50 protein-coding genes and 1 pseudogene (2 of these 51 only partly in view) are annotated in these 56,542 nt (G+C 70.0%); 28 read left to right on the forward strand and 23 right to left on the reverse strand.

The window, feature by feature from the left end; all coding sequences use genetic code 11:
- Window positions 1-1,068, forward strand: a pseudogene (locus ACIRRY_RS14880) (LLM class flavin-dependent oxidoreductase) (it extends 74 nt beyond the left edge of the window).
- A 53-nt stretch (window positions 1,069-1,121) separates the two neighbouring features.
- Window positions 1,122-2,234 carry an NAD(P)-binding domain-containing protein gene (locus ACIRRY_RS14885; protein ID WP_403972134.1) on the forward strand — a complete coding sequence of 371 codons (1,113 nt, stop codon included), beginning with the start codon at window positions 1,122-1,124 and terminating at the stop codon, window positions 2,232-2,234.
- Window positions 2,235-2,257: 23 nt separating this feature from the next.
- On the opposite strand, the gene mltG is transcribed toward ACIRRY_RS14885, so the two are convergent.
- Window positions 2,258-3,100, reverse strand: a complete 843-nt coding sequence (gene mltG, locus ACIRRY_RS14890; protein WP_403972136.1) for an endolytic transglycosylase MltG — start codon at window positions 3,098-3,100, stop codon at window positions 2,258-2,260.
- 43 nt (window positions 3,101-3,143) lie between these two features.
- Window positions 3,144-4,952 (reverse strand): ABC transporter ATP-binding protein, encoded by a 1,809-nt coding sequence (locus ACIRRY_RS14895; RefSeq protein WP_403972138.1) that lies wholly within the window; start codon window positions 4,950-4,952, stop codon window positions 3,144-3,146.
- Window positions 4,953-5,082: 130 nt separating this feature from the next.
- Here ACIRRY_RS14895 and ACIRRY_RS14900 point away from each other — a divergent pair, with 130 nt between their 5' ends.
- Window positions 5,083-5,631 carry a MarR family winged helix-turn-helix transcriptional regulator gene (locus tag ACIRRY_RS14900; RefSeq protein WP_403972140.1) on the forward strand — a complete coding sequence of 183 codons (549 nt, stop codon included), beginning with the start codon at window positions 5,083-5,085 and terminating at the stop codon, window positions 5,629-5,631.
- A gap of 78 nt (window positions 5,632-5,709) precedes the next feature.
- On the opposite strand, the gene ACIRRY_RS14905 is transcribed toward ACIRRY_RS14900, so the two are convergent.
- The gene (locus tag ACIRRY_RS14905; protein ID WP_403972142.1) at window positions 5,710-6,348 is read right to left on the reverse strand and encodes an HD domain-containing protein; all 639 of its coding nucleotides are present in this window, start codon (window positions 6,346-6,348) and stop codon (window positions 5,710-5,712) included.
- A gap of 218 nt (window positions 6,349-6,566) precedes the next feature.
- Here ACIRRY_RS14905 and ACIRRY_RS14910 point away from each other — a divergent pair, with 218 nt between their 5' ends.
- A complete protein-coding gene (locus ACIRRY_RS14910) occupies window positions 6,567-7,535 on the forward strand; it encodes a GlxA family transcriptional regulator (RefSeq protein WP_403972144.1) in 969 nt (322 codons plus the stop codon).
- Window positions 7,536-7,562: 27 nt separating this feature from the next.
- On the opposite strand, the gene ACIRRY_RS14915 is transcribed toward ACIRRY_RS14910, so the two are convergent.
- Window positions 7,563-8,246 carry a TetR family transcriptional regulator gene (locus tag ACIRRY_RS14915; RefSeq protein ID WP_403972146.1) on the reverse strand — a complete coding sequence of 228 codons (684 nt, stop codon included), beginning with the start codon at window positions 8,244-8,246 and terminating at the stop codon, window positions 7,563-7,565.
- A 59-nt stretch (window positions 8,247-8,305) separates the two neighbouring features.
- Here ACIRRY_RS14915 and ACIRRY_RS14920 point away from each other — a divergent pair, with 59 nt between their 5' ends.
- Window positions 8,306-9,166 carry an SDR family NAD(P)-dependent oxidoreductase gene (locus tag ACIRRY_RS14920; RefSeq protein WP_403972148.1) on the forward strand — a complete coding sequence of 287 codons (861 nt, stop codon included), beginning with the start codon at window positions 8,306-8,308 and terminating at the stop codon, window positions 9,164-9,166.
- An 84-nt stretch (window positions 9,167-9,250) separates the two neighbouring features.
- Here ACIRRY_RS14920 and ACIRRY_RS14925 read toward each other — a convergent pair whose 3' ends face one another.
- The 3 genes from ACIRRY_RS14925 to ACIRRY_RS14935 all read right to left on the reverse strand — a co-directional run bounded on the left by ACIRRY_RS14925 (window position 9,251) and on the right by ACIRRY_RS14935 (window position 13,200).
- Window positions 9,251-10,639 carry a cation:dicarboxylate symporter family transporter gene (locus ACIRRY_RS14925; protein ID WP_403972150.1) on the reverse strand — a complete coding sequence of 463 codons (1,389 nt, stop codon included), beginning with the start codon at window positions 10,637-10,639 and terminating at the stop codon, window positions 9,251-9,253.
- Between the two features lie 172 nt (window positions 10,640-10,811).
- Window positions 10,812-12,431 (reverse strand): peptide-N4-asparagine amidase, encoded by a 1,620-nt coding sequence (locus tag ACIRRY_RS14930; RefSeq protein ID WP_403972152.1) that lies wholly within the window; start codon window positions 12,429-12,431, stop codon window positions 10,812-10,814.
- Window positions 12,432-12,441: 10 nt separating this feature from the next.
- Window positions 12,442-13,200, reverse strand: a complete 759-nt coding sequence (locus tag ACIRRY_RS14935) for a L,D-transpeptidase family protein (protein WP_403972154.1) — start codon at window positions 13,198-13,200, stop codon at window positions 12,442-12,444.
- A 209-nt stretch (window positions 13,201-13,409) separates the two neighbouring features.
- Between ACIRRY_RS14935 and ACIRRY_RS14940 the strand changes: the two genes are divergently transcribed.
- From ACIRRY_RS14940 to ACIRRY_RS14955, 4 genes are all read left to right on the forward strand, one after another.
- Entirely contained in the window at window positions 13,410-15,302 is a 1,893-nt protein-coding gene (locus ACIRRY_RS14940; protein WP_403972156.1) for an ABC transporter transmembrane domain-containing protein, read from the forward strand.
- The gene (locus ACIRRY_RS14945; RefSeq protein WP_403972158.1) at window positions 15,299-17,080 is read left to right on the forward strand and encodes an ABC transporter ATP-binding protein; all 1,782 of its coding nucleotides are present in this window, start codon (window positions 15,299-15,301) and stop codon (window positions 17,078-17,080) included. Before ACIRRY_RS14940 ends, ACIRRY_RS14945 begins: the two co-directional genes overlap by 4 nt.
- A gap of 462 nt (window positions 17,081-17,542) precedes the next feature.
- Complete coding sequence (locus ACIRRY_RS14950; RefSeq protein ID WP_403972160.1) at window positions 17,543-18,019, forward strand: DUF5709 domain-containing protein; 477 nt, start codon at window positions 17,543-17,545, stop codon at window positions 18,017-18,019.
- 51 nt (window positions 18,020-18,070) lie between these two features.
- On the forward strand, window positions 18,071-18,340 hold the full coding sequence (locus tag ACIRRY_RS14955; RefSeq protein ID WP_200682453.1) for a type B 50S ribosomal protein L31: 270 nt from the start codon (window positions 18,071-18,073) through the stop codon (window positions 18,338-18,340).
- A gap of 38 nt (window positions 18,341-18,378) precedes the next feature.
- Here the strand turns inward: ACIRRY_RS14955 and ACIRRY_RS14960 are convergent, their stop codons facing one another.
- A complete protein-coding gene (locus ACIRRY_RS14960; protein WP_403972162.1) occupies window positions 18,379-19,170 on the reverse strand; it encodes a metal-dependent hydrolase in 792 nt (263 codons plus the stop codon).
- A gap of 145 nt (window positions 19,171-19,315) precedes the next feature.
- Here ACIRRY_RS14960 and ACIRRY_RS14965 point away from each other — a divergent pair, with 145 nt between their 5' ends.
- Both ACIRRY_RS14965 and ACIRRY_RS14970 read left to right on the forward strand, forming a co-directional pair.
- Window positions 19,316-21,829 (forward strand): DUF3516 domain-containing protein, encoded by a 2,514-nt coding sequence (locus tag ACIRRY_RS14965; protein WP_403972164.1) that lies wholly within the window; start codon window positions 19,316-19,318, stop codon window positions 21,827-21,829.
- 19 nt (window positions 21,830-21,848) lie between these two features.
- Complete coding sequence (locus tag ACIRRY_RS14970; RefSeq protein WP_403972166.1) at window positions 21,849-22,712, forward strand: acyl-CoA thioesterase; 864 nt, start codon at window positions 21,849-21,851, stop codon at window positions 22,710-22,712.
- Window positions 22,713-22,733: 21 nt separating this feature from the next.
- Here the strand turns inward: ACIRRY_RS14970 and ACIRRY_RS14975 are convergent, their stop codons facing one another.
- A complete protein-coding gene (locus ACIRRY_RS14975; RefSeq protein ID WP_403972168.1) occupies window positions 22,734-23,738 on the reverse strand; it encodes a DUF6397 family protein in 1,005 nt (334 codons plus the stop codon).
- 126 nt (window positions 23,739-23,864) lie between these two features.
- On the reverse strand, window positions 23,865-24,278 hold the full coding sequence (locus ACIRRY_RS14980; RefSeq protein WP_200676984.1) for a roadblock/LC7 domain-containing protein: 414 nt from the start codon (window positions 24,276-24,278) through the stop codon (window positions 23,865-23,867).
- A 92-nt stretch (window positions 24,279-24,370) separates the two neighbouring features.
- On the opposite strand from ACIRRY_RS14980, the gene ACIRRY_RS14985 reads away from it, so the two are divergent.
- Window positions 24,371-24,799, forward strand: a complete 429-nt coding sequence (locus ACIRRY_RS14985; RefSeq protein ID WP_403972170.1) for a PPOX class F420-dependent oxidoreductase — start codon at window positions 24,371-24,373, stop codon at window positions 24,797-24,799.
- 10 nt (window positions 24,800-24,809) lie between these two features.
- Here the strand turns inward: ACIRRY_RS14985 and ACIRRY_RS14990 are convergent, their stop codons facing one another.
- The 5 genes from ACIRRY_RS14990 to ACIRRY_RS15010 form a co-directional block, all read right to left on the reverse strand.
- Window positions 24,810-25,433, reverse strand: coding sequence for a GTP-binding protein (locus ACIRRY_RS14990; protein ID WP_403972172.1), 624 nt, complete (start codon window positions 25,431-25,433; stop codon window positions 24,810-24,812).
- Window positions 25,434-25,615: 182 nt separating this feature from the next.
- Window positions 25,616-26,029, reverse strand: coding sequence for a DUF742 domain-containing protein (locus ACIRRY_RS14995; protein WP_403972174.1), 414 nt, complete (start codon window positions 26,027-26,029; stop codon window positions 25,616-25,618).
- A gap of 22 nt (window positions 26,030-26,051) precedes the next feature.
- Window positions 26,052-26,489: a roadblock/LC7 domain-containing protein gene (locus ACIRRY_RS15000; RefSeq protein ID WP_403972176.1), complete on the reverse strand. Its 438-nt coding sequence runs from the start codon at window positions 26,487-26,489 to the stop codon at window positions 26,052-26,054.
- Complete coding sequence (locus tag ACIRRY_RS15005; protein ID WP_403972178.1) at window positions 26,486-29,011, reverse strand: nitrate- and nitrite sensing domain-containing protein; 2,526 nt, start codon at window positions 29,009-29,011, stop codon at window positions 26,486-26,488. Before ACIRRY_RS15005 ends, ACIRRY_RS15000 begins: the two co-directional genes overlap by 4 nt.
- Before the next feature lie 64 nt (window positions 29,012-29,075).
- Window positions 29,076-29,849, reverse strand: coding sequence for an MHYT domain-containing protein (locus tag ACIRRY_RS15010; protein WP_403972180.1), 774 nt, complete (start codon window positions 29,847-29,849; stop codon window positions 29,076-29,078).
- Between the two features lie 152 nt (window positions 29,850-30,001).
- Here ACIRRY_RS15010 and ACIRRY_RS15015 point away from each other — a divergent pair, with 152 nt between their 5' ends.
- The 3 genes from ACIRRY_RS15015 (at window position 30,002) to ACIRRY_RS15025 (ending at window position 32,198) form a co-directional block, all read left to right on the forward strand.
- On the forward strand, window positions 30,002-30,601 hold the full coding sequence (locus ACIRRY_RS15015) for a class I SAM-dependent methyltransferase (protein ID WP_403972182.1): 600 nt from the start codon (window positions 30,002-30,004) through the stop codon (window positions 30,599-30,601).
- A 184-nt stretch (window positions 30,602-30,785) separates the two neighbouring features.
- Window positions 30,786-31,082, forward strand: a complete 297-nt coding sequence (locus ACIRRY_RS15020) for a hypothetical protein (protein WP_403972184.1) — start codon at window positions 30,786-30,788, stop codon at window positions 31,080-31,082.
- A 135-nt stretch (window positions 31,083-31,217) separates the two neighbouring features.
- Window positions 31,218-32,198 (forward strand): hypothetical protein, encoded by a 981-nt coding sequence (locus ACIRRY_RS15025; protein ID WP_403972186.1) that lies wholly within the window; start codon window positions 31,218-31,220, stop codon window positions 32,196-32,198.
- Window positions 32,199-32,471: 273 nt separating this feature from the next.
- On the opposite strand, the gene ACIRRY_RS15030 is transcribed toward ACIRRY_RS15025, so the two are convergent.
- A complete protein-coding gene (locus tag ACIRRY_RS15030; RefSeq protein WP_403972188.1) occupies window positions 32,472-32,654 on the reverse strand; it encodes a hypothetical protein in 183 nt (60 codons plus the stop codon).
- Between the two features lie 133 nt (window positions 32,655-32,787).
- Window positions 32,788-33,852 (reverse strand): fatty acid desaturase family protein, encoded by a 1,065-nt coding sequence (locus ACIRRY_RS15035; RefSeq protein ID WP_403972190.1) that lies wholly within the window; start codon window positions 33,850-33,852, stop codon window positions 32,788-32,790.
- A gap of 376 nt (window positions 33,853-34,228) precedes the next feature.
- Here ACIRRY_RS15035 and rox point away from each other — a divergent pair, with 376 nt between their 5' ends.
- Window positions 34,229-35,701 carry a rifampin monooxygenase gene (gene rox, locus ACIRRY_RS15040; protein ID WP_403972291.1) on the forward strand — a complete coding sequence of 491 codons (1,473 nt, stop codon included), beginning with the start codon at window positions 34,229-34,231 and terminating at the stop codon, window positions 35,699-35,701.
- Here the strand turns inward: rox and ACIRRY_RS15045 are convergent.
- Window positions 35,692-36,912, reverse strand: coding sequence for a GNAT family N-acetyltransferase (locus ACIRRY_RS15045; RefSeq protein ID WP_403972192.1), 1,221 nt, complete (start codon window positions 36,910-36,912; stop codon window positions 35,692-35,694). The two genes, rox and ACIRRY_RS15045, sit on opposite strands and share 10 nt — an antisense overlap.
- Before the next feature lie 175 nt (window positions 36,913-37,087).
- Between ACIRRY_RS15045 and ACIRRY_RS15050 the strand changes: the two genes are divergently transcribed.
- Window positions 37,088-38,434, forward strand: a complete 1,347-nt coding sequence (locus tag ACIRRY_RS15050) for an esterase-like activity of phytase family protein (protein WP_403972194.1) — start codon at window positions 37,088-37,090, stop codon at window positions 38,432-38,434.
- Between the two features lie 23 nt (window positions 38,435-38,457).
- Here ACIRRY_RS15050 and ACIRRY_RS15055 read toward each other — a convergent pair whose 3' ends face one another.
- Together ACIRRY_RS15055 and xylA are read right to left on the reverse strand one after the other, a co-directional pair.
- A complete protein-coding gene (locus tag ACIRRY_RS15055; protein ID WP_403972196.1) occupies window positions 38,458-38,709 on the reverse strand; it encodes a hypothetical protein in 252 nt (83 codons plus the stop codon).
- A gap of 367 nt (window positions 38,710-39,076) precedes the next feature.
- Window positions 39,077-40,243, reverse strand: coding sequence for a xylose isomerase (xylA, locus tag ACIRRY_RS15060; protein ID WP_403972198.1), 1,167 nt, complete (start codon window positions 40,241-40,243; stop codon window positions 39,077-39,079).
- 132 nt (window positions 40,244-40,375) lie between these two features.
- On the opposite strand from xylA, the gene xylB reads away from it, so the two are divergent.
- From xylB to ACIRRY_RS15115, 11 genes are all read left to right on the forward strand, one after another.
- Window positions 40,376-41,821, forward strand: a complete 1,446-nt coding sequence (gene xylB, locus ACIRRY_RS15065; protein ID WP_403972200.1) for a xylulokinase — start codon at window positions 40,376-40,378, stop codon at window positions 41,819-41,821.
- Between the two features lie 157 nt (window positions 41,822-41,978).
- Complete coding sequence (locus ACIRRY_RS15070; protein ID WP_403972202.1) at window positions 41,979-43,259, forward strand: ROK family protein; 1,281 nt, start codon at window positions 41,979-41,981, stop codon at window positions 43,257-43,259.
- A 189-nt stretch (window positions 43,260-43,448) separates the two neighbouring features.
- Window positions 43,449-44,933 carry an APC family permease gene (locus ACIRRY_RS15075; protein WP_403972204.1) on the forward strand — a complete coding sequence of 495 codons (1,485 nt, stop codon included), beginning with the start codon at window positions 43,449-43,451 and terminating at the stop codon, window positions 44,931-44,933.
- On the forward strand, window positions 44,930-45,943 hold the full coding sequence (locus ACIRRY_RS15080) for an acetamidase/formamidase family protein (protein WP_403972206.1): 1,014 nt from the start codon (window positions 44,930-44,932) through the stop codon (window positions 45,941-45,943). The genes ACIRRY_RS15075 and ACIRRY_RS15080 overlap by 4 nt, the downstream gene beginning before the upstream one ends.
- Window positions 45,944-45,980: 37 nt before the next feature.
- Window positions 45,981-46,580, forward strand: a complete 600-nt coding sequence (locus ACIRRY_RS15085; protein ID WP_403972208.1) for an N-acetylmuramoyl-L-alanine amidase — start codon at window positions 45,981-45,983, stop codon at window positions 46,578-46,580.
- A 229-nt stretch (window positions 46,581-46,809) separates the two neighbouring features.
- Entirely contained in the window at window positions 46,810-48,087 is a 1,278-nt protein-coding gene (locus ACIRRY_RS15090; RefSeq protein WP_403972210.1) for a GAF domain-containing protein, read from the forward strand.
- 277 nt (window positions 48,088-48,364) lie between these two features.
- On the forward strand, window positions 48,365-49,888 hold the full coding sequence (locus tag ACIRRY_RS15095) for an aldehyde dehydrogenase family protein (protein ID WP_403972212.1): 1,524 nt from the start codon (window positions 48,365-48,367) through the stop codon (window positions 49,886-49,888).
- A 1,009-nt stretch (window positions 49,889-50,897) separates the two neighbouring features.
- Complete coding sequence (locus tag ACIRRY_RS15100; protein ID WP_403972214.1) at window positions 50,898-52,484, forward strand: serine/threonine-protein kinase; 1,587 nt, start codon at window positions 50,898-50,900, stop codon at window positions 52,482-52,484.
- An 80-nt stretch (window positions 52,485-52,564) separates the two neighbouring features.
- On the forward strand, window positions 52,565-53,137 hold the full coding sequence (locus ACIRRY_RS15105) for a sigma-70 family RNA polymerase sigma factor (RefSeq protein ID WP_403972216.1): 573 nt from the start codon (window positions 52,565-52,567) through the stop codon (window positions 53,135-53,137).
- A gap of 117 nt (window positions 53,138-53,254) precedes the next feature.
- A complete protein-coding gene (locus ACIRRY_RS15110) occupies window positions 53,255-53,629 on the forward strand; it encodes a DUF805 domain-containing protein (RefSeq protein WP_403972218.1) in 375 nt (124 codons plus the stop codon).
- A 45-nt stretch (window positions 53,630-53,674) separates the two neighbouring features.
- Window positions 53,675-54,574, forward strand: a complete 900-nt coding sequence (locus ACIRRY_RS15115) for a hypothetical protein (RefSeq protein WP_393049032.1) — start codon at window positions 53,675-53,677, stop codon at window positions 54,572-54,574.
- A 137-nt stretch (window positions 54,575-54,711) separates the two neighbouring features.
- Here ACIRRY_RS15115 and ACIRRY_RS15120 read toward each other — a convergent pair whose 3' ends face one another.
- From ACIRRY_RS15120 to ACIRRY_RS15130, 3 genes are all read right to left on the reverse strand, one after another.
- On the reverse strand, window positions 54,712-56,031 hold the full coding sequence (locus ACIRRY_RS15120) for an NPP1 family protein (protein ID WP_403972220.1): 1,320 nt from the start codon (window positions 56,029-56,031) through the stop codon (window positions 54,712-54,714).
- A gap of 105 nt (window positions 56,032-56,136) precedes the next feature.
- Window positions 56,137-56,433, reverse strand: a complete 297-nt coding sequence (locus ACIRRY_RS15125) for a GyrI-like domain-containing protein (protein ID WP_403972222.1) — start codon at window positions 56,431-56,433, stop codon at window positions 56,137-56,139.
- A gap of 5 nt (window positions 56,434-56,438) precedes the next feature.
- Window positions 56,439-56,542: the final stretch of a helix-turn-helix domain-containing protein gene (locus tag ACIRRY_RS15130; RefSeq protein WP_403972224.1), read on the reverse strand. It continues 472 nt past the right edge of the window; 104 of the gene's 576 nt are visible here — the last part of the coding sequence; the start codon falls outside the window, past its right edge — the gene reads right to left on this strand; its stop codon occupies window positions 56,439-56,441.

Here is a 56,542-nt window from a genome sequence, read left to right on the forward strand (position 1 = left end):
CCCAACCGGGCGGGCGCGGTCCGCGGGGTGCGTCCGCCTGACATCGAGTACCTGGCCCAAATCGCCAAGGCGGCCGAGCAGTTGGGCTTCGAGGCGGTGCTCACGCCGACCGGCACGTGGTGCGAGGACGCCTGGCTGACCACCGTGGCGCTCGCGCAGCACACCGAGCGGCTGAAGTTCCTGGTGGCGTTCCGGCCCGGGGTGATCTCCCCGACGCTGGCCGCGCAGATGGCGGCGACCTATCAACGCCTCACGCGCGGGCGGCTGTTGCTCAATGTCGTCACGGGTGGCGACTCGGCCGAGCAGCGGCGGTTCGGCGACCATCTCGACCACGATCGGCGGTATGCCCGTACGGACGAGTTCCTGTCGGTCGTACGAGGGGTGTGGCGGGGAGAGCCGTACGACTTCGACGGTGTGCACTACCAGGTCGAGGGCGGGCTGACCGCACTGCCGCCCGATCCGGTGCCACAGGTGTTCTTCGGCGGGTCGTCGGCTGCGGCCGGGCCGGTGGCCGCCCGGCATGCGGACGTGTATCTCACCTGGGGAGAACCGCCGGCGCAGGTCAAGGAGAAGATCGACTGGATTCGCGGGCTCGCCGAGCGGGAGGGACGGGACGTGCGGTTCGGGGTACGGCTGCACACCATCTCGCGGGATTCGTCGGCCGAGGCGTGGGCGACCGCGAACCGGCTGCTCGACGATCTCGACGCGGACACGATCGCGGCGGCGCAGACCGCCCTCGGGCGCAGTGAGTCGGTGGGTCAGCAGCGGATGCTGGCGCTGCACGGCGGTTCGCGGGCCGAGCTGGAGATCCACCCGAACCTGTGGGCGGGGGTCGGTCTCGTCCGGGGTGGCGCGGGCACGGCGCTAGTCGGCAGCCATGCGGAGGTCGCCGACCTGATCGAGGAGTACCACTCGCTGGGTGTCGAGCACTTCGTGCTGTCCGGGTATCCGCATCTGGAGGAGGCGTACTGGTTCGGGGAGGGCGTGATTCCCGAGTTGGCGGCGCGCGGGCTGGTCGAGGGGCCGGCGCGGGCGGGTGTGCCGTTCCTGGTGGGCAGCGGGCGCTGAGCGCGCGGGAGGACTTCGGGAAGATCCACGGCCCCGGTGCTGTTCGTAGAAGCGTGAACAACACCCGTGAGGTCGACGTGGTCGTCATAGGCGCCGGGCAGGCAGGACTGGCCGGCGCCTATCACCTGCGGCGCACCGGTTTCGAGCCGGCGCGCGACTTCGTGGTGCTGGACCACGCGCCCGCACCGGGCGGGGCCTGGCAGTTCCGGTGGCCGTCGCTGACGTACGGCAAGGTGCACGGAATGCACGCGCTGCCGGGCATGGAACTGACGGACGGGGATCCCGACCGGCCGTCCTCCGAAGTCGTGGCCGAGTACTTCGCCGCCTACGAACGCGCCTTCGACCTGCGGGTGCGGCGGCCTGTGGATGTGCGGGCGGTACGGGAGGGCGCGGACGGTCGGCTGCTTGTCGAGACGTCCGACGCATCGGCCGGATCTGACGCATCGGACGGATTCGATGGTGTCTGGTCGACGCGGGCGCTGATCAATGCCACGGGTACCTGGGACCGGCCGTTCTGGCCGCGCTATCCGGGTCAAGAGACGTTCCGTGGGCGGCAGTTGCACACCGCGCAGTATCCGGGGCCCGAGGAGTTCGCCGGGTTGCGGGTGGTCGTGGTGGGCGGGGGCGCGTCCGGTACCCAGCATCTGATGGAGCTCGCCCCGTACGCGTCCGCGACAACGTGGGTGACCCGGCGTCCGCCGGTGTTCCGCGAGGGGCCCTTCAGTGAGGACGTGGGCCGGGCGGCCGTAGCGCTGGTGGAGGAACGGGTGCGGCAGGGACTGCCCCCGAGGAGTGTCGTCTCCGTGACCGGGCTCCCGCTGAACGACGCGATCCGGCAGGCCATCGCGGACGGCGTCCTGGATCGGCAGCCGATGTTCGACCGGATCACGCCCGACGGGGTGGACTGGGACGACGGCCGGCATGTGGACGCCGATGTCATCCTGTGGGCAACCGGGTTCCGGGCGGCCATCGACCATCTGGCCCCGCTGAAGCTACGCGGTCCGGGCGGCGGCATCCGCCTCGACGGCACCCGAGTGGTCGCGGACCCACGCGTCCACCTGGTCGGCTACGGGCCGTCGGCAAGCACGATCGGCGCCAATCGCGCGGGGCGCGCGGCGGTACGGGACATCAGGCGGTTGCTGGCCCGGGAGCCGAGCGCCGCCTGACGTCGTCCTGAGTTTTGAGCGGGTCACCTCGTGGGCGGCGCGCTGCTCTTCTGGGCCGCGTTGAACTCGGCGACGTTGCGCTGGTGTTCCTCGTAGGTGGCCGCGAAGCGGGTGTCGCCGGGCTTGACCGTGACGAAGTAGAGCCAGTCGCCCGGGGGCGGGTTGATCGCGGCGCGCATCGCGTCCTCGCCCGGGTTGTCGATCGGGGTGGGCGGCAGTCCCATGCGCTGGTAGGAGTTGTAGGGGCTGTCGAGGCGGGTGTCGCTGGTGGTGGTCTTCAACGTGGCGCGGTTCAGCGCGTAGTTGATGGTCGAGTCCATCTGCAACGGCATCCCGCGTTCGAGGCGGTTGAAGATGACGCGGGCCACCTTCCCCATGTCCGCCTTGGAGGCCGCCTCGGCCTGCACGATGCTCGCGATGGTGACGGCCTGGTAGACGTTCATCGCGTTGCGCTGGGCGCCGGCGGCGACCGGGGCGCCGTTGAACTTCCGGTTCGCGGTGTTGACCATGAACGACAGCAGCGACGCGGGCGTCGACTTCTTCTCCAGCGGATACGTCGCCGGGAAGAGATACCCCTCGGGGTTGCCCTCAGCGTCGGTCGGCAGCTTCAGGCCGGATTTCGCGATCGACTTCTTGGTGGTGCCGACCGGCAGCGCGAGGACCTTGTCGACGGCTTCGTAGATCTGGCCCGAGCGCCAGCCCTCCGGGATCACCAGTGACGTGGGTCGCGCGTCCCCCTCGCTCTCCAGGCTCAGCAGCGGCACCGCCACGGCGGTGCCGGCCACGACGGCCCCGGTCGCGATGAGGGCGACCCGGCCCCTGCGGGTCAGTCGAATCGTGCTCCGTGGCGGAGTGTTCATCTGCATGCGGGCACGGTAACCCGCATATCGTCACAAACCCGGCATATCTTCAGCTTGTCGGTTCCAGTTGGGCATCCCGGCGTACGAGAGCCGCGTACCGCCCGTCCCGGTCGAGCAGTTCTTCGTGCGTGCCCCGCTCCGCCACGTGCCCGGAGTCGAGGACCACGATCTGGTCGGCGGCGCGGATGGTGGACAGCCGGTGGGCGATGGTGAGCGTGGTGCGGTTGGCCGACAGGGCGTCGATGGCGTCCTGGACGGCCGCTTCGGTGCGGTTGTCCAGCGCGCTGGTCGCCTCGTCCAGGATGAGGACAGGCGGGTCGCGCAGGATCGTGCGGGCGATGGCCAGGCGCTGCTTCTCGCCGCCGGAGAACCGGTGTCCGCGCTCGCCGACAACGGTGTCGTAACCGTCGGGCAGGCCCGCGATGTGTTCGTGGATCTGCGCCGCGCGCGCCGCCGCGTGCAGCTCCTCGTCGGTGGCGTCCGGCTTGGCGAAGCGGAGGTTGTCGGCGACCGAGGCGTGGAAGAGGTACGTCTCCTGGGAGACGACGCCGACGGCACGCGCGAGCGTGTCGAAGTCCAGGTCGCGGACGTCGACCCCGTCGAGGGTGACCCGGCCGCCCGTCACGTCGTAGAGCCGGGGCACGAGATAGCCGAGGGTCGACTTTCCGGCGCCGGTCGGGCCGACGATCGCGAGGCTGTTGCCCGCCGGGACGGTGATGTCGATGCCGTCGAGGATCGGACGGCGCTTGTCGTTGCTGTCGTATCGGAACTCGACGTCCTGGAAGGCGACTTCGCCCTTGATGGTGTCGAGGTGGACCGGGTTCTCGCGCTCGGTGATGTCGATCGGGAGGTCGAGGTACTCGAAGATGCGCGCGAAGAGCGCCAGCGAGGTCTGGATCTGGACGCCGGTCGACAGCAGGCTGACGGCCGGGCGGAACAGGCCCTGCTGGAGCGAGACGAAGGCGACGATGGTGCCGATCGAGGCGTCCGGGCCACCCAGGTGGAGGGTCATACCGGCGGTCCAGTAGATGACGGCGGGCATCGCGGCCATCACGATCGAGATGACGGACATGCGCCAGCGGCCGGCCATGTTCGACCGGACCTCCAGGTCGACCAGGCCCTCGGACTCCTCGGCGAAGGACCGGGTGAGCGAGTCGGAGCGGCCCATGGTGCGGCCCAGCAGGATGCCGCTGACGGACAGCGACTCGGTGACCGTGGCGGCCATCTCGGCCATCTGCCGCTGGCGCTGGGTGGCGATCTTCTTGCGTTCGTTGCCCACCCGGCGGCTGATCCACACGAACACCGGGAGCAGGAGCAGCGAGACGACGGTCAGGCGCCAGTCCAGGGCGATCATCGCGATGATCGTGGCCACCACGCTGGTGAGGTTGGACACCAGGGAGGTGGCCGTGGACGTGACGGTGGCCTGCATGCCGCCGATGTCGTTGGCTATGCGGGACTGGACCTCGCCGGTGCGGGTCCGGGTGAAGAAGGCGAGCGACATGCGCTGGAGCCGGCCGTAGACCGCTGTGCGCAGGTCGTGCATGACGCGCTGGCCGACCGTCGTGGAGATCAGGGTCTGCAGCACGCCGAAGATGCTGGTCAGGACGGCGCTCAGGATCATGCCGAGCGCGAGCAGGCTCAGCAGACCGGTGCGGCCCTGCGGGATGGCGGTGTCGAGCGTCGCCTTCAGCAGGAACGGGGTCGCCACGGTGACCAGGGACGCGGCACCGACCAGGAGGCCGACGACCGCGAGCCGGGCGCGGTAGGGCTTGAAGAGCTTGAGGATGCGGCGCACCTGCCGGGGTTGGTCGGTCGAGGTGCCGGGGGACGGTGTCCAGTTGATGTCGTCGCGGGGCATGGTCTCCTACGGATGGTGAGGCGATCAGGACTGGTCAGGCGCTCAGAGCTCGTGAAGCGATGAGACCTGATGGAGCATAGCTCATTGTTACCTATACTCACAATGTACTTGGTCCTGATATTGTTCCCGTATGACCACCCCCGATTCCGACGGCCTGCTCGCGGAGCAGTTGCTGCGGCTCACCCGCCGGGTGCACCGCATCCAGAAGCGCCATCTGGAGCAGCGCGACCTCGGTATCACCCCCGCCCAGTCCCGGCTGCTGCGCACCCTCGCGCACTTCGACTCCCCGCCGCGCATGGCCGACCTCGCCCAGCGGCTGGAGGTGGTGCCGCGTGCCGTGACGACGCTGGTCGACGGTCTGGAGGCGAGCGGCAAGGTGCGGCGGGTACCCGATCCGTCCAACCGACGGGTGATCCGGATCGAGATCACCGACGACGGCCGCAAGGCGCTGAGCGAGTTGCGCGGGGCGCGGCGGGGGGCGGCGGACGAGATTCTCGCGCCGCTCACGGATGTGGAGCGTGAGGTGTTGCGGGCGTTGCTGGACACGTTGATGGATGGGGCGCCTGGTGCGTATGAGGGCCATGGGGTGAATGAGGGTCATGGCCCGCATGAAGAGCACGGCACGCGTGAAGGGCACGACGGGCATGGCGTGCACGAGGGGCACGGGCGGGCCTGTTGACCGCCGGCAATCGCCACGGAACGCCGCTCACCGCCAACCACCGATAACCGACCCCCGCCAGCCGCCAGCCGCCCGGTGTCACTCCGGCCAGTCGGAGTCCTTGATCTTCTCGACGAAGTCGCCCCGCACGAAGCCGGGCACGAAGTGCGCCAGCACGTCCGCCTTGATGTTGCCGAAGGTGGTCTCGGGGCGGTCCTTGATGCCTTCGGTGAAGGCGGCGAGGATGCCGTTCTTGAAGTCCGGGCGGGGGTGTGCCGCCACGACCGCCGCGCGCTGCTCGTCGGAGACGGCGTCGTAGCCGTTGCCCACGACGTCCAGTGAGACGCCTCGGTTGACCAGGGCGATCTCGGCCGACATGTGCAGCGGGATCTCCTGCGTGGTGTGCAGCGCGATGCTCGCCCAGACCCTGTCGGCCGGTTCACCGGTGATGCCGTGGGCGTGCAGGAACCGGCGGGCCTCGTCGGCGCCGTCGATCTCGAAGCGCTGGTCGGTGCGGCGGAACTTCTCGGTGAGCCCGAGGTCGTGGAACATCGCGGCCACATAGAGCAGTTCGGGGTCGTAGCCGAGCCCCTGCTCCCGTCCGCGCAGGGCTCCCCACAGGAACACCCGCCGGGAGTGGTCGTACAGCAACGGCGACGCGGCCTCGCGCACCAGCTCGGTCGCCTCGCGCGCCAGCACGCTGTCCGGGATCTCCACGCCTGCGATCACTTCACTCATCGTTCTTCCCTCTCCTCGATGTGGTCGATCTCAATGTGGTCGATCTCAATGTGGCGGGCCCGATGTAGCAGGGCTCCATGTGGCCGGGCCCTATGTGGCCGGGCCCTATGTGGCCGGTCTCCATGAGGTCTGCCTCCAGGATCATCGGCGGCGTACGCTGGAGCCATGTCCTCACGGCCACGTAAACCACAGATCCAGACACGGCTCCAGATCCAGACATGACGCACCGGGTCGGATTCCTCGTCTTCGACGGCGTGACCATGCTCGATGTCAGCGGTCCCGCCGAGGTGCTGCACCAGTCGGGCCGGCTCGGTCACCCCTACGAGCTGGTGCTGGTCTCTCCCCACGGTGGCGCGGTCACCGCGGCCAACGGGCTGACGCTGAGCGGCACGGTGACCGCGGCCGACGCCGGGCCGGTCGACACGGTCGTGGTCACCGGAGGCGACCGGCTCGCCCAACAGCCCGCCGAGGAAGCCCTGTTGACCACGGCCCGCATCCTCACCGACCACTCCGCGCGGGTCACATCCGTCTGCACGGGTGCCTTCGTCCTCGCCCAACTCGGCCTGCTCGACGGTCGTTCGGCCACGACCCACTGGCGCCAGGCCGAGACACTGGCCCGCCGTTACCCCCGGGTGCGCGTCGAACCGGACGCCATCCATGTCCGCGACGGCCGCTTCGTCACCTCGGCCGGCATCAGCGCCGGGATCGACCTGGCGCTCGCCCTCGTCGAGGACGACCACGGAGCGGACGTGGCCAGGGACATCGCGCGCGAACTGGTCGTCTTCATGCAACGCCCGGGCGGGCAGTCCCAGTTCTCCACCGCCACCGCGACCCGGCCACCGCGCACCGATCCACTACGGTCCCTGATCGCGTCCGTGCTGGCCGACCCGGCCGGCGACCACAGCCTGCCCGCCATGGCCGCTACGGCTGCGGTCAGCCCCCGGCACCTGACGCGGCTCTTCCGCACCGAACTCGGCACCACACCCGCCCGCTGGGTCGAGCGGGTCCGGCTCGACCGCGCCCAGCATCTCCTCCTCGAAGGCCACAGCGTCACCTCCGCCGCGCACCACAGCGGCCTCGGCACCGACGAGACCCTGCGTCGCGCCTTCGCCCGGCACTTGGACACGACACCGACGCACTATCGCAGCCGGTTCGCCAGTACGCGCCGCCCGTCACCGACGCCGTGAGCCGTGGCCGACCGGCCTCGGTTCAGATCACGCCTTTGCGGAAGGGTGCGTTGGCGTCGTAGTGGCGCCCAGGCCTGTCAGCAACGCGGCCAGGATGCGCGTCAGTTGGGGTTCGACGTCGACCAGCGCGTGCGCCAACTCGGGGCGGGTTTCGTAGAGCGTACGGAGGCGGGTACCGGGGGCGGCCATCTGGAGCAGCGCCCCGGCCATGCTCGTCGCCGTGGCGATCACATCGATGGCCGAGCGCTCGGTGATGGCGAGCATCCGGCACAACTCGGTTGCCACGGCGGCGACTTCGCCGAGCGCGACCGTCTTGAACTCGTACACCGACTCGAGTGAGACATTGCGCTCCAGGTTCAACGGCGCCTGGGCGAGCAGGTCGCAGAAGAACGGCCGCTCGACCAGCGACCGCGCGATGACGGCGGCGACCGCGTCGGAGTCCCCGTCGGCGAGTTCCCCCAACCGCGCGCGGAGCACCGCCGACCAGTCCTCCCAGCCCTCGGCGGTCAGCGCCAGGAAGATCTGCTCCCGGGTCTCGAAGTACCGCAGCATGGCGGACTTGTGCATGCCCACGGCGGCGGCGATGTCCGTGAGTGTGACCTCACGCACGCTGCGTTCGGCACCGAGGGACCGTGCGGCGTCGAGGATCGCTCGCTCTCGCTGCTGCTTGGCCGCCGCACTGCGGGCGCGTTGGGGACCGGGCGTGCTCATGACGCAGAGCATAGCGCAACCCGGTTGCACCAATAACGAAACAGTGTTTTGCTAGAGCCATGACTCAGACATGGTTCATCACCGGTTCGTCCCGCGGCTTCGGCCGCAACCTCACCGTCGCGGCCCTGGAGGCCGGCGACCGGGTCGTCGCCACGGCACGCAAGCCGGAGCAGTTGGACGACCTCGTGGAGGAGTACGGCGACCGCGTCCTGCCGGTCGCACTCGACGTCACCGACCGGACAGCGGCAACGGCGGCTCTACAGGCGGGAGTCGACCGCTTCGGCGGGATCGACGTGGTCGTGAACAACGCCGGATACGCCAACCTCTCCCCCGTCGAGACGACCCCCGAGGACGACTTCCGCCGACAGTTCGACACGAACTTCTGGGGGGTCTACAACGTCTCGATCGCGGCGCTCCCGTTCCTCAAGGCGCAGGGCGCGGGCACGGTCGTACAGTTCTCGTCCGTCGGTGGCCGGGTCGGCGGGAACCCCGGGCTCGGTTCGTACCAGGCGGCGAAGTTCGCGGTCGACGGCTTCACGCGGGTGCTCGCGGCCGAGACCGCGCCGTTCGGCATCAGGTACCTCGTCGTGGAACCGAGCGGGTTCGCGACCGACTGGGCCGGTTCGTCGATGCAGATCCCGGAGGTGCCGTCGGAGTACGACGAGACCGTCGGCGCGCTGATCCGCCTCTTCGACGGTCGCGTGACCGCCGCGGGTGACCCGAAGCGCGCCGGGGAGATCCTGGTCCGGATCGTCAAGCAGCCGAACCTCCCCTCCCACCTCCTCCTGGGAGCCGTTGCCGTCGAGATGGCGCAGAGCTACTCACGCGACCAGATCGCCCAGGCGGCGGCGTGGGCACAGGTGAGCCAGTCGGCCGACTTCGACCAGCCCTACCCGGCCGACCTCGTCGACCACGCATAGGAGAACGGGCCGCGACTCCCCACCGATCCGCTGGATTCCCATGGATTCCGATGGACCAGGAGCCGCGACCCGTCACGACAGCTCTCAACTGGCCTCGGCGGCCGGTTCCTTGACGAGCCGCGCGGGGACCTCCGGATCCGCCTCCACCACATCGTTCTCGACACCATCGTTCTCTACGGCCGTGATCTCGCCGTCGAGGACCTTCTTCGCCCGATCGATGTCGAGTGCGCCCTCCCAGCGGGAGACCGCGAAGACGGCGACGCAGTTGCCGAGGAGGTTGGTGACGACGCGCATCGAGTCCATGATGCGGTCCACGCCGAGGAGCAGGGCAACCGCGCCGGCCGGGATCGCGCCCAGCGAGGACGCGGTCGCGGACAGGGCGAGGAAGGCCGAGCCAGGGATGCCGGCCATGCCCTTGCTGGTGAGCATGAGCACCAGGACGACGGTGATCTGCTCACCGAGGCTGAGGTCGACGCCGACGGCCTGGGCGATGAACAGTGTGCCGATGGAGAGGTAGAGCGAGGCGCCGTCGAGGTTGAAGGAGTAGCCGGTGGGCAGCACCAGGCCCACCGCGTCGTCCCGGGCGCCGGCCTTGCGCAGCTTCTGCATCACGCGCGGCATGACGGACTCGGTGGAGGCGGTGCCGAGCGCGAGGAGCATCTCCTCGCGGATGTAGCGGAGGAACTTCCAGAGGCTGAGCCCGGTGACCAGCCGTAGCGCGACGGCGAGCAGCGTGAGGAAGAGCGCGGCGGCGACGTAACAGAGGATGATCAACTTGGCGTAGGTCTTCATCACGCCGAGCCCGTACTGGCCGACGAGGACGGCCATCGCGCCGAACACGGCGAGCGGGGCGAGTCGCATCACGAAGCCGACGATCGCGAAGATGATCTCCTGCGCCTGCTCGATCGCGGGCAGGACCTGCGGCACCTTGGTGTGGCCGAGGTGGAGCAGTGCGGCGCCCACCAGGCAGGCCAGGATGAGGACTTGGAGCAGGGAGTTCTCGGCGAAGGCGCCGATGAAGCTGGTCGGGAGCGCGTTGACGATGAACTCGGTCGTCGAGGGCAGCGAGCCGCCGCCCGTCTTCGCGTCCACCGCCGAGGTGTTGAGGGTGGCCGGGTCGACATGCATCCCGGAGCCGGGCTGGACAACGTTGGCGAGGACGAGACCGATGATCAGCGCGGCGGTGCTCGCGACCTCGAACCAGATCAGCGCCTTGAGGCCGATCCGGCCGAAGGCCTTGAGGTCACCGGCCTTGGCGATGCCGACGACGACCACGCAGAACACGAGCGGCGAGATGATCGTCTTGATGAGCCGGGTGAATCCGTCGCCGAGGGGCTGAAGGTCGGTGGCCACGTCCGGCCACAGCTTTCCGACGAGGATTCCGAGGACGAGCGCGCAGGCGACCTGCGCGAAGAGAGAGGTACGCAATATGCGTGCGACGCGTCGCGGCAGAGGCGGGACGGACGGCGGCACGGGCACTCCTTGAGGGGGACGGTCGTTCACGGAAGTCGAGTGGGGTGACTTCTGCGATACGGAAAGCGGCTTCCAAGTGGATACCTTGGAGCCGTTGTTGATCCCCCGGAAAACCTCCGTGTGACAGCCGTGTAAAACACGCGCCCGAGTGACGCGTCGCACGCAGAACACCTCAGCAGCCGTTTCGGTCCTCGGTGAGCACCCCCTGCGCGGTCCTCAACGAACGGTCGTAGCAACCCTTCGAGCCGTACAGCCGGTAGCGCTCACTCGACGTCCCGACCGCGTGCCGCTGGTCGCGCGGCACATTCAGCGTGTACGTCGCGTCCCCGCTGTAGGTGTCGTCGAGCCGCGACCACCCGGTCCGCCGCCCGTCCCGCGTGTCGACGACCGCCGCCCGGTCGCCCAGCGTGAGAACGGTACGCAGCCGGTCGTCCGTCCCGATCGTCGTCGCACCGTTCATCGTGTACGTCCGGTGCGTGGCCGTCGTCCGGGCCGGTCCACGCCCGTCTACGGTCACGGACTCGTCGTCCGTCCAGGTCGCGTCGAGCCCGTCCGTGTTCTCGCCGTCGGTCCAACGGTGGACGGAGGTGTTCGCGAGCGTCCGGTCGACAGTGGTCCGCACCCGGCCGTGCGAGGTGTCGACGTACCCGGCGACGGTCAGCCGATGGCCCGCGTCGGTGTCCACGCGTTCCTCCGAACCGGGCGTGTACGTCGAGGAGTTGGCGAGCTCGCCCGCCCGGTCGAGGATGAGCTTCCCGGTGACCTGGGCGCGCTGCGCGTCCTGCCAGACGAGCACGTTCACCGGCGCGCTCCAGCCGCTCTGCCCCTCGGGCACGCCCACGACAGAGACGTCGACATGGTGCGGGCGACCGTCGTTGAGCAGCCCGGCGAAGGGGGTGAGGTCGTATTCGATCGGCTTCACGTCGAAGGCGCGGGGGCCCGGAATGACGTACCAGAGAAAGGGGTCGGACCAGCCGCCGGTCCACACGTTCGGGAACGGGGCGGCGATTCCCGCGAGTTGGCCGTCGACCTTGATCTGCACCTCGCGGTAGGGGCCCTTGTCGGCCTGGCAGGAGTACGGCGCCGAGTCGGGCACCGCGAGGTACCAGAACTCCTCGCAGCCGCCGCCGGATCCGGTGGCGTACACCTCGGCGACGATGCGTTCGCTGTTGCGCGGGGTGGTGAGGGTGGAGTCGGCGGCGAGGGTGAGGACGCGGTCGGGGGTCTGCGCCGTCGCGGGTCTGCCCTCGTAGAACGTCAGCGTGGCCTTGACGCCGATGACACCGGTGTACGTGTCGTCGACGACGTTGCCGATGAGCATCTCGACGTCCTGCGTGCCGCGGAAGGTGGGGCTGTAGCGCGTGACGTCCTTCTCGACGGACCAGGCGATGCCGTCGGGCGAGGGCTCCGGCGTCGAGGTACGGAGGATCTCGACGCCGCCGACGTGCAGATAGCCGAGCCGGTCGTACTGACGTCCCTTGACCGTGCCGTCGAGGCGCAGGACGACCTTGCTCCAGTGGTCGCCGCAGGCCGTGGGTGGTGTGTAGGTGCCCCGGTACGGGGTGAAGTCGCGGAACTCGGTGTCGGCGAGGGTGACTTGGCAGGACTTCGTCCTGGGCTTGGCGATGGGCGGGGCGGCGGTGAGGGGGTCGTGCCAGTCGGTGCCGAACTCGGCGGGGACGTCGGCGACTTGGGCCTTCGTGTCGATCGCTTGGGCGGGGCCTGCCCCCAGGAGGGTGCTCGCCAGGAGGGCTGCTCCGGCGAGCATGGACATGACTATCCGGCTTCTCATGGGCGGTGTCCTACCCCTTGAGGTGCGCCCTGTCCCCCATCAGCACGACGGGATGCCGGTCCGGGTCGAGCGTGCGCAGCAGATGTTCCATCGCCTCTTTGGACAGGCTGACGCACGCCGACGTACCGCTGCCGTGGTCCAGGTGCAGCCAGATCCCGCCACCCTTGTCCTCGCCCTCGGGCTGCTCCCCGTCGTCGGGCGGGGTGCCCGGGACGCGGTTGTAGTCGATGGCGATGACGTAGTCGAAGTCGTGCCAGTGCGACTCGTCCCAGTCGCGGGGCGCCTCGTACGACTCGTCCTGGGAGTAAGGGAGTTCGGTGCCGGGGTCGTCGAGGACACCGCCCGCGGCGGTCAGCGTGAACACGCCGACGGGGCTGCGCTTGTCGTCGAGGTGGTGGCCGGTGGTCCAGCCCCGTTTGCCGTTGTGGGCGGGCCAACTGGCGTCCCGGTGCCAGGTGGAACCGTGCTTGGTGAACAGCACGGCGGTGGAGTTCGGGGAGTCCTCGCCGTCGCCGTAGACCGCGAGAACCTGGCCCGTGTCGGCGGGGAGGGCGCGCTGGAGCCGGTCGCCGACGTCCGGGATGCGGGTCGGGTCCGGGACGGTGGTGGTGGCCGGTCTCGGGTGGGACGCCGGTGCGCCGGGTCCTCCCTCCCGGCCGCCGGGGTGTCCGGTGTGCGCGCTTCCGCACGCGGACAGGGTCGTCATCGTCAGAAGGGAACCGAGAGCCGCCATCGCGACCGTCGCACGTCGTGTGCCGCCACTCTGCATTCGGCCATGGTCACATCGCATTCAGCGGCATTGTGTGAGGTCACGGACATCTCGCCCCTGATGGGTGAACGCCGGTTCTGACCCCCGGCCGGTAAAACCCCTTGCTTCCGACCACGCTGCGACGCGAACCTTTCACGGTTTGTTGCCGCGTTCCGCGGTTCCCTCCTTCCCCCGCCCCCTTCCCGCCTGACAAGAGCCACTGGGACGTCATGCAGATTCAAGACCTTCCGTATCCCGACCCGGGTGTGCCGGACGCGCGCTCGGGGCCTCGATTCCTGTGGTGGCTCGGCCGGAATCAGCTCGGTGGACAGTTCAAGTCCCTGGCCTGGGGGCTGCTGCACTTCGTGTCCGTCTCCGCGCTGCCGTTCTGTGTGGGGTTCGCCGTGCAGGCCGTGGTCGACCGCTCCGGGAGCCGGCTGGCCCTGACCGGCGGGCTGATGCTGGTGTGCGGGGCGGGCATCGCCGTGGGCGACACCTTCCTGCACCGGACCGCCGTCACCAACTGGATCACGGCCGCCGCCCGCGTCCAGCAACTGCTGGCCCGCCAGGCGTCCCACCTCGGCTCGGCGCTGACCCGGCGGGTCGCCGCCGGTGAGGTCGTGGCCGTGTCCACGGGGGACGTCGAGAAGATCGGCTGGTTCGTGGAGGCGCTGTCGCGCTTCCTGGCCGCCGCGCTGACGATCGTCATCGTGTGCGTCGGCCTGTTCGTGTACCAGCCCGCGCTCGGTGTCGTCGTCGCCGTGGGTGTGCCCGTGCTAGCGATCTCCGTGCTGCCGCTGCTGCCCCGCGCCACCCGGCGCGCCGACGTGCAGCGCGAGAAGGCGGGCCGCGCCACCGAGCTCGCCTCCGACACCGTCGCCGGACTGCGGGTGCTGCGCGGCATCGGCGGCGAGGAACTGTTCCTCGACCGCTACCGCCGGGCCTCGCAGGAGGTCCGTCACGCCGCCGTGCGCAGTGCCCGGATGTGGGCGGTCATCTCCGCGATCCAGGTGCTGATGCCGGGTCTGCTGCCGATCGTGATCGTCTGGCACGGTGTGCAACTCGCCCGCCAGGGCCGGGTCACGGTCGGCGAACTGGTCACCGTCTACAGCGCGGTGATGATCATGTCCTACCCGCTGCGGCACTTCGAGGAGATCGCCATGGCGTACTCCTTCTCCCGGCCCTCGGCCAAGCGCGCCGCGCACGTGCTGTCCCTGGAGCGGGTCACCGACACCGGGGGAACGCGGGCGGCCGAGGTTCCCGCCGGAGATCTGTACGACCCGGACACCGGTCTGCTGGCTCCCTCCGGCCGGCTCACCGCCGTGGTCTGCGGGGACCCGGACGCGGCCGGACGGCTGGCGGAACGCCTCGGCGGACATCCCGCCGAGGCCGGCACCTCCGTGCTCCTGGACGGCGTACCGCTCGACGAACTGCCCCTCGACTCGGCGCGCACCGCCGTCCTCGTCCAGGACAAGGACCCGGTGCTGCTGTCCGGTTCGCTGCGCGAGCTGCTCGACGTGCCCGCCTCGGGTGCGGTCGGCGCGGCGGAGGCCCTGGCCGCCGCGCAGTGCGGGGACGTGCTGCTGGCGCTCACCCAGGGTTCGCTCGACACCGAGGACCCGATGGACGCCCGCATCACCGAACGCGGACGCTCCCTCTCCGGCGGCCAGCGCCAACGGCTCGCCCTGGCGCGGTCGTTGATCACAGACCCGGAGGTCCTGGTCCTGGACGAGCCGACCTCCGCCGTCGACTCCCACACCGAGGCCCGGATCGCCGACGGCGTACGGGAGTTGAGGGCGGGCCGGACCACGGTGGTGTTCACCTCCTCGCCGCTGCTCCTGGACCACGCGGACCGGGTCGTGCTGGTGGACGAGGGTGCGGTGGTGGCGGTCGGCGTCCACCGCGACCTGCTTCGGAGCGAGCCCCGGTACCGGGCCGTGGTGACGCGCGAGACCGAGGAGGAGTCCGCGTCGCGGGGCGGCCCGCCGACGGACGACGAGGCCTCCCTGCGGGGTGCCTCGGACGACGAAGCCTCCTTGCGGGATGCCTTGTCCGGCGACGATGCCCTGGACGACGAAGCCGCGCTGCGGAGCGCACTGGAAGAAATCGAGGAGAGCGCATGATCGGCGTGGCGCCCCCGGCCTACGACCCGGCGGCCCCGACCACGGCGAACACGCTGCCGGTCGGCGCCCCCGCGACCGTACGGGCCTACGTGTCCGAACTGTTCCACCGGCATCGCCGTGCCTTCCTCCTTCTCGTCGGCGTGAACACGGTCGCCGTGGTCGCCTCGATGGTGGGCCCCTATCTGCTCGGTGATCTCGTCGAGCGGGTGTCGGACGGAGCGCGGGAACTTCATCTGGGCCTGACCATCGGGGTGTTCACGGTCGCGCTCGTCGTCCAGGCCGTGTTCATCCATCAGGTGCGGTTGCGCGGCGCGATGCTCGGCGAGCGGATGCTGGCCGACCTGCGCGAGGACTTCCTCGTCCGGTCGGTCGGGCTGCCCCCGGGCGTCCTGGAACGGGCGGGCACCGGCGACCTCCTGTCCCGCATCACCACCGACATCGACCGGCTGGCCAACGCGATGCGGGAAGCCGTGCCGCAACTGGCGATCGGTGTGGTGTGGGCGCTGTTGCTGCTCGGCGGTCTGGTCGTCACCGTGCCGTCGCTGGCGCCCGCCGTGCTGATCGCGGTGCCGGTGCTGGTGATCGGCTGCCGCTGGTACTTCAAGCGCGCACCGGCCGGCTACCGCTCCGAGGCCGCCGGGTACGCCGCCGTGGCCGCGGCCCTCGCAGAGACCGTGGACGCCGGCCGCACCGTCGAGGCACACCGCCTCGGCGACCGGCGGATCGCCCTCTCGGAGCGCCGCGTCAAGGAGTGGACCGCCTGGGAGAACTACACGCTCTGGCTGCGGTCGGTGCTCTTCCCGGTCATCAACGTCACTCATGTCACGGTGCTCTGTTCGGTCCTGATGCTCGGCGGGGTGTTCGTCCTGAACGGCTGGATCGGGGTGGGCGAGCTGACGACGGGCGCCCTGCTCGCGCAGATGCTCGTCGACCCGGTGAACCTGATCCTGCGGTGGTACGACGAGCTCCAGGTCGCCCAGGTCTCGCTGGCCCGGCTGGTCGGCGTCCGGGACATCGAGCCCGACGCCGGCGACGCCGGACTGTCCCCCGAGGGCCGGGACGTGCACGCGGACCGGGTGCACTTCGGCTACCGCGAGGGCGTCGACGTGCTCCGCAAGGTGTCCCTGGAGGTCGCGCCCGGCACCCGGCTGGCCCTGGTCGGCCCGTCGGGCGCGGGCAAGTCCACCCTGGGCAGGCTCCTCGCCGGGATCTACGCACCCCGGGACGGCCGGATCACCCTCGGCGGCGCCGAACTCTCCCGGATGACCGCGGAACACGTCCGCTCCCACGTGGCCCTCGTCAACCAGGAGCACCACGTCTTCGTGGGCTCCCTGCGCGACAACCTCCTGCTCGCCCGGACCGACGCGGCGGACGCCGAGCTGTGGGCGGCGCTGGGCGCGGTCGACGCGGACGCGTGGGCGCGGGCCCTCGACGACGGCCTGGACACCGAGGTCGGCTCGGGCGGGCTGGCGCTCACCCCGGCCCAGGCCCAGCAGATCGCGCTGGCCCGGCTGGTGCTGGCCGACCCGCACACGCTGGTCCTGGACGAGGCGACCTCGCTGCTCGACCCGCGCGCGGCCCGTCATCTGGAACGCTCCCTGGCCCGTGTCCTCGACGGCCGCACGGTCGTCGCGATCGCCCACCGCCTGCACACCGCCCACGACGCGGACGTCATCGCCGTCGTCGAGAACGGCCGCATCAGCGAACTGGGCAGCCATGACGAGTTGGTGGCGGCGGAGGGGGCGTACGCGGCGCTTTGGCGGTCCTGGCACGGGTAGCTCCGCTGGTGGAGCGGTGGCTGATCTGCGGGCGGGTTGAGTGGGCTGGGCGGGGTGGGGTGATTGGTCCGCGGGTCGGTGGGGGGTACTGGTCGGGGAAGGACGTGGCCTGCCTGCGGGGCGGTGGGGGCTGGGCGGAGAGGGACGTCGCTGGGCGGGGAGGGACGTGACTTGGCTGCGGGCCGGTGGGGGCTGGGCGGGGAGGGTCGTCGCTTGGCTGCGGGTCGGTGGGGGCTGGGCGCGCCGTTCCCCGCGCCCCTTTTGGGGCGCTTGACTGTGCCGGAACCGGACGTGTGCCGTTGCGCGCGGGGGAAAAGGGGTGGAAGGCTGGGGAGTGGCACCGGTTCGGGAAGTGCCCGGGGACCATGTGGTCCGTGCCGGGCGTCGCCTGTGCCCCGCACAGCGGCGACCCGCCGCCGAGCGCGGTGAGAACGGGCCGGTCCCCACCACCTGGAGGTAGCCGTGAACAGCGTCGACGGATGGGGAGACGACGTCTACCAGCCCGACGGATCCGAGGTGCAGGACGACGCGGGTCTGCTCGACGCGGAGGACACCCTGGTGGCCGACGGCGTCGAGGACCCCCTCGACCGCGGCTGGTCCCCGCCGGACCGCCCCTGGGCGGTGGAACGCGACGACGTGACGGCCGCGGAGCGTCAGCACGGAGAGACGCTCGACCAGCGCCTCGCCGAGGAGATCCCGGACCTCGCGGTGCCCGACGGAGACGGCCTCGGCGACTCCGAGGACACCGACGGCGAACTCCTGGACATCGAGGTCGGCGACACCCGCTCGGGCCGGCTCGTGGCACCCGACGAGGGGGCGCACGAGGACGAGGAGAGCGCCCTGATCGCCACGGACGTGGGCATCGACGGCGCCGCCGCCTCCGCCGAGGAGGCCGCGATGCACATCGTCGACGAGGACGAGGACTCCCTCTACGGCTGATCTCGCCGGCCCGCCGCCGTCAACCGCACCAGCGCCGCAGGAGGAGCAGCCATGCAGCAGGACAAGCAGCCCGACTACCACCCCGTGGTCTTCCGGGACCGCGCCGCCGGATTCGCCTTCCTGACCCGGTCCACCGCGACCAGCGACCGGACCATCGAGTGGGACGACGGCGAGACCTACCCGGTCGTGGACGTGGAGATCTCCTCGGAGAGCCATCCCTTCTACACCGGCAAGGCCCGGACGGTGGACTCGGAGGGCCGCATCGCTCAGTTCGAGCGGCGCTACGGCGGCGGGGCGGGCGAGGGTTCCGGCGGGGCGTGAGCCACTGACCGCGCCGACGCCGGAACCGGTGCCGGGCCTCAGATCACGTTGAGCGCCGCCGCGCAGCCCACTCCCCCGAGCAGTATGAACACCGGCATCAGCACCTTGAGCTCGATCCAGCTGCCCGCGCGGAACCGCATCACCTTCGGCGGCCCGATCGGGTACCAGCGCCTGCGGCCCAAGGGGATCGGCCACAGGATCGGGCAGCCGGAGACGGTCAGCGCGTCCCCGATGTCGTGCACCAGCGCGCCCAGCACGACCGGCAGGCCCAGCCACAGGTACTGGTGCTGGTCCGTGAACAGCCAGTCCGAACCGTTGCCCGGCTTGTCCAGCACTCCGGCGAGGATCCACGCGCTGGTCGCCGCCAGCAGCCACACCAGGATGTCGCTGCTGGAGCCGCGGGCCGCCCGCCACAGCAGTCCCTCGATGGCCAGCACCATGTGCACGAAGAGGATCGCCAGCACTCCCCAGCGACCGCCCAGGATCGCCACGCCCGCACTTCCCGCGCCGATCAGGACCGCCCACAGCCAGGTGTGGGTGAGGGTGCGGTGCCCGCCGTTGCGGCGCGGGTCGCCCTGCTTCCTGGTCCCCTTGTAGACGGCGTACGACAGCTTGTCGACGACCTCGCACACGGTCCGGGAGACGGGGCCGAAGGCCCGGGAGATGGTGGCCGCCTTGTGGTCGAGGTCCGGGGCGAGCGCCGCGCCGGCGCAGATCAGTGCGCCGACCAGGATCACCGGCCAGGGCATCGGATGCCCGGCCGCGGCGGTCGCCGCTCCGACGCCGAGCCATGCCGCCGCTCCCGACAGTGAGTGTGCTGGTCCCATCATGGCCGTTCCCCGCCCCATTCCTCTTACGCCGCCGGTCAGTTGCTCGGGCGCCCTGACACTGTGTCGGCGACACAGCGTAGCGGCAGCGATCTTCGTCCCCGCAGCCGATTCCCCCATCGGCCACGGCGCCAGGCAAGATGGGGTCGTGACCCTCATCGACCAGTTGCCGCCGACCGCAGATCCCGACGCCCTCTACGAAGCCTTCGAGTCGTGGGCCCGGGAGCGCGGTCTCACGCTCTACCCCCATCAGGAGGAGGCGCTGATCGAGGTGGTCTCCGGTGCGAACGTGATCGTGTCGACGCCCACCGGCTCCGGCAAGAGCATGATCGCCGCCGGTGCGCACTTCGCCGCGCTGGCCCGGGACGAGGTCACCTTCTACACCGCCCCGATCAAGGCGCTGGTCTCGGAGAAGTTCTTCGAGCTGTGCAAGATGTTCGGCACCGAGAACGTCGGCATGCTGACCGGAGACGCGTCCGTCAACTCGGACGCGCCCATCATCTGCTGCACCGCGGAGGTCCTCGCGTCGATCGCGCTGCGCGACGGCAAGCACGCGGACGTCGGCCAGGTCGTCATGGACGAGTTCCACTTCTACGCGGAGGCGGACCGCGGCTGGGCCTGGCAGATCCCGATCCTGGAGCTGCCGCAGGCGCAGTTCATCCTGATGTCGGCCACGCTCGGCGACGTCGCGATGTTCGAGACGGACCTCACCCGCCGCACCGGGCGCCCCACTTCGGTGGTCCGCTCGGCGATCCGACCGGTGCCGCTGTCCTACGAGTACAAACTGACTCCGCTCACCGAGACGCTGACCGAGCTGCTGGAGACCAGGCAGGCGCCGGTCTACATCGTGCACTTCACCCAGGCCCAGGCGGTGGAGCGGGCGCAGGCGCTGATGAGCATCAACATGTCCTCGCGCGAGGAGAAGGACCAGATCGCCGAGCTGATCGGCAACTTCCGCTTCACCACCAAGTTCGGCCGCAATCTCTCCCGTTACGTACGGCACGGCATCGGTGTGCACCACGCCGGCATGCTGCCCAAGTACCGGCGTCTGGTGGAGAAGCTCGCGCAGGCGGGCCTGTTGAAGGTCATCTGCGGTACGGACACGTTGGGGGTGGGCGTCAACGTGCCCATCCGCACAGTGCTGTTCACGGCCCTGGCCAAGTACGACGGCATTCGGGTGCGTACGTTGCGCGCCCGTGAGTTCCACCAGATCGCGGGCCGCGCCGGACGTGCGGGGTTCGACACGGCGGGTCTGGTGGTCGCCCAGGCTCCCGAGCACGTCGTCGAGAACGAGAAGGCGCTCGCCAAGGCGGGCGACGACCCGAAGAAGCGCCGGAAAGTCGTCCGCAAGAAGGCTCCCGAGGGCTTCGTCGGGTGGTCGGAAGGCACCTTCGAGAAACTCATCACCTCCGACCCGGAGCCGCTGACGTCCCGCTTCCGCGTCACGCACACGATGCTGCTGTCGGTGATCGCCCGGCCCGGCAACGCCTTCGACGCGATGCGGCATCTCCTTGAGGACAACCACGAGCCGCGCAAGCAGCAGTTGCGGCACATCCGGCGTGCGATCGCCATCTACCGCTCGCTCCTGGACGGCGGCATCGTCGAGAAGCTCGACACCCCGGACGCCGAGGGCCGCATCGTGCGCCTCACGGTCGACCTGCAGCAGGACTTCGCCCTCAACCAGCCGCTGTCGACCTTCGCGCTCGCCGCGTTCGAGTTGCTGGACCCCGAATCGCCGTCCTACGCGCTGGACATGGTGTCCGTCGTCGAGTCCACGCTGGACGACCCGCGGCAGATCCTGGCCGCCCAGCAGAACAAGGCGCGTGGCGAGGCCGTGGCCGCGATGAAGGCGGACGGCGTCGAGTACGAGGACCGCATGGAGCGCCTCCAGGACGTCAGCTACCCCAAGCCGATGGAGGAGTTGCTCTTCCACGCGTACAACACGTACCGCAAGAGCCACCCGTGGGTCGGCGATCACCCGCTGTCCCCGAAGTCCGTGATCCGGGACATGTACGAACGGGCCATGTCCTTCACGGAGTTGACCTCGTACTACGAGCTGGCCCGCACCGAGGGCATCGTGCTGCGCTACCTCGCCGGTGCCTTCAAGGCCCTCGACCACACCGTTCCGGACGACCTCAAGTCCGAGGACCTGGAGGATCTGATCGCCTGGCTCGGCGAGATGGTGCGCCAGGTCGACTCCAGCCTGCTCGACGAGTGGGAGCAACTGGCCAACCCGGCGGAGATGACCGCCGAGGAGGCCCAGGAGAAGGCCGACCAGGTCAAGCCGGTCACAGCGAACGCCCGCGCCTTCCGGGTCCTGGTGCGCAACGCGATGTTCCGCCGCGTGGAGCTCGCCGCCCTCGACCATGTCGGGGAGTTGGGCGAGATGGACGCCGAGGCCGGCTGGGACGCGGATGCCTGGGGCGAGGCGATGGACAAGTACTGGGACGAGTACGAGGACCTCGGCACCGGCCCCGACGCCCGCGGGCCCAAGCTCCTGCTCATCGAGGAGGAGCCGCAGCACGGCCTGTGGCGCGTTCGACAGATTTTCGCCGACCCGAACGGCGATCATGACTGGGGCATCAGCGCGGAGATCGATCTCGCGGCCTCCGACACGGAGGGCCGTGCGGTCGTCCGTGTCACCGACGTCGGACAGCTGTGAGCACAGGAGAATCCCACCCATGACCAACCCGGCAGAGCGGCTCGTCGACCTGCTCGACCTGGAGCAGATCGAGGTCAACATCTTCCGTGGCCGCAGCCCGCACGAGTCCCTGCAGCGGGTCTTCGGCGGCCAGGTCGCGGGCCAGGCGCTGGTCGCCGCGGGGCGCACCACGGAGGGCGACCGGCCCGTGCACTCGTTGCACGCGTACTTCCTGCGCCCGGGCCGGCCGGGCGTGCCGATCGTGTACCAGGTCGAGCGGGTACGGGACGGGCGGTCGTTCACCACCCGTCGGGTCACCGCCGTGCAGCAGGGCCGCACGATCTTCAATCTCACCGCCTCCTTCCACAAGCCTGAGCAAGGTCCTTTCGAGCACCAACTGCCGGCCCGCGAGGTCCCGGACCCGGAGTCCCTGCCGACGGTGTCGGAGGAGGTCCGGGCCCATCTGGGCGTGCTGCCCGAGCAGTTGGAGCGGATGGCACGCCGTCAGCCCTTCGACATCCGGTACGCGGACGGGCTGCGCTGGAGCGCCGAGGAGATCAAGGACGCCGAGCCGCGCAGCGCCGTGTGGATGCGCGCGGTCGGGCCGCTCGGCGACGATCCGCTGGTGCACACCTGCGCGCTGACGTACGCCAGCGACATGACGCTCCTTGACGCCGTCCGTATCCCCGTCGAACCGCTGTGGGGACCACGGAGCTTCGACATGGCGTCCCTGGACCACGCCATGTGGTTCCACCGGCCGTTCCGCGCGGACGAGTGGTTCCTGTACGACCAGGAGTCCCCGATCGCGACGGGCGGCCTCGGCCTGGCCCGCGGGCGCATCTACGACAGGGAGGGACGCCTAATCGTCTCGGTCGTCCAGGAAGGGCTTTTCAGGGCCCTGTAGCCGGTCGATGCGCGCTGCGGTTCACACCTTTCTGCGACGCAGCCAGCCCAACATGCCGCGTGATCGCTCGGGCTCCGGAGCCGGCTCGGGCGGGTGCCCGCCCGGGGACGGCAGTGGTCCGGCCGATTCGGCGGACGGGAGCGGTCCTGCCTGTTCGGCGGAGGAGGATGGTCCGGCCGTTTCGACGGACGAGGGCGGTCCGGCCGTCTCGACGGTCAGCCATGGTGCGGCCGCCTCGACCGTCTGCCGTGGTGCGGGGCGGTGGCTGCGCGCCTCGTCCAGCACCTGGGTCAGATCCGCCCGCAACCAGCTGATCTCGTCCGGGTCCTCCGCCGTCATGATCCGCTCCGCGAGGTGGGCGGCGGGTGAGCCGGGAGCCCCGTGGGCGGGCGGGTCGGGCCGGAACCGGTTCAAGTGGGCGCGCTCGTAAGGGTCCTGGACGACTTCCGCGACCTGGACGAAGTCGAGCAGCGCGGCCAGGGCGCCTGCGCGCTCCCACGGGTCGTCGGCCTGGCGGAGCAGGAATCCCAGATGCCGTCCGCGCCAGTTGCGGGGCCGTAGATCCAGGCCGGCCCGCAGTTGGTCCCTCAGCCGCTCGGGCGTGCGGCCGTTGAGCAGCGCGGTGTGGTTCTTGTCGGCCGCGAACTGCCGTAGTTCTTCGGCGAGATAGAGCCAGACCACGGCCCGATAGCGGTTCAGATAGAACTTCACCGGTACCACCAGTCCCAGCCGGGCGAGGCGGGTGAACCTGGCGGCGGTGACCTCCATGAGGGCCGCGCCGTCCGTGGTGCCCACGGTCCTGACGCTTTCCAGAAGTGTTTCGGGGAACCCGTCCACCGCGCGCAGCCGGTCGATCTCGGCGCGAGCGACGCGTCGGCCGCCACCTCCTCCTTCGTCGGGCACGGTGCGGATGCGCCCGAGATGTACGGCGAGGTCGAACTCGCCTCGCTTGAGGCCGAGTTCTCGTGCCGCGCGACTGGGCGCGCACGAGAGGTCCGACGGTTTGGTGATGGTGTTTCCTGCCATGGTCGATCTCCCCCGCGGAGTCCATTGCTCACGCTGTGTGCGCTCGCGATGAACAAACCGTAACCGGTTCGGCAGATCTCGTGCCAGGCCTGTGGATAACTCGGCGGAAGTCGACGAACGCGCAGGTCAGAGGTCTGTTACGGGGGTTCGTTCGGGCTGTCGGGCGTCCACGCCGAGATGCTCGCCGACGCGGTTGACGAGGAGTGTCATCTCGTAGGCGATCTGGCCGATGTCCGCGTCCGCGCCGCTGAGGACGCACAGACAACTGCCGCTGCCCGCCGCGGTGACGAACAGGACGGCGTCGTCGAACTCGATCATCGTCTGGCGCACCCCGCCCGCGCCGAAGTGGCGTCCCGAGCCCTTGGCCAGGCTGTGCAGTCCGGACGACACGGCGGCGAGGTGTTCGGCGTCCTCACGACGCAGTCCGGTGCTCGCACCCGTCACCAGTCCGTCGTTGGACAGGACCAGCGCGTGGCGTACGTGCTCGACACGCTCGGTCAGATCGTCCAGCAGCCAGCCCAGTCCCTGGTTCTGCGCCATGTTCCGGCCTCCCCGTGTCGCCTCTCCCCCTGGCCGGAGGATCTCCCGTCAGCCTTCCCCACCGCCGACGCCCCAGCAAGGAGGATGGGGGCATGGCACAGAAGATGACCGACGAGGAATGGCGGGCGTTCGTCTCGCACGGCACGCGCACCGGGAAGCTGTCGACCGTCCGCGCCGATGGGAGCCCCCATGTCGCTCCGATCTGGTTCCTGCTGGACGGAGACGATGTGGTGTTCAACACCGCGAAGGAAACGGTAAAAGGGCGCAATCTGGCCCGTGATGGGAGAGTCGCCCTCTGCGTGGACGACGATCGACCGCCGTTCGACTTCGTGGTGCTGCAAGGGCGCGCCGAGTTGTCGGAGGAACCGGGCGAACTCCGGTACTGGGCCACCCGGATCGCGGCCCGGTACATGGGCGAGGAGCGCGCCGAGGAGTTCGGCGCCCGCAACGGGGTTCCGGGTGAACTCCTTGTCCGCGTCACGGTCGGGAAGGTCCTGGCCCAGAAGGGCATTTCGGAGTGAGAGCTCCGGGTCAGCCCACCGAGTCGAGCATCCGGGCGGTGTGCATCCGCCCGGCGTACTCGACGAGCCGGATCAGCACCTCCTTCCCCGAGTCGCGGTCACGGGCGTCGCAGAGGACCACGGGCGTTCCCTGATCGAGGTCCAGCGCGCGGGAGACGTCACGGGCGCCGTAACTGCGGGCGCCCGTGAAGCAGTTGACGGCCACGACGAACGGGATGTGCCGGTGCTCGAAGTAGTCGACGGCCGGGAAACAGTCCTCGAGCCGCCGGGTGTCCGCGAGAACGACGGCCCCCAGGGCACCCTGTGACAGTTCGTCCCACAGGAACCAGAAACGGTCCTGGCCCGGGGTGCCGAACAGATAGAGGGAGAGGCCGGACCTGATGGTGATGCGGCCGAAGTCCATGGCGACGGTCGTCGTGACCTTCTGGTCCACGCCGTCGGTGTCGTCCACCAACTGGCCGGCCTCGCTGAGCAGTTCCTCGGTGCGCAGCGGCCTGATCTCGCTGACCGCGCCCACCATGGTGGTCTTGCCCACGCCGAACCCGCCGGCGACCAGGATCTTCAACGCCAGGGCGGTCGTCTCGCCGTCCTCGGCGTCGGAGTGCTCGGAGTGCTCGGAGTGCTCGGAGACCATCGATCACTTCTCTCGGGAGTGCCGGCAACGCTCGACGTCCGTAGGTGTGCATCGTGGCAAGTGCGGGCTCCTCCTGGGCGATTGGACCGCTATTTGACCGATGCGACCGTCTTGTGTCCGTTCGGCGAGCGAAAGGGTGCACAAGTAGGCGTCGTACGCGTTCGAGTGGTTCTGAAGTTTCGTCACAGTGCCCGTAGTCCTTCGATCACCTCGCGCAGGATCCGTTCGTCGGGCAGCTGAGCGGGTGGCACCGGGCGGCTGACGGTGACGCAGCCGAGTTCCAGCAGGTCGCCCAGGAGCACCCGGACCACTCCCAGAGGGAGGTCCGCTCCGGCGGCGAGTTCGGCGACGGACTGCGTCTCCGTGCGGCACAGGTCGACGAGTGCCCGGTGTTCCGGTCCGAGCCCGGTGTCGTCGTCGAAGTCGGGCGCACCCGTGTCCAGCGTGACGAGCGCGATCAGGTCGAAACGCACTCCCGTAGGGCCGGGTTTGGTACGTCCGCCCGTCATCGCGTAGGGGCGGACGAGAGGCCCGGCTTCCTGGTCGTACCACTGGCTGCCCGGTTCGTGCTGGGCGCCGATCATGTCCTCGGTCATCGGAGCGGACCGCCCTCTCGCCTCATCCGGCTGCGGGCGGCCGCGCACCGACGCGCGGCGGCGTGTAGAGATGCTCGCCGACGCGCTTGACCAGTCGTGCCATCTCGTACGCCACCAGGCCTATGTCGGCGGTGACGGCGGTGAGGACGGCGAGGCAGGAGCCGTCGCCGGCGGCGGCCACGAACAGGAATCCGTCGTCCATCTCCACCATGGTCTGCCGCACTCCGCCGGCCCCGAAGTGCCGCCCCGCACCCTTGGCCAGGCTGTGGAATCCGGAGGCGACGGCGGCGAGGTGTTCGGCGTCCTCGCGCTTGAGATCGGTCGACGCCCCGACGGCGAGGCCGTCGTTGGACAGCACCACGGCATGGCGTACTTCGCTCACGCGCAGCACCAAGTCGTCCAGCAGCCAGTCGAGTTCGCCGGACCGCCCGGCGGCCCCCATGCTCGGGTCCTGGATCACGTGAGGTCTCCTTCGCTGCTGTCACTGCCCGTTGCGGGGCCTGGGGTGGCGCCACGGCCCGGTTGCCTGCCGCCACCGCGCGTCCAGCCTTCGCGGTAGGCCGACATCCGGTCCCGTACGACCTCCGGGGTGCGGCGCTCGTCGCGTGCGGCGGACGGCGCCTGTTCCCGTTCCGCGGTGGGCTGTTCGCGGAGTTGGGGGGCGAGGTTCGCCTGGCGTACGCGGCGCGGGAGGTCGTCGCTGTCCTCGGTCCCTTCGGTGTCCTCGGGGGGACGGTGCAGTCGCAAGGTGGTCACTCCGGGGGGCGGGGTGTCGTTCGCCGGCTCGGCAGCGACCCGTGCGGAGGCCGACAGGGCGGGCCGGTCGACCGGGGCCGGGACAAATTCCTGGTGCTGGGCCGCGGTGGGCACGCGCGCGTACTCGCGTTCCACGGCCCGCTCCCCGTCCTCGACCGCCGCACGGGGGGAACGCTCCGCCGCGCCGCCGTGCAGCAGCGCCGTCGGCAGCAGGACGACCGCCGTCGTACCGCCGTAAGGCGAGGTCCGCAGGTGCACCTTGATGCCATGGCGGGCGGCGAGCCTGCTGACCACGAAGAGGCCGAGCCGGTCGCTGTCGAAGAGGTCGAGGGCCTCGGACTGCTCGATGCGGCGGTTGGCGTCGCCCAGGGACTCCTTGCCCATGCCCAGGCCCCGGTCCTCGACCTCGACGGCGTAGCCGTTGCCCACGGGTTCACCGGTGACACGCACGCGTGTGTGCGGCGGCGAGAACTGGGCGGCGTTCTCCACAATCTCGGCGAGCAGGTGCGTGAGGTCGGCGACGGCCGCGCCGACGACGGCCGCCTCGGGGAGTTGGCGTACCTCCACGCGCGCGTAGTCCTCGACCTCGGAGACGGCGGCGCGGACGACGTTGGTCAGGGAGACCGGCATGCGCCAGGCCCGGCCGGGTGCCGCTCCGGAGAGGATGATCAGGCTCTCGGCGTGCCGTCGCATGCGGGTGGTGAGGTGGTCGAGGCGGAAGAGGTCGCTCAGTTCGTTCGGGTCCTCGGAGCGGCGTTCCATGCTGTCCAGAAGGCTGAGTTGACGGTGCACCAGGACCTGACTGCGGCGGGCGAGGTTGACGAAGACCCCCGAGATGCCGCTGGCGAGTTCGGCGCGTTCGACGGCGGCCCGCAGGGCGGCGCGGTGCACGGTGCCCAGGGCCTCCGTGACCTGTCCGATCTCGTCCTCCGAGGGCGACCCGGACGGGGCCTCCGTCCTGACGTCGATCTCCTCTCCGGCGCGCAGTCTCCGCATGGCCTCGGGGAGTTTGTGACGGGCGATCCCCAGGGCGTCGTTGCGCAGACTCACGAGTTCGACGACGAGACCGCGTCCGATGCGTACCGAGATGACGAGCGACGCGATGACGGCGGCGAGACCGAGGAGGACCGCGGCACCGGCGGAGGTGAGCAGCCCCCGGGTGAACGGATCGGCGCGGTCGGCGACCCCGTTTCCCGCGTCCGACTCGATGGAGCGCATGCCGTCCCGCACGCGTGCGTGGGCGCTGTTCCAGGTGGTGTCCGGAGCCGCTGCGATCGCCCGGGTTGCGGAGTTGGTGGCGAGCACCTTGTCCTCGATGGTGCCGACCTCGGTGTAGGCGCTGGTGTCGGCGAGGTGCTGCCATGCGGTGCGTTGGGAGCCGCGCAGATCCGCGACGGCGGAGTCGGTCAGCGTGCGGCGGGTGTTGACGGCGCCGGTGAACAGCCTCAGCCGCTCCCTGTCGAGCCTGCCGTCGAGACGGGCGCCGGCCAGCATCACGTCCTCCTGGGACAGCGATTCGCCGGCCCGGGAGAATTCGAGGAGCACGCGCGCGTCGGACCCGAGTTCGGCGTCCTGGATTCCGGTGAGGGCCCCGCCCACGGCGAAGGCCGTCGCGATGGTCTTCGTGTACTGCCCGTACGTCTCGCCCCATCCCGCGCGGTGGCCGAGCACGTCGGTCCGCAGTGAGCGCAGTTGCTCGGCTCCGGTGACGAAGGCCTCCAGACGTCGGGCGACTCCGGCCGGGAGTTCCTCGCCGTCGGCGACGGTGTTGTCGTCGCCGAGCCGCAACCGGGCGACCGCCTGGTCCGTGTCCGCCGCCAACTTCCTCAAGTAGCCGCTCTGTTCGGAGTCGGGGTCGGTCGCGTAGCGCACGGCGGCCGACCGCTCGGCCTGCAACGCCGCCACGGCCGCCGCAACGGGGCTGCGCACCTCGGAGTCCACACGCTGCAACTGCCGTAGCCGGGAGACGTCCTGAGCGGTGCTGACGGTGGCGTACGCCCACAGGGCGAGCAGGGAGACGACCGGCACCATCAGGAGGCAGACGATCTTGGCCCGTACGGTGCGGGGGCGCATCCGCCATCGTCCCGCGCGCGGGGGTATGTCCTCCGACGGGGCATCCAGGGGATCGTCGAAGAGTTCGTCGGCGGGTGGTCCGGCGTGCGCGCGACGACCGCGCACGGGCGGCGTCTCGGCGCCGGCTCTCGGGGTCCTACGGGGGGTACGCATGGCCTCCTCGCTCGGGAGTGGATCGGGGCGTGCGGCGCGGGACGCGGTCGGTCCGGGCCGGCTGCTAGCGGGCGACGCTCTCGACCGGCCGCTGGGCCGAGGCGGTGGCCTCGCGTTCTCCCGTGGTGGGCGACAGTGCGACGAAGGCCGAGGTCAGGAACAGGTAGGACCCGAGGCCGACGGCGAGGGGGAAGATGAACTGCATCGCCGTCGCCCCGGGCAGGACCGCGCCGGAGGGGGTGACGTGCACGCGCACCGCGAACATGCCGGTGTAGTGCATGCTGCTGACGGCCGCTCCCATGACGAGGGAGGCTGCGGTCACCGCTACGGGCGACTTGATGTTGAGGGCCGCCCACAGGGCCGCTGTCGCCGCGACGACGGCGATGAGCACGGAGAGCCCGACGAGCATCGGGTCGTAGCTCACACCACCGTGCAATCGCATCGCCGCCATGCCCAGGTAGTGCATGCTCGCGACGCCCAGTCCTGTGGTGAGGCCGCCGAGGAAGAGCGCGCGACTCCGGTCGCGGCCGTAGCCGACCGCGAAGACTCCCGCGCAGACGACGACCATGGCGACCAGGAGGCTGAGGATGGTCAGTGGTACGTCGTAGCGGATGTCGGTGCCGCTGACGCCGAAGCCGAGCATGGCCACGAAGTGCATGGTCCAGATGCCGGTGCCGAGCGCGGAGGCCGCGGTGATGAGCCAGTTGCGGCGCGACCGGCCGGTGGCGCCGAGCGCGCGGACGGTGCAGCGCAGCCCGAGTGCGGCGCCCATGCAGGCCATCACGTACGACAGCACGGGGGTCAGCCAGCCGAAGGTGGCGTGGTCCAGGTGTCCCATGACCAGGGGACGCTAGTAGGGGCACAGGTGCACAAAGGGGGCGCATTTCGAAAGGTGTCGCAATATGACGCAGAGGGGTACGTGAACGACCGCATCACGCTCGAACGTGTGCGCCGAAGTGCCATCCCTGTCGATGCGGGATCATGCGGAACATGAGCGACGACCACACGCATGTCCAGGAGTTCTTCGGTGCGCGCGCCGCCGACTGGGACAGCCGCTTCCCTGACGACGGGCCCGCCTACGCCGCCGCGGTCGCCGAACTCGGGCTGCGGGACGGAGACCGGGTCCTCGACGCGGGCTGCGGGACGGGACGCGCGCTGCCGCCGCTCCGTGCGGCCGTGGGGCGGTCCGGAGTGGTGGTCGGGGCCGATCTGACCCCTGCCATGCTGGAGGCCGCCGTACGGGCCGGACGCGACCGTGCCGGGCGTCTGCTGATCGCCGACGTCGCCGCGCTGCCGCTGCGGTCGGAGTCGCTCGACGCCGTGTTCGCCGCGGGGTTGATCGCGCACCTGCCCCAACCGGAGGAGAATCTGCGGGAGTTGGCCCGGGTGGTGCGCCCGGGCGGCACACTGGCCCTGTTCCATCCGATCGGTCGGGCCGCGCTCGCGGCACGTCAGGGGCGCCAGATCACGCCGGACGATCTGCGCGCGGAGTCCAACCTCCGTCCGCTGCTGGCGAGTTCGGGCTGGCTCATGACGTCGTACGCCGACGAGGACGCCCGCTTCCTGGCACTGGCCGTGCGCGAAGGCTGAGCCGGCCTCTCCCCGAATCCCCGGAGCACGTTGGACTCACCCGACGACCGGCGCATTTCGATGCGGGGCGCTCGACGCGCTTCACCGCACCGTTCCCCTACTGCCGCCGTGACTCCAACTCTACTTTGGGTACCAGTAGATGGACGGTCGGCGACTGAAACCACGTAGGGGGAAGGTGGTCAGCATGTTCGGCAGGCCCCGCAAGAGCTTCGCCAGATTTCTCACCTCCACGCGCGCGGAGGCGCGCGGCGGTCCGCAACGGCGCGGGCACAATCTCTTCGAGGCCGCGGCCGTCTATGTCTCGGCCCGCGCGGAGGACGACCAGGACCGGATCGACGAAGCCGCGGGCTGGGTGTCTCCGGAGGCGCTGTCCTTCGGGGTCAGCGAGCTGGCGTGCCGGGCCGTCGTCGCGCTAGCCAGGGAGCGTGACGAGTCGCCGCGAACGGTGGCCCGGGCGCTTCTCGGGCTGCCCGCGGCCTGACAGTTCGGGCCACCGGTGGTCATTTCGCCCCGTCCAGACGGAAAACTGCAGCTCCGGGTGTACTTGGGAGTCGTGACAAGGGGCTTCCGCGCACACTAGGGTGCGCGCGGTTGGACGAATGATGGGGAGGCTGGGATGGCCGACACGGATGAAGAGGCCGTCGCCGCCGAGGACGACGCGCTCTATGTGCTCACGGCGATACTGCTGACGCCGGCGAAGTTCCCGAGCGTGCTGGGCGACGACTACCCGGAGGCATGTGCGGCGCTCGGTATGGCGCCGCTCGCCGACGGGTACGGCCTGGTGCTCGGCCAGGACGGCGACGGGGCGCGGTGGACGGTCGTCATCGACGACGTGTCACTGGTCGCAGTCGCCATCGCGTCCTGGGACTGCGGCATGGAGTACGACCTGTCGCCGAGTGAGCGCACGGTGGTCGCCGCCCTGCCGGGCTGGCCGCTCGCGGTCGCCGTCGCGGCGCCCAACGTGCCCGCACCGCACGATCCGGACCCCGACCTCGTGGACCGGCCGCCGCTGGCTCCACCGGACACCACCACCTGGGGTCCGGCGCAGCGACGGCTGGGCGCCGACGAGATCGCGCTGCAGTGGGCCCTGTGGCGGGAGCAGATCGACGACGCGGCCTTCTCGACTCAGGTGGCTCAGGAGACTCCGCAAAGTCAGGAGGCTCAGGACGCGGCGGGCGACGCGTCGACGGCGGCGGACAAGGCCGCTTCTGACACCACCCTCGATGATGTCGCCCCCGACGCCGCGTCCGAGGTGGACGGGACGAAGTCGGACGGCAACGCATCGGACAGCACCCCGGCCGAGAGCACCGGCGAAGGCACTCAGGCGAGCCACAGCGGGGTCCGTCGGGTGCTGACGGAGGTCCGCGCCTACGTCGACACCCCGCCACCTCTCGGCCGCGTCAGATCGTCCTTCGCACCGGGCGACGCACGCACGCTGCGCGCCGACGGCCCCGGCTGGTCGTTGGTGGCCCGGACCGACGACATAGCGTTCGTCCTGCTCGACGACGAGCCCGGCGAGGTCCTGCCGGTGGGCCGGGGCCCCGAACTCCCCGGCCTCCTGGAAGCACTCGACAAGCTGGCCGTACGGCCGAGTTGAGCCCTCGGGTGCGGATCCGTGCGTCCAGGGCCGGGGTGACAGCGTCCGAGCCCGCCGCGAGCCGGACGCCACGGACGGCGTGACCGCGTCCTGCCCTGGGGCGCATACCTCCGCCGGTACCCGTCCGGGGAGCACGGCGAACTCGCCCCCGCGGTCCGTGGATGATGCTCGGCCGAGCACGGCCCGCGGGACTGCAACTGCGGTCCCGCGGACGGTGCAGTGCCGTGATCTGCCCCTGCGCGCCGGGCGGGAGCGCAGTCGGGCAGCGGTGCGTCAGCGACCGATCTCCTTGCTTGCCACGCGGCGCAGTCGACGCCGCTGCGAGGGGTCCAGCGTCAGATATGCGGCCGTCGGCACTCCCACGACGATCAGGAATACGGCCCACCAGGGCAGCCAGAGCCACAGGAACAGCCCGACCGCCACACCTCCTATGGCGATCTTCGCGCTCTTCGACATATGTCGCCTCCTCCGCGGCCGCAGCCGCTCTCTGATCTGAAAACGGGTCCGCGCTCCCCACGGTTCCGGATCGCGACCCTGAGACATCCCTGAGGCGCTTCCCCTACTGGTACCCGGGCTCTCGGCTGCTCCGTCACTCCGTCCACTCCATGCGCAGCGGCTCCCCCACCTCGTGGAGATGGCGCAGGGCCTGCCGGTAGGAGTCGACGAGCCCGGTCTCCACGTAGGGGATACCCACATCCTGACAGTGGGCGCGCACCAGGGGTTGTGCGAGGCGCAGACCGGGGCGCGGCATGCTCGGGAAGAGGTGGTGTTCGATCTGGTAGTTGAGACCGCCGAGGAACCAGTCGGTCAGGACACCGTGACGGATGTTCCGTGAGGTGAGCACCTGGCGGCGGAGATGGCCCCACCGTTCGCCGTTCGGGTCCGGCATCTCCATGCCCTTGTGGTTGGGCGCGAAGGCCAGCCCGAGGTGCAGACCGAACAGGGCCTGGTGCAGCGCGGCGAAGGCGAGTGCCTTCCCCGGGGACATCGAGATGAGCAGCAGAGTCGCGTAGGCCACGACATGGCCCACCAGTAGAGCGCCCTCGACCGTCCGCTCGCGACGGGGCTGGCGCCGCAGATCCTGGAAACCGTGGACCTTGAGGGCGACGCCTTCGAGCAGGGTGAGCGGGAAGAACAGCCATGCCTGGTTGCGGGTGAGCCAGCGCCGGAAACCCGAGCGGTCCCTGGCCTGCTCGCCGGTGAAGACGAGGATGTCGGCGACGACGTCCGGGTCCTTGTCGATGTGGTTGGGGTTCGCGTGGTGGCGGTTGTGCTTGTCGTTCCACCAGGAGTAGCTCATCCCCAGCAGCAGGTTGCCGTGGATCAGGCCGATGAGGCGGTTGGCGGTCTTGTCGCCGGCTATCTGGGAGTGGCCCGCGTCATGCCCTATGAAGGCTGTACGGGCACCGAACACGGCGAGCAGCGGGGCCAGGAGCAGGGTCAGCCAGGAGTCGCCGATCAGAACGATGCCCGTGACGATGGCGCCCAGTGCGAGCGCGTTGGCGGCGATGCAGCGTGCGTACCAGGCGTAGCGCCGCTCCAGTAGACCTCGGTTCTTGACCGTGCGCAGGAGGGGCGCGAACTCGCTTCCTGGGGGCGCCAGGGCGACATTCCCCGGATCAGGTGCGCCGACGACTGCGGTGGTCTGGGACATGTCCGGTCTCCGGCTCTCTCAGGCATTGGGCTGACCTGAGCAAACGTACGAATCGGTGACCGTTCGCGACCATGACGGGACCCCCCGTGTCCGTACGGGGGTAAGCCGGGTCCTCCCAGGGGGGTTGACGACACCCTCGCCGACCCGTAGCTCCAGCTGCCGAGTCTGCGGGTACGTACCCGGAAAAGGGCGATGGCAAGGAGTCGTCCACTCCTTGCCACACCCAAGGTATAGCGCGGCGGGGGGCTTGCGGCAAGGCCCGGGTCGTCCCGCAAAATGACCGACCGAGGCCGGGACCTGCGGAAACGAATGATTCGCAAAGCGCAGGTCCATGGATCGGCGGGCCGGAAACCAATCTCGTTGGATGGGCGTTCTGATGATTGACGTGATCGTGGTCGGCGGCGGACCGACCGGCTTGATGCTGGCCTGCGAGTTGCGGCTGCACGGTGTGCACGTGGTCGTGCTGGAGAGGTTGACCGAGCCGACCGGGGAGTCCCGGGGGCAGGGTCTGCACGCGCGCAGTGTCGAGATCATGGACCAGCGCGGCCTGCTCGACCGGTTCCTCGCGGTCAGTGAGAAGTTCCAGGTGGGCGGTCTCTTCGGGGGCATCGTCAAGCCGTGGCCGGACCGTTCGGACACGGCCCACCCGTACGGCGTCGCCACCCCGCAGCCGGTCACCGAGCGGCTGCTCAAGGAGCGCGCCGTCGAACTCGGTACCGAGATCCGGCTCGGCTGCGAGGTGGTCGGGTTGAGTCAGACCGAGGACAGCGTGACCGCCGAGTTGGCGGACGGATCGGAGCTGCGTTCGCGCTACGTCGTCGGATGCGACGGCGGTCGCAGCACGGTGCGCAAGGTGCTCGGCGTCGCTTTCCCCGGCGAGCCCGCGACGGTCGAGACACTGTTGGGCGAAATGGAGGCGACCGAGGATCCGGCCACGATCGCCGGCGTCGTCGAGGAAGTCCGCAGGACCCAACTGCGGTTCGGCGTCAGCCCTGGCGAGAACGGCGTGTACCGCGTCGTCGTACCCGCCGACGGAGTTGCCGAGGACCGTGCCACAACGCCGACCCTCGACGATTTCAAGCAGCAGCTACGGGCCGTCGCGGGCACCGACTTCGGCGTGCACTCGCCGCGCTGGCTGTCCCGCTTCGGCGACGCCACCCGGCAGGCCGAGCGCTACCGGGTCGACCGGGTCCTGCTGGCCGGCGACGCGGCACACGTCCATCCGCCGACCGGCGGGCAGGGGCTCAACCTCGGTGTACAGGACGCGTTCAACCTCGGCTGGAAGCTGGCCGCGACGGTCAACGGCTGGGCTCCGGAAGGGTTGTTGGACAGCTACCACACCGAACGACACCCGGTGGGCGCCCGCGTCATCGCCAACACGCGTGCGCAGATCACGCTTCTGGGGACCGATCCGGGGGCGACCGCACTACGGGAACTGTTCTCGACGCTCATGGGCTTCGAGGAGGTGAACCGGTACGTGACCGAGATGATCACCGCGGTCGCGATCCGCTACGACTTCGGCGAGGGGCATGAACTGCTCGGCCGACGGCTGCGGGACGTGAAGCTGAAACAGGGGCGCCTCTACGAGTTGACGCACGCCGGCCGAGGCCTGCTCCTCGACCGGACCGGTCGGCTCTCGGTGGCGGGGTGGGCGGATCGCGTCGACTACGTAGTCGACGTCGGCGTGGAACTGGACGCACCGGCGGTGCTGCTTCGGCCTGACGGTCACGTGGCGTGGGTGGGTGACGACCAGGAGGATCTGTTCGCCCGGTTGCCCAGGTGGTTCGGCGCGGCCCAACAGGTGCACTCCACCGGTCAGTACGCCGGGAACGCCCAGCCTCACGGGTAGAACGGCTCCCGGTCCGCGCGGAACGCCGCCGTCGCGCGGGACAGGGCTCCGGCTCGCAGTTCCTGGACAAGGCCGGCGGCGGCGAGGGACGCGAGCGTGGTGCCGCCGAGGAAGGCCGCTCCGAGTTCGGCCGCGGTCAACCGCAGGTCGGCCGTTGCCCGGGTCCGTGCGCAGACAGCCGTGCCGTGGTCGGCCGCCCACCGGTAACGGCCCGTGTTCCAGGGGCAGAAGGCGTCCTCGACGTCCAGGACGAGGTCCAGTGTGCCCGCGTAACGCCGTGCCGCCAGCGCTCGGTCGACGTCGATCAGGCGCACCCAGAGGCGATCGACGGGCGCCGGGCGTACGGCGCGCGGATCGGTCAGCAGGTACGGCAGCGGCTCGTCCACCGCTCCCTCGTACTCGATCCAGGAGACCAGGTCGAAACCGGCGAGGAAGCGCCACAGGGCCGCGTAAGCCTGCCGGGAGGCGGTGGCCAACTCGACGACCCGCAGCGCGTTCCCGTCGCCGCCAGAGGCGTCCTGCTTGATCCGGTAGAGGGCGTAGCCCGTCGTCCGGCCGTCCGCGTCCCGGTGCAGCGCGAAACGCAACGCGCTCGCTCCTCCGCGCTCCTCCGGACGGTCGGTCAAGCGGCCGTCCCAGGAGGTGGCGTCGCGAGCTGGCCAACCGACCGTGTCGATCCGGACGCGGTCGTAGAGCTCCTCGATCTGCGGGCGGGCCCGATCGCGTCCCAGGAGGCGGACGGTTCCGTCACCGAAGTCGGTTCCGGGGCGGAACCGCAGGGCGCGCTTGTCACAGCGGAGGCGGGCTCCCTGGGTGGCCGGGCCGTAGCCGAAGCGGCCGTAGATGGCGGCTTCGGAGGGGCGTAGGACCGCGATCGGCTCGGCGCCGGACGTGTGCAGGTCGGTGAGCTGTCTGCGCATCATCGACGTGAGGATGCCGCGTCGGCGGTGGGTCGGGGCGACGCCGACCCAGGTGACTCCTGCGACCGGGAGCAGCGCACCCGGGACGGTCGGCACGCGCGCGCGTGCCGCGGTTCCGCCGGCCGGTGCGGGGCCGTCGAACGCGGCGATGGTGCGGGGCAGTTCGGTGGCGGTTCGCTCGTGGGCCAGTTGCTCGTCGGACAGATCGCTTCCGTAGGTGTCGGTGACCATGCGGGCCCAGGTCCCGAACTCGTCCTCGGCGACTGGGCGGAGGGGGTAGGGATCATCCACCGGTCCTGTGTAACCGACGGCGCTACGGGACGCGATCGAATTACGGCTGGTCCGTCCCGGGTCCCGAGCCCGCCCGACAAGTGGCAGCCACCCCGGATTCACCTCGACGTCGAGCACCGTTCCTCCTGAGCGCCAACTCTGGCCGCTGTCAGCCAACTTGTCCTCAGGAGGCCCGATGTCCCCGCACGACCTCGTCAGGCGCCGTGTCCGTCATTCCGTCGCGGTCGGTGCTCCGCTCGCCGTCGTGGTCGCCCTCGTGGCGGCCGGTACGGCCGTCGGAGCCCCCGCGAAGGCCGAGGCCGCCCATGTCACGCGGACGGCGACGCTGGGCGACATTCCGCTCGGCGCGTTCAGCAACGCGCTGCTGCCCGGGACCGTGGACAACGACCGGGGAGTGGACCTCGGCGGCCTCGGCAGCGACATCTACCCGGCCGGCCGCAAGGGCGAGTACTGGACGGTCACCGACCGCGGGCCCAACGGCCAGATCAAGGTCGGCGGGACGAAGCGCCGTACGTTCCCGGTGCCCGGATTCGACCCGGCGATCGTGAAGATCCGTGTCTCCGGAAGCACCGTGAAGGTCCTGGACGCCCTCCCGATCACCACGTCCTCCGGGAAGGCCGTCACCGGGCTGTCGAACCAGCAGGGACGCGACGAGGCGCCGTACTCCTACAACGCGCAGACGGCGTTGTCGTACAACCCGAACGGGCTGGACACGGAGGGCATCGTCCGGGCCGGGGACGGATCCTTCTGGCTCGTCGACGAGTACGGGCCCTCCCTGGTGCATGTCTCCGCGCGCGGGAAGGTGCTCACGCGGTATGTGCCCAAGGGGCTGCACCTGACCGGTGCCGACTATCCGGTGGTGGAGGCGCTGCCGGCCATCCTGTTGCACCGGAAGATCAACCGCGGCTTCGAGGGGCTCGCCCAACTGCCCGGCGGTGACCTGGTGGTGGCCCTGCAGAGCCCGCTGTCGCTGCCGGACGGGGATGCCGGGGACGCGTCCCTCAACACCCGCCTGCTGCGCTTCTCGCCGAAGAAGAAGGCGGTCACGGCGGAGTACTCATACCGCTTCGACCCGGTGAACGTGGTCGACACGAGCGAGGACGACACGTCCGAACTCAAGATCTCCTCAGTGGTCGCCGTGGGCGACGACCACCTCCTGGTCGAGGAACGCACCGACAAGGCAGCCCGGCTCCAACTCGTCAAACTGGAGCGCAAGTCGAACATCCTGGGTGGTCGCTACGACGACGACACGACGTCCCCGTCATTGGAGCAGCTCGACGACCCGGCGGCCGCGGGTGTCCCGGTGCTGGCCAAGAAGCTGGTCGTCGACCTGGGGACCGTCTCCGGGGTACCCCAGAAGATCGAGGGCATCGCGCGCGTGGATCACGACACGCTCGCCCTGATCAACGACAACGACTTCGGGATGACGGACGGCGCGGGCGCGTTCGACGCCCAGGGGCGCCTGGTCGACAGCGGTATCAAGACGACCCTGGTGTACCTGAGGCTGCCGCACGGCATCTGATCGTCCGTCAGCCCCTGAGGCAGTCAGCCGAACAGGGACGGGAGGAGGGAATCCAGGTCGCTGGGAAGCTCGCTCGGCAGTTCCGAGGGGAGCTTCGACGGAAGCGCGGTCGGGAGCTTCGTCGGCAGGCTGGTGGGGAGCTTCGTCGGGATGGTGAGGGACGGGCCGCCGCTCGTGCTCGAACTGCTCCCGCCGGGCGACTTCTTGTCGGGTGAGTCGTGTCCCCCGGAGGCCATCAGCACGAAGGCGACGACGGCTCCGGCGGTCGCGATCACGGCGAGCAGGATGAACAACGGTCGGGGGCGCCTGCGGGGAGGCGGTCCATAGTCTCCGTGGTCCCCTCCCGGTCCGTGTCCGTAGTTTCCGGGAGGTGGTGGTCCGAAGCCGCCTCCCGGAGGCGGGGCAGCGTCCGGTGGCCCGGGCGGTCGAGGCGGTACGGGCGGCATGGCCATACCGTCAAGAGTCGCGTCGCGGCGGTCATGTCGCGACCCCCGCGCGGTGGTTGATACGGGCTCATGCCATGGATCGCATGATTCCGGAGCATTCCACGCAGGGGTCGGTCATGAACGGGAACTCACGAACACCTACGGGCTCGCGAGTGACGCACGCACGTGTGCCTGAGTGCCGCACGCGTGCGTGCGGTCAGCCGCGGGCCCCCAGGAGGTGGTCCAGAGCTAGCTGGTCGAGCTGCTCGAAGGCCATCCCACGCTTGGCGGCCGCCTCCACGTCGAAGTCCTCGAACGCCGAGCGGTCCGCGAGCAGCGCCTTGAGGCCGTCCGCCGCGGTCTGCTGCGCCAGCTCGTCCAGGCGCGAGGCGCGCAGCGCCTCCTGGACCACCGGGTCGGCGCGGAACGCGGCCGAACGCTCCTTGAGGATCAGGTAGTTGCGCATGCAGCCGGCCGCCGACGCCCACACGCCGTCGAGGTCCTCGGTACGCGGCGGCTTGAAGTCGAAGTGCTTCGGGCCGGCGTAACCGGCGCTCTCCAGGAGGTCGACCAGCCAGAAGGCGGCACGCAGGTCGCCGTTGCCGAAGCGCAGGTCCTGGTCGTACTTGATGCCGGACTGGCCGTTGAGGTCGATGTGGAAGAGCTTGCCCGCCCACAGGGCCTGGGCGATGCCGTGCGGGAAGTTCAGTCCGGCCATCTGCTCGTGGCCGACCTCGGGGTTGACGCCGTAGAGCTCCGGGCGCTCCAGGCGCTCGATGAACGCCAGGGCGTGGCCGACGGTGGGGAGCAGGATGTCGCCGCGGGGCTCGTTCGGCTTGGGCTCGATCGCGAACTTGATGCTGTAGCCCTGGTCGGTGACGTACTCGCCGAGGAGGTCGAAGGCCTCCTTCATGCGGTCGAGAGCGACGCGTACGTCCTTGGCCGCGCCGGACTCGGCGCCCTCGCGGCCGCCCCAGGCGACGTAGGTCTCGGCGCCCAGCTCGACCGCCAGGTCGATGTTGCGGATCGTCTTGCGCAGCGCGTAGCGGCGCACGTCGCGGTCGTTGGCGGTGAACGCGCCGTCCTTGAAGACCGGGTGCGTGAAGAGGTTGGTGGTCGCCATCGGCACCCTCATGCCGGTCGCGTCGAGGGCCTCGCGGAAGCGCTTGATGTGCGCCTCGCGCTCGGTGTCCGAAGACCCGAAGGGGATCAGGTCGTCGTCGTGGAAGGTCACACCGTGGGCGCCGAGCTCGGACAGGCGCTGCACCGTCTCGACCGGGTCGAGGGCACGGCGGGTGGCGTCGCCGAACGGGTCCCTTCCCTGCCAGCCGACGGTCCACAGGCCGAAGGTGAACCTGTCCTCGGGGGTGGGCTGGTAGTTCATGACGCGGCTCCTTGTTGCTTCGCTCCGACTATTTCGTCATGGCGGTTTACAAATTAGTATGCCGGAGCGTCTCTGGGAAGGGACAATGTGTCTCCGGGCGGAGACGCATGCCGCACACAAGGGAGAAACCCGATGTCAGCAGCCGAGGGTCCGCTCGTCGTCGGCGTGGACACGTCCACCCAGTCCACCAAGGCACTGGTCGTCGACGTCTCCACCGGACGGATCGTCGCGAGTGGCCAGGCGCCGCACACCGTCTCCTCGGGGGCGGGCCGGGAGAGCGATCCCCGCCAGTGGTGGGACGCCCTGTCCGAGGCCCTGCGCCAGTGCGGGGACGCCGCGCACGAGGCCGCGGCCGTGTCGATCGGCGGCCAGCAGCACGGCCTGGTCACCCTGGACGCCCAGGGTGAGCCGGTCCGTCCGGCGCTGCTGTGGAACGACGTGCGTTCGGCACCGCAGGCCACCCGTCTGATCGAGGAACTGGGCGGCCCGAAGGTCTGGGCGGAGCGCACCGGCAGCGTGCCCGGCGCCTCCTTCACTGTCACGAAGTGGGCCTGGCTCGCCGAGCACGAGCCGGAGGCGGTGCGCGCCACGGCGGCCGTGCGCCTCCCCCACGACTACCTCACCGAGCGTCTCACCGGACAGGGCACCACCGACCGGGGCGACGTCTCCGGCACCGGCTGGTGGGCCTCGGGGACCGAGTCGTACGACCAGGAGATCCTCCGGCTTGTCGGTCTCGACCCGGCGCTGCTGCCCCGGGTGGTGCGGCCGGGTGAGGTGGCGGGGACGGTGCGCGACGGTCACGACCTGCCGTTCTCCAAGGGCACCCTGGTCGCCCCCGGCACCGGCGACAACGCGGCCGCCGCGCTGGGGCTCGGGCTGCGCCCCGGCGTTCCCGTGCTCAGCCTCGGCACGTCGGGCACGGTGTACGCGGTGTCGAAGCACCGCCCCGCCGACCCGTCCGGCACGGTCGCGGGCTTCGCCGACGCGCACGGCGACTGGCTGCCCCTGGCCTGCACCCTGAACTGCACCCTCGCCGTGGACCGGGTCGCGGCCCTGCTGGGCCTGGACCGGGAGGCGGTGGAGCCCGGCACCTCGGTCACTCTGCTGCCCTACCTGGACGGCGAGCGCACCCCGAACCTCCCCAACGCCTCGGGCCTGCTGCACGGCCTGCGCCACGACACCACCGGCGGCCAGCTCCTCCAGGCCGCCTACGACGGCGCCGTGCACGCGCTGCTGGGCGCGCTCGACCTCGTCCTCGACGAGGACGCGGACCGCACCACTCCGCTGCTGCTGATCGGCGGGGGCGCCCGCGGCACGGCCTGGCAGGAGACCGTACGGCGGCTGTCGGGGCGTCCGGTCCAGGTGCCCGAGGCGAAGGAACTGGTCGCGCTGGGCGCCGCCGCGCAGGCCGCGGGGCTGCTGACCGGCGAGGACCCGGCCGCAGTGGCCCGGCGTTGGAACACTGCCGCCGGGCCGGTGCTGGACGCCGTGGAGCGCGACGAGGCGACGCTGGCCAGGATCTCCGGGGTACTCTCCGACGCGGCTCCGCTGCTCGAACGGGGACCGGAGGGCCGTTGACGCACACCGGGGAGGGGGTGTCGGGGGACGGACATCCGCCGACGCCCACAGATCAAGGGCCGACGGAGGGCGAGAACCCGCTGCCACACGCTGATCGCGGACCGGCCGGAGGCACACGACACCGGCCGCCGCACACCGACCGAGGACTGACGGAGGCATGACCGCACCGCTGCACGAGGCGCACCCCGCCGGGTCCGCGCGTGCCCTGCCCGACACCCAGCAGGGCATGCGCCGGCGCAATCTCGCGCGCGTGATGCACACCGTGAGTGCCGAGGGGCCACTCTCGCGCGCGGCCGTGGCCTCACGCATCGGGCTGACCCGTGCGGCGGTGTCGACGCTGGTGGACGAGCTGATCCGGTCGGGTCTCCTGGTGGAGCTGGGCCCGGAGCGGCCCGGCCGGGTGGGCCGACCCGGATCGGCGCTCGCCGTCAGCGGGCGCGGTCCGGCCGGGATCGGCGCGGAGGTCGGGGTCGACCATCTCGCGGTCTGCGCGGTCGATCTGCGCGGCGAGATACGGGCCCGTGCCGTACGGCACGGTGTGAACCGCGGCCGCTCCCCCGAACCGGTGCTCGCCGAACTCACCGCGCTGGTACGGCAGGTCGTCGCCGAGGCCGACGCGGAGGGCCTGTGGCCGGCCGGGCTCGCGGTCGCCGTGCCCGGTCTGGTGGCCCGCGACGGCCGCACGGTCGTCCGCGCGCCGAACCTCGACTGGCACGACACGGACCTCGGTGTCCTGCTGCCCGCCGAGCTGCGCCCCACGGTGGACAACGAGGCCAACTTCGGCGGGCTCGCCGAACTCTGGCTGGGCGAGACCACTCCGCGCGACTTCCTCCATGTGTCGGCCGAGATCGGCATCGGCGCCGCGGTCGTGGTGGACGGGGGGCTGCTGCGCGGAACACGGGGATTCGCGGGCGAGTTGGGACATGTGCCGGTGCGTCCCGAAGGGCCGGAGTGCGCGTGCGGCGGGCGCGGCTGCCTCGAACAGTACGCGGGCGAGGAGGCGGTGCTGCGCGCCGCCGGCCTGGAGCCCGGCGGGGACCGGGTCGGTCTGCTCGCGACGCGGGCCGCCGACGGCGACGAGGCGGTGCGCCGGGCCCTGCACGACGCCGGTACGGCGCTCGGCATCGCGCTGACCGGCGCGGTCAATCTGCTCGATCCGCAGCTGGTGGTGCTGGGCGGCGCACTGTCCGGTCTCGCCCCCTGGCTGCTGCCGTCGCTGGAGGCCGAGTTGGCCCGGCGCACGGCGGGGCCCGCCTGTCCGGTGTCGGTGTCGCGGCTCGGGCCCGAGGGTCCACTGCTGGGCGCCGCGCACTCGGTGGTACGGGCAGTCCTCGACGACCCGGCCGCGGTGGCAGAACGGGCTGGGGTAACCGCAGCCGGACGGACCGAGGAAACCCTGGCCGGACAGACTGTGGACATCGTGGCCGAACAGGCCTGAAACACAGGCGACTTCACTCGTCCGAGTGGTCGAGTTGTCCACAGTTCCGCCGTCGTCCACGGAAGCCCGCCACGCCCTACTGCCCAACCCGCGAGCGCCGTACCGTGATTCACGCGAGGCGCAACCGCCGTGTCGTGACGGCACTGTGCGAGCGCGCGTGCAGAGGCGGACGGACGAGGGGGGATTCACGTGTCGGGGGAGACGGTTCAGGGGCTGCGGCGGGATGCCGTCGGGCTGCGAGAGGTCCTCTTCCAGAGCGTCACGGCGATGGCGCCGGCCGCCGCGGTCGCCGCGTCGATCCCGGCGGGCGCGGCCTTCGCGGGCGGAAGCCTGCCGCTGTCGGTGCTGATCGCGCTGGTGGCCTGCCTGTTCACCGCGTCCTGCGTGGCCGAACTGGCCCGCGAACTGCCCGCCGCCGGCTCGGTGGCCACGTACGCGGCACAGGGGCTGCATCCGGCCGTCGGCTTCCTGGTCGGCTGGGGCTACGTCTTCGTCGAAGCGCTCGTCCCACCGCTGCTGCTCCTCCAACTCGGCTTCACCACGGCGGGCACCCTGCACCAGGAGTGGTCCTCGTATCCGGAGAACCTGTGGTGGCCGTGGGCGCTCGCGGGCGCGGCGATCATCGCCGTGGCGGGCTGGTTCGGAGCGCGCGCCTCCGCCCGCTTCGGGACGGTCCTCGGCGTCTTCGAGATCCTCGTCTTCCTGGTGTTCGCCGTCTGGCTGATCGGCAAGGCCGGCGGGGACAACACCCTGTCGGTGTTCGGCACTTCGCACACGAGCAAGGACCACGCGGGCCTCGGCGGCGTCTTCGCCGGCTCGGTCTACACGGTGCTCGCGTTCGCCGGGTTCGAGGCCGCCGCACCACTCGCCGAGGAGACCCGGGACCCGCGCCGGACGATGCACCGCGCGGTGCTCGGCGCGGCCCTCGGCATCGGCCTGTTCTATGTACTGACGACCTACGCCATGACGGTGTACTTCGGACCGGACCGGTTCAGCGGGTTCGGGGCCTCCGGGGCCGCGTCCTGGGAGGGGGTGGCCCGCGCGTCGTTCGGACTGTTCTGGGTCCTGGTGTTCCTCGCCGTGGTCAACTCGACCATCGCCAACGCCAACGCGTGCGCCACCGTCTCGACGCGCACCGCATACGCCCTGGCCCGGATCCGGGTACTCCCCCGTGTCCTGGCGACACTGCACCCACGCCACCGCTCCCCCGTCACCGGAATCGCCGTGCAGACCGTCATCGCGGTGGGAGCCGTACTGGGTCTCGGTTTCGGCTACGACCCGGTGACCGCGTTCCTCCTCCTGGCCACGGTGATCGTCACGGTCGTCATCGCCGTCTACATCGTCGTGAACCTGGCCTGTGCGGGCTACTTCCTGCGCCGCAGACGCGAGTTGCTCAAGCCGCTACGGCACCTGCTGGTCCCTCTCCTCGGGATCGTCGCGTTCGTCCCCGCCCTGCTCACCGCGGCAGGTCTCCCGGCCTTCGACTTCGTGACCGAACTGACCCCGCCCGTGTCCTACGCCGGACCGGTCGTCGGGGTCTGGATGGCGGCAGGGGTCGTGGTGCTGCTGGTTCTGCTGCGGCGGCACCCCGAGCGAATAGCCGAAACCGCCCGTGTCCATCTCGACGAAACCGCCACCACCGGTCATCCGCAGAACGGAGCAGTACAGCCATGAACGACCCCCGGATCCTGACGGTGCGGCCCGAACCGGGCGAGTACGCCTGGACGTTCGGCGGCGCCCCGCCCGTGGCGCGCATCGCGCCCGGCACGGTTCTCGACCTGTACACGGAGGACTGCTTCGCCGGACGGGTTCGGTCCGAGAAGGACCTGGTGTCCGAGGTGTGCGAGTTCCCCTTTTTGAACCCTCAAACCGGTCCCTTCCATGTGGAGGGGGCGGAGCCCGGTGACACGGTCGCCGTGCACTTCGTGTCGATCGAACCGGCGCGGGACTGGGCCGCCTCCACCACGGTCCCCCTCTTCGGCGCACTCACCTCGACACACACCACGGCGACGTTGCAACCACCGCTCCCGGAGACGGTCTGGATCTGGCAGTTGGACCGGACCCGCCGTACGGCGTTGTTCCGCGCGCGTGACAGCGACATCGAGGTCGAGCTGCCCCTCGACCCGATGCACGGCACCGTGGGCGTGGCTCCCGCGAACCTGGAAGTGCGTTCGGCACTGGTGCCCGACGCGCACGGCGGGAACATGGACACGCCCGAGATGCGGGCCGGGGTCACCTGCTACCTCGGTGTGAACGTGGAGGGCGCGCTGCTCAGCCTCGGCGACGGGCACGCACGGCAGGGTGAGGGCGAGACCTGTGGAGTCGCCGTCGAGTGCGCGATGAACACGGTGGTGATCGTGGAGCTGCTCAAGGACGTCGCCACACCCTGGCCGCGCATCGAGTCGGACACGCACATCATCTCGACGGGTTCGGCACGCCCGTTGGAGGACGCGTTCCGGATCTCCCAGCTCGACCTGGTGCGTTGGCTGGTGCGTGACTACGGGTTCAGCGAACTGGACGCCTACCAATTCGCGACCCAGGCGGTGGAATCGCCGTTGGCCAACGTGTGCGACACCAACTACACCTGTGTGGCGAAGATCCGGAAGGAATGGCTGCCGGCGCGCGAGACTCACCGGGGGCTGCACGCGCGTCTGCGTGAGACCGCGGCGGCACTCCGGTACTGAAGCAGCACTCCGGTTCCGAACAGAAGGGCAACAGACCTTGGAACGGGCACGACCGCTCCCGAGCAGGCGCTGGCTGCTGAAGGGGGCAGCCCTCGCCGCCGTCCCCTACGCGTTACTTTCCGACACGCAGGCCGACGCCCAGGCACAGGCCGTCGACTATCCGTCGGCCGAGTGGCAGCCTGCGACCGCCTCCAACTACACGGCGTCCAACCGTCCCACCGGCTATTCGGTCGACTACGTGATCATCCACGTCACGCAGGAGACGTACGCCAAGACCCTGTCCATCTTCCAGAATCCGCAGAAGAAGGTGTCCGCCCACTATCTCGTGCGATCGGCCGACGGGCATGTGGCCCAGTGCGTGCGGGAGGCCAATATCGCCTGGCACGCGGGGAATTGGGACTACAACACCCGCAGCATCGGGATCGAGCACGAGGGCTGGGTCGATCAACCCGAGTGGTTCACCGACACGTTGTACGAGCGGTCGGCCGGACTGACGGCCGCGATCTGTACGAAGTACGGACTCCCCAAGGACCGGGCACACATCATCGGGCACTACGAGGTGCCGGGCACCGACCACACCGATCCGGGGCCCAAGTGGGACTGGGCGCGCTACATGAAGATGGTCGATCTCGCCTGAGCCAAGGCGGATCCGAGACAGACCTGAGTCAGATTTGAGCCAGATTTGAGCCAGTTCCGAACCAAATCCGGCCCGAATCCGGGCCGAATCCGGGCCGGTTCCGGGCCGGTTCCGGGTGCGATGCGGTTCGTTCGGCTCGTCCCTGGTCGAAACGGTTGTCCGGATCCGTCTGCGGAGTAACGATGTCCGCATCCGTTGCGGCGCCGTATCGACGTCAGGGGAGGCCGAGTTGACCGATCCATGGGTGGCCCTGGAGCCGGGGGCCGACCCTGCCGAGCGGGTGCGGGTGCTGCGCCGGGCGCACGAGACGTTCGCCGTGGCGGGTACGGTGCCGCAGCCGGTGCGGTCGGTGGTGGCCGATTCCTGGCGGCGTTCCGCGCGAGCCGGTGTCGGACCCGAGGGCACGGCGCGGGTGGAGCTGACGGACGGTGACCTGGGTGTCTATCGCGCGGAGCATCCGCTGGCGCGGGTGATGCCGTTGATCCGGGAGTTGGTGGGCACGTTCGCCGCGGACGGCGCGCATCTGCTGGCGGTGTGCGACGCGCAGGGCAGGCTGTTGTGGGTCGAGGGAGACCCGGCGACCCGGCGGAAGGCGGGCCTGATGAACTTCGTGCCGGGTGCGCGCTGGTCGGAGAGCGCGGTCGGGACGAACGCGCCGGGTACGGCGGTCGCCGTGGACCGGCCGGTGCAGGTGTTCGCGGCCGAGCACTTCATCCGGCGGGTGCAGCCGTGGACGTGCGCGGCGGCCCCGGTGCACGATCCGCGCACGGGACGGGTGCTCGGTGCCGTGGACATCACCGGCGGGGACGGGCTCGCGCACCCGCACAGCCTGGGCTTCGTGCAGGCGGTGGCGCGGGCCGCCGAGTCCCAACTGGCGCTGCTCGCCCCGGAGCAGACGTCTGTCGACGGACCCGAGCTGATGGCCCTGGGCCGGGACGAGGCCCAACTGTGCGTCGACGGCCGCAAGGTGAGGCTGAGCCGCCGGCACAGCGAGATTTTGGTGCTGCTGGCCCGGCATCCGGAGGGGCTGACCGGCGACGAGTTGCTGTGCGCGCTGTACGAGGACGAGTCGGTGCCGCCGGTGACCTTGCGGGCCGAACTGGCGCGGCTGCGCAGGCTGTTGGGGCCGGGCCTGCTGGCCTCGCGTCCTTACCGGCTCACGTTGCCGGTCGAGTCGGATGTGGCGATCGTCGAGCGGCGGCTGGAAGGGGGCGCGGTCACGGGGGCGGCGAGCGCGTACACGGGACCGTTGCTGCCCGGTTCGCAGGCACCGGCGGTGGTCCGGCTCAGGACCCGGCTCGCCGACGGTCTCCGTACGGCGCTGATCGCCCGCCGCGACCCCGACCTGCTGGCAGACTGGGCGCACGCGCCGTGGGGCGAGGACGACCTCGACGTATGGCGGGCGCTCGCGGCGATACGCCCGACGGCACCGGTGCGTTCCCGGCTCGACGCGCTGGAGTCCGAGCTGGCGGCACCGGCCGCGTGGTCACACCGGTCGGGCCGCTGACGTAACTCGCGTTCGGCGCAGGACACTTGGAGCACGGCCCGCCCTCCGATTCCGGCTCCCGGCTCCCGGCTCCCGGCTCCCGGCTCCCGGCTCCCGGCTCCCGGCTCCCGGCTCCCGGCTCCCGGCTCCCGGCTCCCGGCTCCCGGCGATTAGAGCCCCCAGCCTCCCGGCGATTAACCGCCACCCACCACGCAACGTACATGCAACGTCCCGCTCCCTAGCCTCGCGCCGAGAGCTGCCCAACGGCGGGCAGCGCTGTTCCGGGAGGCAGACCAGGATGACCCGTTACACGGCACCCGGCACCGAGGGCGCGATCGTCTCCTACCAGGCGCGCTACGACCACTTCATCGGCGGCGAGTACGTGCCGCCGGCCCGCGGGCAGTACTTCGAGAACCCGTCCCCGGTGAACGGGCAGCCGTTCACGGAGATCGCGCGCGGCACCGCGGAGGACGTGGAGCGGGCGCTGGACGCGGCGCACGCGGCGGCGCCGGGCTGGGGACGGTCGTCGGTGACCGAGCGTTCCGACATCCTGCTCAAGATCGCCGACCGGATGGAGGCGAACCTGGAGCCGCTCGCGGTCGCGGAGAGCTGGGAGAACGGCAAGCCGGTCCGCGAGACGCTCGCCGCCGACATCCCGCTCGCGATCGACCACTTCCGCTACTTCGCGGGGGCGATCCGAGCGCAGGAGGGTTCGCTGGGCGAGGTCGACGACGACACGGTGGCGTACCACTTCCACGAGCCGCTCGGGGTCGTGGCGCAGATCATCCCGTGGAACTTCCCGATTCTGATGGCGACTTGGAAGCTGGCGCCGGCGCTCGCGGCGGGCAACGCGGTCGTCATCAAACCGGCCGAGCAGACCCCGGCGTCCATCCACTACTGGATGAGCCTGATCGCGGACCTGCTGCCGCCGGGCGTGGTGAACATCGTCAACGGCTTCGGCGTCGAGGCGGGCAAGCCGCTCGCGTCCAGCCCGCGGGTGGCGAAGGTCGCCTTCACCGGCGAGACCACCACGGGGCGGCTGATCATGCAGTACGCCTCCGAGAACATCAAGCCGGTCACGCTGGAACTCGGCGGCAAGTCGCCGAACATCTTCTTCGACGACGTGTCGTCGGCGAACGACGACTTCCTCGACAAGGCGCTCGAGGGCTTCACGATGTTCGCGCTCAACCAGGGCGAGGTGTGCACCTGTCCGTCCCGGGCGCTCATCCAGCGCGGCCACTACGCCGACTTCCTCCAGGCGGCCGTCGCCCGCACCGAGTTGATCAAGCCGGGCCACCCGCTCGACACGGACACGATGATCGGCGCCCAGGCCTCCAACGACCAGTTGGAGAAGATCCTCTCCTACCTGGACATCGGTCGGCAGGAGGGCGCGAAGATCCTCACGGGCGGTGAACGCCTCGACTACGACGGCGAGTTGAAGGGCGGCTACTACGTCCAGCCGACGATCTTCGAGGGCGACAACCGCATGCGGATCTTCCAGGAGGAGATCTTCGGGCCGGTGGTCTCGGTGACGTCGTTCGACGACTTCGACGACGCGATCAAGGTCGCGAACGACACGCTGTACGGTCTCGGCGCCGGCGTGTGGACCCGGGACATCAACACGGCGTACCGCGCGGGCCGGGCGATCCAGGCGGGCCGGGTGTGGACGAACTGCTACCACGCGTATCCCGCGCACGCGGCGTTCGGCGGCTACAAGCAGTCCGGTATCGGCCGCGAGAACCACAAGATGATGCTCGACCACTACCAGCAGACCAAGAACCTTCTTGTTTCTTACAGCCCGAAGAAACTTGGGTTCTTCTAGAGCCTCAAGTCGGGTGCCTTGAAGGAGCTTTCCCCTTTCAGGCACCCACGCGGGGCCACTATCCATAACCGGTCAGCAACCTTCCGGACCCGTTCACCACAAATCTGCGCCCGCCCCGCCCCAGCCACGGACCGGCTGGGGCGCTACGTTGCGGAGCCCTCGGTGGTGCGAAGCATGCGAGGAAGAGCGGACGACGTCGAGTGTCGGGCGTAATCACACGGCAGTGGGCTGTCGGGGAGAACTCGATGTCGTTGAGCACCACAAGGACTGGCTCCCAGCACATCCCTATGGTGTCGCCGTCCGGGATGACGTGGATCCGTCCTTGAGCTGACACCTGGAGCGACCACCCGCACCTTGCAGCCGCGGCACAGGCGCAGCGCAGGACTCAACTCCACCGAGCACCCTGCTGACTCAACCACGCTCGCGGCGAGAGTCTCTCGGGAGTCCGACCGATCGGAGCAGTCGACTCGGGACCGGGGGAAGGCGCTCGAGCGCGGCATCGAGGAGTTCACGGACCGGCCCGACCGCCCGCCCACACTCCGCACTGGACTTCTCTGCTCGCCAAGGGCACGGACCGGTTGGGGCCGCAGAACGACCCCTACAGCGCGTCGATGACACCGGCCGAGGAACAGTTCGTAGCGGAGTCCCACAACGCGTGCACAGCCCCACGGGAACTCCCGGGAACTCGCAGGTGGAAGCGGGCAGCCCCCAGGCACGGGAAAGGGCTCCGACCGGCCCATAAGACCAGGTCAGAGCTCTGCCGGCAGACGAGCCGGGCTGTACGCCCTGGACAGCGCCGTACGAGAGGGTGTCGGGCCGGTGGGAAACATCATGCCCGGACCATGGGACAGCGGTTGCCAGGTGTTCAACGACCGCTGAACCAGAAGCAGAAGCGGTGAACCCGACGCGCCGTCCACGGCGTGTAGGTGCCGAACGACGGCTCCAGGGACATCGGGCCGGCGTGGTGATCAGACGTTTGGAAGACGCGAGGAAAGCGAGTACCGCCGGGATGCACAACGAGGAGGCTGCCCAGGTGCCGCCTGGCCAGGAACGGAAGGTCGCGGGTCGATACCGGCTGTTGTCCCTCCTTGGCGAGGGTGGCATGGGGACGGTGTGGCGGGCGTGGGACGAGACGCTGCAACGCGAGGTCGCCGTCAAGGAGGTACGGGCACCGGCCGGGGCGGCAGCCGCGGAAACCGCCCAGCTCTACAGACGACTTGAGCGCGAGGCGTGGGCCGCCGCCCGGATCGTCAGCCCCAACGTGGTGACGGTCCACGACGTCGCCAACGCCGACGGCCGCCCGTGGATCGTCATGGAACTCGTCCGCGGCCGCTCGCTGGAGGAACTGCTGCGCTCCGAAGGGCCGTTGGCCCCGCGGCGGGTCGCGCAGATCGGCGGCCAGGTGCTGTCCGCCCTGCGCGCGGCGCACGAGGCGGGAGTCCTGCACCGGGATGTGAAGCCCGCGAACGTGCTCCTCTCCCAGGACGGCGGCAGGGTGGTCCTCACCGACTTCGGCATCGCCACGCTCGAAGGCGACGCCTCCCTGACCGTGGCCGGGCAGGTGGTGGGTTCTCCCGAGTATCTGCCGCCCGAGCGCGTGCTCGGGCGTACGCCGGGCCCGGCCTCCGACCTCTGGTCGCTCGGGGCCCTGCTGTACGTGGCCGTGGAGGGCGTACCTCCTTTCCGGCGGGACACCGCGCTCAGCACCCTTCGCGCAGTCGTGGACGAGAGGTTTCCGCCGCCTCGCCGCGCGGGGCCGCTGTCCACGGTGATCGCCGAACTCCTGCGCAAGGAGCCCACCGAGCGCCTCACCGCCGAACTCGCGCAGGAGCGCCTTCGGTTGATCGCCGCGGGGAGTGCCGCTCCCCCGCAGGCTCATCCCTCCACCGTCAAGGTGCCCACGATCGGCACTCCTCCGGCCCCTCCGCCGTCGGCGGCCTCGTCCGGGGTTCCTACGGCCCTGCCGACCCAGACCTCCTACGTGGCATCGCCGGTCTTCGCGTCCGTTTCCGGGCCGAGCCCCGCGGCCTCCGGTCCCCCGCACCGCACCAAGCGCGGAGTCGTCGCCGCCGTGACCTCCGGGTGCGCCTTGCTGATCGGCGCCGGACTGACATACGCATCGGTCGGCCACGACCATGAGCCGTCGACGTCGAACCAGGCTGCGACGTCGAGCACCCGGGCAGCAGAGGCCCCGGCAGCGGAAGCAGCGCACGTGACCGTGACCGTCACGGGTGAGAACACCACCTACGTCGGCCCGTGTGCCCCTCCGGCCGGACAAGCCCCCACCTTCACCGCCACGTTCACGGTGGACCGGACACCGGCCCAGGTCACCTACCGGTGGGTGACGGCAGACGGTTCGGCGGTCGACCGGGAGTGGCGCGCCCTCGACTTCGCCCGCGGCGGCGAGCCGACCAAGCGGGAGGCCATACGACTGACCTCTTACACGCAGGTCGGTACCTTCGCCAGTGAGATCGGAGTGCAGATCAGAGGCGCGGACGGGACCACCTCCAACAAGGTTCCCTTCTCGGTGACTTGCCGCGCGACAGCGAACAGGACGACGAGCCGGAGCTCTGCTCGCTCACTTTCCCGTCACTGATTCGGCACTGCCCCTTGCCTACTCTCGCCGCTCCAAGACCGAGAAGCCGACGGTTCCTTGGCCAGTCTGTCCCCCCGCCCATGCTGGCCAGGCCGTCGGTGCGAACAGAGCAGGACTATCACATCATGACGTTGCTTGCGGGCATCGATGAAAGTGCGCCCTCGTCCACCTCGGACAGGGTGCACGAGTTGGTGGAACAACATCGCCCTGCGTTACTGGCGTACACGCGGCGGTCCCTGACGGATCAACACCTCGCCGAGGACATCGTCCAGGAGACGTTCATCAGGGCGTGGCGTCACGCCGACCGGCTGCACCACCACGAGGGGTCGGTACGCGGGTGGCTACTGAAGGTGGCCAGGAACCTCATCGTCGACCGCATGCGCAGTGCCTACGCGCGGCACGAGACGGTGACCAGTCACACCTACGACACCACGCTGCCGGACCACACCGACGGGGTCCTGACCTCCCTTGAGGTGCTCTCCCTGCTGCGCTCTCTGTCCAGGGAGCACCGGGAAGTGGTGACGCTCGTGTACCTCTGCGGTCGGACGCTGAACGAGGCGTCGCTCATACTCGGCATACCGTCAGGAACGGTGAAGTCGCGCCATTTCTACGCTATGCGAGGGCTGCGCAAACAGTATTCCGCACGCCTCTGATCGGGCACACGGAACCTGGTTGAACTCTGCGGGACGGCCTTGTCGTGTAGAAGGCGGAGCAGCCGAGCGCAAAGAGGCCGCTCCGCCTTCACCCCGTCTCCGACTCAGAGGAAATCGATGACGTACTACTTCGATGTCCTGAAGCGCTACGGCGTCTTCAAAGGGCGGGCTCGGCGTGCCGAGTTCTGGCTCTTCAACCTGTTCGACCAAATCGCGGTGCTCGCCCTCAGCGGGGCCGGCTACCTCGCGGGAACCGAATACATCGCACTCGCCTACGGCATTCTCACCTTCCTGCCGAGTCTGGCGGTGACCGTGCGCCGACTGCACGACACCGACCGTCGGGGCTGGTGGCTTTTCATCGGGCTGATACCGGTGGTCGGGTTCTTCGTCCTGCTGGTCTTCCTGGTACATGACGGCAACGCGGGCAGCAACCGCTTCGGGCTGAGCCCGAAAGGCAGGCTGCTTCAGGTCCACCCGCAGCCGGTGGCGTGACACGTTCTCATCAATTCCGTACGTCAAACTCTCTCAGGAGTTCTCATGTCGAGTTCGCGTTCACGCGTCCTCCCACTCGCCTCCGCCGTACTGGCGGGGATGTTTTTCCTGTCGGCCTGCAACGGTGACGACGAAGCCGCACAGGCCGCGGCGGAAGCCACCAGCGCGCTCGAATTGCAGCAGGGCACCGCGCAGGAGAACGGTGCCAATATGAGCACCGGAGACCTTTCCGTCGCTGCCGCGCCCGCTGTCGCTGCCGTCGCTCCGAAACCGGTGCTCCGTAAGTGGGTGCAATTGAGCGCGAGTTCCGCGGGTGACCTCGATCCGGTGGTCATCAACGGAAAACAATTCACCCTCTACCGGTTCGACAAGGATTCCAGCAATCCCTCGCGTTCCAACTGCGCCGGTGACTGCGCGACCACTTGGCCGCCGTATCTGGTGGCGCGTGACGGCAGGGTCTTCATCGACGGGATCGACAAGTCGAAGATCGGCTTCATCGAGCGGGACGGCGGTTTCCAGGTCACGGTCGGCGGCTGGCCCGTCTATCTCTTCAGCAAGGACACCGCTCCTGGTGACACCAAGGGGCAGGGTGTCGGCGGTGTGTGGTTCGGCGTCACCCCGGACGGCGGCAAGGCTCAGGGCGGCGGCTCTTCCGCGGGGGGAACGGCGGCCCAGCCCTCGCAGCAGGCGTCGCCCACGTCCGATCCCGCGGACAACGTGACCGTCTTCGCGAAGACGAACTTCCTCGACGCGTCGCAGGGTGTCTCGGGACCGGGCTGCCAGAACGTGCGGTTCGACGGCTCGCTCCAGACCGGCGGAGGCTTCGTCAAGGTCTGGGACGGTCCGGACTGCACCGGCAACTCCAAGTTCGTCGAGGGCGACGTCCCGGACCTCTTGGGCGACACCGGCTTCCAGAACGTCCAGTCGGTGCGCTTCTTCAACTGAGGCCGAGGCCGCCGCCTGCGTGGCCGGCCTCCCCGGCATCCACCGAACGACCCCGGCGCGGCAGCGTCCTTCTCCTGCCGCGCCGGGGTCGTTCCCGTGTTCTCAGCCGTGTCGAGGGACATCAGCCACTCGGCACGTCAGCCGTTCGGATTGAGCGGCACTTCCTGGGGCTTGGCCTTGGCGAGGTGCTCCTGGAACGAGCCGTCCCGCAGGTCCAATTTCGCCTCTCCGAAATCGGCGTTCACCAGCTTGTCCCGCAGTTCCGTGCTCGGGAAGCCGTTCCAATCGACGAGCGGCGGATGGAACCAGGCGCCCGAGGCGTTCTGGACCTGCTGGTCGCTGCCGTCGGCCACGCGCAGGACGTGGGTCAGAAATCCGTCCTTGTGATACACGATCTTCGGGTGAGTGTTTTCGAACTGCACCTCACTGCGAGGGAAAGTATGGTAATTGCCGTGCGCGGTCACCGACACGAATTCCACTTGATTCGTACTCTGATTGATCCACGAAATGGCATGCTCCCAGTCGTTCGTGTGGCCAGTGCCCGTACTGGGTCGGTTGTTGACCTCGGTACCTGGATTTCCGATGGGTCGCTGTGACTCATCTTTCCTGAAATAGGTGCCGTACATGACGGCACACCACCCGTTGTTGCAGATCGATCTGGCGTAGAGCTGAGTACGCTCGAGGTCCGCCGGCTCCCGGCAGCCCTCGGTGATGTCTCCGGTGAGCGGCAGTCCCGGATTGATCTCGCCCAGCTGCGTGATGGCCGCGGCCGGGTAGCAGCTGTCCTGGTCGAAGTCGTAGGCGGGCGCGAAGGAACTCTCGAGTCCGCCCGCGTTCTGCGGGAGTCCCTGGAAGAATATGTTCTGCAGCGAGTCCGTGAACTCGTCACGATTCTTGATACCCTTCTTCCCCTGCTGGGACTTCTGAGAAGCCCCCTTCGAGGGAGAAGCGTGACTGTCCGTTCCGGACGAATTACTCGCACAGGCGGCGAGCGCGAGGACCGGGCTTAAGGCGGCTATCGCAAGAAGCCGCGGAAAGCGTCGTGTACGCACGGACTGCCCTTCTTTCACTGTGAGCCCGCTGTTTGCGAGCCTGGCAGTTAATACACGACGCCCAGACCCGGTTCGGGTCACCCCTCCATGGCAGCAGGAGCGAGAGTCGACCGAGGAATTCTTGAAGGAACTACGCCGGGTCACCAGGTCGAGCCAGCCGTCCCCCACCCGCTTGAGCGGCAGCCCCTGCGACCGGACGAGGTGCGAGACGAGCGCGGGCTCCAGGTAGCCCAGCAGCGCACGGCTGAGCAGGACGCCGTAGCAACTGGGGGCTGTCGGACGGAGGTTGGCGACGACCCACTCCTGGTACAGCCGACGGGTCGCGGACCGGCAGCGCTCCTTCGGGGGTGGCTCGGCGGCCAGTTGCAGTTCGTGCTCGTCCGCGTAACGGCGGACGAGGGCCACGCCGAACGTGCGCAGCCATCAAGCGCCGGCTCGGCATCGGGGGGCGCGGAGAGGAGGCAGGTGGCCCGAAACTCGTCCCCTGGATGGGCCGGTGACATGGCGGGCTCACTCCCTCGTTCGGCCACTCGTTCTTTCCTGAAACCGCTCGGAGGGGCCAAAAGGTTCGCGGTCACGACTCGCGTCGCCCTGGTCGGAGGGAGTGACCAGCCAGGCGACCAGAGTGCGCCAGCGGTCGGGATCGTCGGTGTCGCGTGGACCGACGAGATACGTCTCCTCCACGAGATCCCGGGCACGCAGGCCGTGTCGGGCGGTGAAGGAGCCGATGGCGGCGTAGGTGAGGTCGAGGTCGTCGTGCGGTCCGCGGTGGGTGGCGACGGCGACGGTCCGCCGGGGCAGCCTCAACTCCCTTACGGGTTCCGGTGCTTCCGCGGGCAGTGGTGCTTCGGCGGGGAGGTAGACCGTGGCTCGGCCGTGGCCCTCGGTGAAGAGCGTGTGCTGGTAGCGGCCGCGT

This window comes from Streptomyces sp. NPDC101776, from assembly GCF_044766845.1.
Classification (GTDB): Bacteria; Actinomycetota; Actinomycetes; order Streptomycetales; family Streptomycetaceae; genus Streptomyces.

Excerpts from the sequence above, each read along its gene's own strand:
- mltG (WP_403972136.1), bottom strand. The coding sequence starts at position 3,100 with ATGCAGATGAACACTCCGCCACGGAGCACGATTCGACTGACCCGCAGG.
- ACIRRY_RS14895 (WP_403972138.1), bottom strand. The coding sequence starts at position 4,952 with ATGCCCCGCGACGACATCAACTGGACACCGTCCCCCGGCACCTCGACC.
- ACIRRY_RS14900 (WP_403972140.1), top strand. The coding sequence starts at position 5,083 with ATGACCACCCCCGATTCCGACGGCCTGCTCGCGGAGCAGTTGCTGCGG.
- ACIRRY_RS14905 (WP_403972142.1), bottom strand. The coding sequence starts at position 6,348 with ATGAGTGAAGTGATCGCAGGCGTGGAGATCCCGGACAGCGTGCTGGCG.
- ACIRRY_RS14910 (WP_403972144.1), top strand. The coding sequence starts at position 6,567 with ATGACGCACCGGGTCGGATTCCTCGTCTTCGACGGCGTGACCATGCTC.
- ACIRRY_RS14915 (WP_403972146.1), bottom strand. The coding sequence starts at position 8,246 with ATGAGCACGCCCGGTCCCCAACGCGCCCGCAGTGCGGCGGCCAAGCAG.
- ACIRRY_RS14920 (WP_403972148.1), top strand. The coding sequence starts at position 8,306 with ATGACTCAGACATGGTTCATCACCGGTTCGTCCCGCGGCTTCGGCCGC.
- ACIRRY_RS14930 (WP_403972152.1), bottom strand. The coding sequence starts at position 12,431 with ATGAGAAGCCGGATAGTCATGTCCATGCTCGCCGGAGCAGCCCTCCTG.
- ACIRRY_RS14935 (WP_403972154.1), bottom strand. The coding sequence starts at position 13,200 with ATGCAGAGTGGCGGCACACGACGTGCGACGGTCGCGATGGCGGCTCTC.
- ACIRRY_RS14940 (WP_403972156.1), top strand. The coding sequence starts at position 13,410 with ATGCAGATTCAAGACCTTCCGTATCCCGACCCGGGTGTGCCGGACGCG.
- ACIRRY_RS14945 (WP_403972158.1), top strand. The coding sequence starts at position 15,299 with ATGATCGGCGTGGCGCCCCCGGCCTACGACCCGGCGGCCCCGACCACG.
- ACIRRY_RS14955 (WP_200682453.1), top strand. The coding sequence starts at position 18,071 with ATGCAGCAGGACAAGCAGCCCGACTACCACCCCGTGGTCTTCCGGGAC.
- ACIRRY_RS14960 (WP_403972162.1), bottom strand. The coding sequence starts at position 19,170 with ATGATGGGACCAGCACACTCACTGTCGGGAGCGGCGGCATGGCTCGGC.
- ACIRRY_RS14970 (WP_403972166.1), top strand. The coding sequence starts at position 21,849 with ATGACCAACCCGGCAGAGCGGCTCGTCGACCTGCTCGACCTGGAGCAG.
- ACIRRY_RS14975 (WP_403972168.1), bottom strand. The coding sequence starts at position 23,738 with ATGGCAGGAAACACCATCACCAAACCGTCGGACCTCTCGTGCGCGCCC.
- ACIRRY_RS14980 (WP_200676984.1), bottom strand. The coding sequence starts at position 24,278 with ATGGCGCAGAACCAGGGACTGGGCTGGCTGCTGGACGATCTGACCGAG.
- ACIRRY_RS14985 (WP_403972170.1), top strand. The coding sequence starts at position 24,371 with ATGGCACAGAAGATGACCGACGAGGAATGGCGGGCGTTCGTCTCGCAC.
- ACIRRY_RS14990 (WP_403972172.1), bottom strand. The coding sequence starts at position 25,433 with ATGGTCTCCGAGCACTCCGAGCACTCCGAGCACTCCGACGCCGAGGAC.
- ACIRRY_RS14995 (WP_403972174.1), bottom strand. The coding sequence starts at position 26,029 with ATGACCGAGGACATGATCGGCGCCCAGCACGAACCGGGCAGCCAGTGG.
- ACIRRY_RS15005 (WP_403972178.1), bottom strand. The coding sequence starts at position 29,011 with ATGCGTACCCCCCGTAGGACCCCGAGAGCCGGCGCCGAGACGCCGCCC.
- ACIRRY_RS15010 (WP_403972180.1), bottom strand. The coding sequence starts at position 29,849 with ATGGGACACCTGGACCACGCCACCTTCGGCTGGCTGACCCCCGTGCTG.
- ACIRRY_RS15015 (WP_403972182.1), top strand. The coding sequence starts at position 30,002 with ATGAGCGACGACCACACGCATGTCCAGGAGTTCTTCGGTGCGCGCGCC.
- ACIRRY_RS15020 (WP_403972184.1), top strand. The coding sequence starts at position 30,786 with ATGTTCGGCAGGCCCCGCAAGAGCTTCGCCAGATTTCTCACCTCCACG.
- ACIRRY_RS15025 (WP_403972186.1), top strand. The coding sequence starts at position 31,218 with ATGGCCGACACGGATGAAGAGGCCGTCGCCGCCGAGGACGACGCGCTC.
- ACIRRY_RS15030 (WP_403972188.1), bottom strand. The coding sequence starts at position 32,654 with ATGTCGAAGAGCGCGAAGATCGCCATAGGAGGTGTGGCGGTCGGGCTG.
- ACIRRY_RS15035 (WP_403972190.1), bottom strand. The coding sequence starts at position 33,852 with ATGTCCCAGACCACCGCAGTCGTCGGCGCACCTGATCCGGGGAATGTC.
- rox (WP_403972291.1), top strand. The coding sequence starts at position 34,229 with ATGATTGACGTGATCGTGGTCGGCGGCGGACCGACCGGCTTGATGCTG.
- ACIRRY_RS15050 (WP_403972194.1), top strand. The coding sequence starts at position 37,088 with ATGTCCCCGCACGACCTCGTCAGGCGCCGTGTCCGTCATTCCGTCGCG.
- xylA (WP_403972198.1), bottom strand. The coding sequence starts at position 40,243 with ATGAACTACCAGCCCACCCCCGAGGACAGGTTCACCTTCGGCCTGTGG.
- xylB (WP_403972200.1), top strand. The coding sequence starts at position 40,376 with ATGTCAGCAGCCGAGGGTCCGCTCGTCGTCGGCGTGGACACGTCCACC.
- ACIRRY_RS15070 (WP_403972202.1), top strand. The coding sequence starts at position 41,979 with ATGACCGCACCGCTGCACGAGGCGCACCCCGCCGGGTCCGCGCGTGCC.
- ACIRRY_RS15080 (WP_403972206.1), top strand. The coding sequence starts at position 44,930 with ATGAACGACCCCCGGATCCTGACGGTGCGGCCCGAACCGGGCGAGTAC.
- ACIRRY_RS15095 (WP_403972212.1), top strand. The coding sequence starts at position 48,365 with ATGACCCGTTACACGGCACCCGGCACCGAGGGCGCGATCGTCTCCTAC.
- ACIRRY_RS15100 (WP_403972214.1), top strand. The coding sequence starts at position 50,898 with ATGCACAACGAGGAGGCTGCCCAGGTGCCGCCTGGCCAGGAACGGAAG.
- ACIRRY_RS15105 (WP_403972216.1), top strand. The coding sequence starts at position 52,565 with ATGCTGGCCAGGCCGTCGGTGCGAACAGAGCAGGACTATCACATCATG.
- ACIRRY_RS15110 (WP_403972218.1), top strand. The coding sequence starts at position 53,255 with ATGACGTACTACTTCGATGTCCTGAAGCGCTACGGCGTCTTCAAAGGG.
- ACIRRY_RS15115 (WP_393049032.1), top strand. The coding sequence starts at position 53,675 with ATGTCGAGTTCGCGTTCACGCGTCCTCCCACTCGCCTCCGCCGTACTG.